This is a genomic window from Streptomyces sp. NPDC027672 (assembly GCF_055566335.1).
Genome location: NZ_JBVHSO010000005.1, coordinates 111,781 through 169,451, shown reverse-complemented (window position 1 = coordinate 169,451; position 57,671 = coordinate 111,781). Strand labels below are relative to the sequence as shown.

32 protein-coding genes (2 of these 32 only partly in view) are annotated in these 57,671 nt (G+C 73.8%); 12 read left to right on the top strand and 20 right to left on the bottom strand.

Going from position 1 to position 57,671, the window contains the following annotated elements:
* The 4 genes from ACZ4SV_RS14530 to ACZ4SV_RS14515 form a co-directional block, all read right to left on the bottom strand.
* Positions 1–1,344, bottom strand: partial view of a type I polyketide synthase gene (locus tag ACZ4SV_RS14530; RefSeq protein ID WP_468004361.1) — the beginning only. Its footprint begins 8,427 nt before the window's first position; 1,344 of the gene's 9,771 nt are visible here — the first part of the coding sequence; its start codon is at positions 1,342–1,344; the stop codon falls past the left edge of the window.
* Positions 1,345–1,393: 49 nt separating this feature from the next.
* A complete protein-coding gene (locus ACZ4SV_RS14525) occupies positions 1,394–18,592 on the bottom strand; it encodes an SDR family NAD(P)-dependent oxidoreductase (RefSeq protein WP_468004359.1) in 17,199 nt (5,732 codons plus the stop codon).
* An 821-nt stretch (positions 18,593–19,413) separates the two neighbouring features.
* On the bottom strand, positions 19,414–20,958 hold the full coding sequence (locus tag ACZ4SV_RS14520) for a prenyltransferase/squalene oxidase repeat-containing protein (RefSeq protein ID WP_468004357.1): 1,545 nt from the start codon (positions 20,956–20,958) through the stop codon (positions 19,414–19,416).
* A gap of 177 nt (positions 20,959–21,135) precedes the next feature.
* A complete protein-coding gene (locus ACZ4SV_RS14515) occupies positions 21,136–23,514 on the bottom strand; it encodes a glycosyl hydrolase family 18 protein (protein WP_468004355.1) in 2,379 nt (792 codons plus the stop codon).
* A gap of 269 nt (positions 23,515–23,783) precedes the next feature.
* On the opposite strand from ACZ4SV_RS14515, the gene ACZ4SV_RS14510 reads away from it, so the two are divergent.
* Together ACZ4SV_RS14510 and ACZ4SV_RS14505 are read left to right on the top strand one after the other, a co-directional pair.
* The gene (locus tag ACZ4SV_RS14510) at positions 23,784–25,208 is read left to right on the top strand and encodes a glutamate decarboxylase (protein WP_468004354.1); all 1,425 of its coding nucleotides are present in this window, start codon (positions 23,784–23,786) and stop codon (positions 25,206–25,208) included.
* Positions 25,209–25,291: 83 nt separating this feature from the next.
* Positions 25,292–26,161 carry a class II glutamine amidotransferase gene (locus ACZ4SV_RS14505; protein ID WP_365883554.1) on the top strand — a complete coding sequence of 290 codons (870 nt, stop codon included), beginning with the start codon at positions 25,292–25,294 and terminating at the stop codon, positions 26,159–26,161.
* A gap of 94 nt (positions 26,162–26,255) precedes the next feature.
* On the opposite strand, the gene ACZ4SV_RS14500 is transcribed toward ACZ4SV_RS14505, so the two are convergent.
* On the bottom strand, positions 26,256–26,600 hold the full coding sequence (locus ACZ4SV_RS14500) for a helix-turn-helix domain-containing protein (protein ID WP_468004351.1): 345 nt from the start codon (positions 26,598–26,600) through the stop codon (positions 26,256–26,258).
* Between the two features lie 547 nt (positions 26,601–27,147).
* Here ACZ4SV_RS14500 and ACZ4SV_RS14495 point away from each other — a divergent pair.
* On the top strand, positions 27,148–27,516 hold the full coding sequence (locus tag ACZ4SV_RS14495; protein ID WP_468004788.1) for a hypothetical protein: 369 nt from the start codon (positions 27,148–27,150) through the stop codon (positions 27,514–27,516).
* A gap of 19 nt (positions 27,517–27,535) precedes the next feature.
* Here the strand turns inward: ACZ4SV_RS14495 and ACZ4SV_RS14490 are convergent, their stop codons facing one another.
* From ACZ4SV_RS14490 to ACZ4SV_RS14475, 4 genes are all read right to left on the bottom strand, one after another.
* Positions 27,536–27,955, bottom strand: coding sequence for an SRPBCC family protein (locus ACZ4SV_RS14490; RefSeq protein WP_468004349.1), 420 nt, complete (start codon positions 27,953–27,955; stop codon positions 27,536–27,538).
* 46 nt (positions 27,956–28,001) lie between these two features.
* Positions 28,002–29,012 (bottom strand): aldo/keto reductase, encoded by a 1,011-nt coding sequence (locus tag ACZ4SV_RS14485; RefSeq protein ID WP_468004347.1) that lies wholly within the window; start codon positions 29,010–29,012, stop codon positions 28,002–28,004.
* A 33-nt stretch (positions 29,013–29,045) separates the two neighbouring features.
* On the bottom strand, positions 29,046–30,422 hold the full coding sequence (locus ACZ4SV_RS14480; RefSeq protein ID WP_468004345.1) for an MFS transporter: 1,377 nt from the start codon (positions 30,420–30,422) through the stop codon (positions 29,046–29,048).
* A gap of 178 nt (positions 30,423–30,600) precedes the next feature.
* On the bottom strand, positions 30,601–31,248 hold the full coding sequence (locus ACZ4SV_RS14475; RefSeq protein ID WP_468004343.1) for a hypothetical protein: 648 nt from the start codon (positions 31,246–31,248) through the stop codon (positions 30,601–30,603).
* A gap of 329 nt (positions 31,249–31,577) precedes the next feature.
* Between ACZ4SV_RS14475 and ACZ4SV_RS14470 the strand changes: the two genes are divergently transcribed.
* From ACZ4SV_RS14470 to ACZ4SV_RS14460, 3 genes are all read left to right on the top strand, one after another.
* Positions 31,578–32,405 carry an alpha/beta fold hydrolase gene (locus tag ACZ4SV_RS14470; RefSeq protein WP_468004341.1) on the top strand — a complete coding sequence of 276 codons (828 nt, stop codon included), beginning with the start codon at positions 31,578–31,580 and terminating at the stop codon, positions 32,403–32,405.
* A 121-nt stretch (positions 32,406–32,526) separates the two neighbouring features.
* Positions 32,527–33,129: a TetR/AcrR family transcriptional regulator gene (locus tag ACZ4SV_RS14465; protein WP_468004339.1), complete on the top strand. Its 603-nt coding sequence runs from the start codon at positions 32,527–32,529 to the stop codon at positions 33,127–33,129.
* Complete coding sequence (locus tag ACZ4SV_RS14460; RefSeq protein ID WP_468004337.1) at positions 33,126–34,253, top strand: DMT family transporter; 1,128 nt, start codon at positions 33,126–33,128, stop codon at positions 34,251–34,253. The genes ACZ4SV_RS14465 and ACZ4SV_RS14460 overlap by 4 nt, the downstream gene beginning before the upstream one ends.
* Positions 34,254–34,294: 41 nt before the next feature.
* Here ACZ4SV_RS14460 and ACZ4SV_RS14455 read toward each other — a convergent pair whose 3' ends face one another.
* From ACZ4SV_RS14455 to ACZ4SV_RS14445, 3 genes are read right to left on the bottom strand one after another with little or no spacing between them, the layout of a single operon-like run.
* Positions 34,295–34,750, bottom strand: coding sequence for a hypothetical protein (locus ACZ4SV_RS14455; RefSeq protein WP_468004335.1), 456 nt, complete (start codon positions 34,748–34,750; stop codon positions 34,295–34,297).
* Between the two features lie 38 nt (positions 34,751–34,788).
* The gene (locus ACZ4SV_RS14450; protein ID WP_468004333.1) at positions 34,789–35,529 is read right to left on the bottom strand and encodes a restriction endonuclease; all 741 of its coding nucleotides are present in this window, start codon (positions 35,527–35,529) and stop codon (positions 34,789–34,791) included.
* Positions 35,526–35,735 carry a hypothetical protein gene (locus tag ACZ4SV_RS14445; protein ID WP_397935798.1) on the bottom strand — a complete coding sequence of 70 codons (210 nt, stop codon included), beginning with the start codon at positions 35,733–35,735 and terminating at the stop codon, positions 35,526–35,528. Before ACZ4SV_RS14445 ends, ACZ4SV_RS14450 begins: the two co-directional genes overlap by 4 nt.
* A gap of 264 nt (positions 35,736–35,999) precedes the next feature.
* On the opposite strand from ACZ4SV_RS14445, the gene ACZ4SV_RS14440 reads away from it, so the two are divergent.
* On the top strand, positions 36,000–36,638 hold the full coding sequence (locus tag ACZ4SV_RS14440; protein WP_468004330.1) for a DUF1963 domain-containing protein: 639 nt from the start codon (positions 36,000–36,002) through the stop codon (positions 36,636–36,638).
* 80 nt (positions 36,639–36,718) lie between these two features.
* Entirely contained in the window at positions 36,719–37,612 is an 894-nt protein-coding gene (locus tag ACZ4SV_RS14435; protein WP_468004328.1) for an NAD-dependent protein deacetylase, read from the top strand.
* A 124-nt stretch (positions 37,613–37,736) separates the two neighbouring features.
* Here ACZ4SV_RS14435 and ACZ4SV_RS14430 read toward each other — a convergent pair whose 3' ends face one another.
* The 5 genes from ACZ4SV_RS14430 to ACZ4SV_RS14410 form a co-directional block, all read right to left on the bottom strand.
* Positions 37,737–39,248, bottom strand: coding sequence for an MFS transporter (locus tag ACZ4SV_RS14430; protein WP_468004326.1), 1,512 nt, complete (start codon positions 39,246–39,248; stop codon positions 37,737–37,739).
* Between the two features lie 81 nt (positions 39,249–39,329).
* Complete coding sequence (locus ACZ4SV_RS14425; RefSeq protein ID WP_468004324.1) at positions 39,330–40,037, bottom strand: tRNA-dependent cyclodipeptide synthase; 708 nt, start codon at positions 40,035–40,037, stop codon at positions 39,330–39,332.
* Between the two features lie 5 nt (positions 40,038–40,042).
* A complete protein-coding gene (locus ACZ4SV_RS14420; RefSeq protein ID WP_468004322.1) occupies positions 40,043–40,888 on the bottom strand; it encodes a 2OG-Fe(II)-dependent halogenase WelO5 family protein in 846 nt (281 codons plus the stop codon).
* A gap of 543 nt (positions 40,889–41,431) precedes the next feature.
* Positions 41,432–42,340 (bottom strand): NmrA family NAD(P)-binding protein, encoded by a 909-nt coding sequence (locus ACZ4SV_RS14415; RefSeq protein ID WP_468004320.1) that lies wholly within the window; start codon positions 42,338–42,340, stop codon positions 41,432–41,434.
* 97 nt (positions 42,341–42,437) lie between these two features.
* A protein-coding gene (locus ACZ4SV_RS14410; protein WP_468004318.1) for an IS5 family transposase occupies positions 42,438–43,246 on the bottom strand; the annotation gives its coding sequence in 2 pieces (ribosomal slippage) (positions 42,438–42,896 and positions 42,899–43,246; 807 coding nt in all).
* A gap of 60 nt (positions 43,247–43,306) precedes the next feature.
* On the opposite strand from ACZ4SV_RS14410, the gene ACZ4SV_RS14405 reads away from it, so the two are divergent.
* Together ACZ4SV_RS14405 and ACZ4SV_RS14400 are read left to right on the top strand one after the other, a co-directional pair.
* A complete protein-coding gene (locus ACZ4SV_RS14405) occupies positions 43,307–43,873 on the top strand; it encodes a TetR/AcrR family transcriptional regulator (RefSeq protein WP_397935811.1) in 567 nt (188 codons plus the stop codon).
* Between the two features lie 512 nt (positions 43,874–44,385).
* Positions 44,386–45,324, top strand: coding sequence for an ArsR/SmtB family transcription factor (locus ACZ4SV_RS14400; RefSeq protein ID WP_468004316.1), 939 nt, complete (start codon positions 44,386–44,388; stop codon positions 45,322–45,324).
* On the opposite strand, the gene ACZ4SV_RS14395 is transcribed toward ACZ4SV_RS14400, so the two are convergent.
* Positions 45,321–45,875 carry an ATP-binding cassette domain-containing protein gene (locus ACZ4SV_RS14395; protein ID WP_468004314.1) on the bottom strand — a complete coding sequence of 185 codons (555 nt, stop codon included), beginning with the start codon at positions 45,873–45,875 and terminating at the stop codon, positions 45,321–45,323. The genes ACZ4SV_RS14400 and ACZ4SV_RS14395 overlap by 4 nt on opposite strands.
* A gap of 410 nt (positions 45,876–46,285) precedes the next feature.
* On the opposite strand from ACZ4SV_RS14395, the gene ACZ4SV_RS14390 reads away from it, so the two are divergent.
* Positions 46,286–47,311 (top strand): sensor histidine kinase, encoded by a 1,026-nt coding sequence (locus tag ACZ4SV_RS14390; protein ID WP_397935815.1) that lies wholly within the window; start codon positions 46,286–46,288, stop codon positions 47,309–47,311.
* Complete coding sequence (locus ACZ4SV_RS14385; RefSeq protein WP_397946415.1) at positions 47,302–47,943, top strand: response regulator; 642 nt, start codon at positions 47,302–47,304, stop codon at positions 47,941–47,943. The genes ACZ4SV_RS14390 and ACZ4SV_RS14385 overlap by 10 nt, the downstream gene beginning before the upstream one ends.
* 68 nt (positions 47,944–48,011) lie before the next feature.
* Here the strand turns inward: ACZ4SV_RS14385 and ACZ4SV_RS14380 are convergent, their stop codons facing one another.
* Together ACZ4SV_RS14380 and ACZ4SV_RS14375 are read right to left on the bottom strand one after the other, a co-directional pair.
* Positions 48,012–49,274: a serine hydrolase domain-containing protein gene (locus ACZ4SV_RS14380; protein WP_468004311.1), complete on the bottom strand. Its 1,263-nt coding sequence runs from the start codon at positions 49,272–49,274 to the stop codon at positions 48,012–48,014.
* Positions 49,271–57,671, bottom strand: partial view of an amino acid adenylation domain-containing protein gene (locus tag ACZ4SV_RS14375; protein WP_468004309.1) — the 3' portion only. 734 nt of this gene lie beyond the right edge of the window; 8,401 of the gene's 9,135 nt are visible here — the last part of the coding sequence; its start codon lies off the right edge, out of view — the gene reads right to left on this strand; the stop codon is at positions 49,271–49,273. Before ACZ4SV_RS14375 ends, ACZ4SV_RS14380 begins: the two co-directional genes overlap by 4 nt.

Genomic DNA, 57,671 nt, shown 5'->3' with positions numbered 1-57,671 from the left:
GATCCCGAACGCGGAGACGCCCGCCCGGCGGGGCTCGCCGCTCTCGGGCCAGGGCCGGGCCTCGGTGAGCAGCGCCAGCGGCCCGGAATCCCAGTCCACGTGCGGGGACGGTTCGTCGGCGTGCAGGGTCCGCGGCAGCACGCCGTGGCGCATCGCCATCACCGTCTTGATCACCCCGGCGACGCCCGCCGCCGCCTGGGCGTGCCCGATGTTGGACTTCAGGGACCCGAGCCACAGCGGGCGGCCGGCCGCCCGCTCCGCGCCGTACACCGACTGCAGCGCCCGGGCCTCGATGGGGTCGCCGAGCACGGTGCCGGTGCCGTGCGCCTCCACGGCGTCGATCTGGTCCGGCCGCAGCCGGGCGTTGGCCAGGGCCTGGGCGATGACGCGTTCCTGCGCGGGTCCGTTCGGTGCGGTCAGCGCGCCGCTGGCGCCGTCCTGGTTGACCGCGCTGCCCCGGATGACGGCCAGCACCGGGTGGTTGTTCGCGCGGGCGGCGGAGAGCCGTTCGAGCAGCAGCAGGCCGGCGCCCTCGGCCCAGCCGGTGCCGTCCGCCCCGGCCCCGAACGCCTTGCACCGGCCGTCGGGCGCCAGGCCGCGCTGCCGGCTGAAACCGACGAAGGTGGCCGGGGTGGCCATGAGCGACACCCCGCCGGCCAGGGCGAGCCGGCAGTCGCCCTGGCGCAGCGCCTGGACGGCGAGATGGAGGGCGACCAGCGACGAGGAGCAGGCGGTGTCGACGGTGACGGCGGGGCCCTCCAGGCCGAACGTGTAGGCCACGCGGCCGGAGGCGACGCTGCCGGCGCTGCCGGTGCCGAGGTAGCCCTCCAGGTCGTCGGCGGGGTGGCGGACGCGGCTGCCGTAGTCGTTGTACATCACCCCGGCGAACACTCCGGTGCCGCTGCCGCGGACCTGTTCGGCGGGCAGCCCGGCCCGCTCGAACGCCTCCCAGGCCAGTTCCAGGAGCAGCCGCTGCTGGGGGTCCGTCGCCAGCGCCTCCTTGGGGCTGATCCCGAAGAAGGCGGGGTCGAAGTCGGCACAGCCGTCGACGAATCCGCCGTGCCGGGTGTACGACGTGCCCGCGTGGTCCGGGTCCGGGTGGTACAGCGCCTCCAGGTCCCAGTCCCGGTCGGCGGGGAAGCCGGTGACGGCGTCGGTGCCGTCGGCGACCAGCCGCCACAGCTCCTCGGGCGAGCGGACGCCGCCGGGCAGCCGGCAGCTCATCGCCACGATCGCGACGGGCTCCTGTACGGCCTCTTCGACCTCGTCGAGCCGCCGGCGGGTCGCCTGCAGATCGGTGGTCATCCACCGGAGGTACTCGACGAGCTTCTCGTCCTTGGCCATGGAACCTCACTCGTTGTCTTGTGTCGCCGGGCTGGCTGTCGGAGGGCGGTCAGGGCCTTCTGAGGTTCTTGTCGATGAAGGCCAGGAGTTCGTCGGCGGTGGTGGCGTCGGCGAGGCCGCCGTCCCGCGCCGCCGGGGCCGGGGAGCCGGCCGGCAGCGTCTCGGCCGGGGCGGGCTGCTGCCGCCACGTGGACAGCAGCTCGGTCAGCCGCCGCTCCACGCCCTGCCGCAGGCGCGGTTCCGGAGGTGTCTCGGCGAGGGACCGCGTCAGCCGGTCCAGCTCGGCCAGGAGGCCGCCGCCTGATCCGGCCGGGGGGCCACCGGCCGCTACTCCCGGCGGGTCACCGCCTGGGTCACCCGGCGGATCACCGTCCGGTACGCCCGGCGGATCACCGTCCGGCACGGCCGACGGCTCACTGCCCGGCACGCCCCGCGAATCACCGTCCGCTACGCCCCGCAGGTCACCGCCCGGTACGCCCAGCGGCTCACCGCCCGGCGCGGCCGGCGGCTCGCCGTCCGGGCCGGCGGACCGGGGTCCGGCCTCGTCCGGCAGGGATGCCGACAGGTGGCCGGCCAGCCGCGCGGGCGTCGGGTGGTCGAAGACCAGCGTGACGGGCAGGTGCAGGCCGGTCAGCTCGTCGAGGCGGTTGCGGAGTTCGACGGCCGTCAGGGAGTCGAAGCCCAGGTCGAGCAGCCGGTCGTGCGCGTCCACGCCGGCCGGCGAGGGCCTGCCGAGGACCGTGGCCACCTCGCGGCGCACCAAGGTGAGCAGGACGTGTTCGCGCTGGTCGGGGCCGGCGTCCCGCAGGCGTTCGCGCCACGGCGCGACGGCCGGCGCCCGGCGCGCGGGGGCCGGCGTCTCGTGGGGCGGGGCCGCCGGGCCGGCCGCCAGCGCGCGCAGGACCGGGGCGAGCGTGCCCCGCCGGGCGTGCGCGCGCAGGACGGCGGCGTCCAGGCGGACCGGCACGAGCGCCGCCGTCCCGCGTCCGAGTGCCGTGTCGAACAGGGCGAGCGCCTCGGCGGACTCGAAGGCGGTGACGCCCGTCCGGGCCAGCCGGGCCCGGTCGGCGGTGCCGAGTCCGCCCGCCATGCCCTCCGTGCCGTCCCACCAGCCCCAGGCCAGCGCCGTGCCGGGCAGGCCCTGCGCGCGGCGGACCTCGGCGAGGGCGTCGAGGAAGGCGTTGGCCGCGGCGTAGTTGCCCTGTCCGGCGGCGCCCAGCACGCCCGCGACGGACGAGAAGAGCACGAAGGCGGTCAGGTACCGGTCCGCGGTCAGCTCATGCAGGTGCCAGGCCGCGTCGGCCTTCGCCCGCAGGACCCGGTCGACACGCTCGGGGGTGAGCGAGGCCAGCACGCCGTCGTCGAGCACCGCGGCGCAGTGCACCACGGCGCGCAGGGGCCGGTCGGCCGGAAGGGAGTCCAGGAGTAGGGCGAGGGCCTGGCGGTCGGAGACGTCGCAGGCGGCGAGGCGCACCTCGGCGCCCAGCCCGGCCAGCTCGGCGGCCAGGTGGGACGCGCCCGGGGCGTCCGGCCCGCGCCGTCCGGCGAGCAGCAGGTGCCGTACGCCGTGCGCGGTGACCAGGTGGCGGGCGATCCGGGCGCCCAGCCCGCCGGTGCCGCCGGTGACCAGGACGGTGCCGGCGGAGTCGAACACCGGGGCGGCGGGGCCGGGTCCGGCCGGGGCGGCGGCGAGCCGGGGCACGGTGACGGCACCGGCGCGCACGGCGAGCTGCTCCTCCCCCGACAGCGCGGCTGCCGGCAGTACGGCGGCCGAGGCGGGGTCCCGGTCGGTGTCCGCGAGGACGAGCCGGCCGGGGTGCTCGCTCTGCGCGGAGCGGCCGAGCCCCCATACCGCGCCGGCCGCCGGATCGGGTGCCGGGTCGCCGGGGGCGGCGGCCACCGCGCCGCGGGTCAGCAGCACCAGGCGGGTGCCGGCCAGGCGCGGCTCGGCCGACCAGCGCCGCAGCAGGCCGGCGGTGCCGTCGAGCGCGGTGCGCGTGCGTGCGGGGAGGGTGTCGTCCGGGTCCCCGGTGGCGGCCGGCGCGAACAGCACCCGGGGTGCCTCCGCGCCCTGGTCGAGCGCCGCCAGCAGGGTGTCGAGGCCGGTGTACCGCACGGCGCCCGGCACGGTGTCGGGGCCGTCCGCCGGGTCCGTGCCCAGCAGGGCCGCGTTCGTGGGTGCCGGGGCGGGGCCTGCGGGCAGGGCCGGCCACCGCAGCTCGTAGAGGGTCGGCAGCGCGGCGGGCTCTCCTCCGGCCGGTGCGGCCGGGCGCAGCAGCAGCGAGCCGACGGTGCCGACGTGCTCCCCGTCGGCGTCGGCGAGATGGAGGGACAGGGTCTCGCCGCGCGCGGTGAGCCGTACCCGCAGCCGGTCCGCGCCGACGGCGCGCAGCGCCACGTCGGTCCAGGCGAAGGGCAGGCGCGGGGCCGCGTCCTCGGTGTCGGCGGTGCCGCGCGGCGTGAGCAGGGCGGCGGCGTGCAGGGCCGCGTCCAGCAGGGCGGGGTGGAGGCCGAACCGTCCGGCGTCGGCGGCGGCGTCCTCGGGCAGCGCCACCTCGGCGAGGACGTCACCGTCGTGGAGCCACGCGGCGCGCAGTCCCCGGAAGGGCGGGCCGTACTCGACGCCGGTCGCGGCCAGTTCGTCGTACAGGCCCTCGACCGGCACCGGTACCGCGCCGGGCGGCGGCCAGGCGCCGGCGGGCGGCCGCTCGCCCGCGGGTGCCGGCCGGGTCAGCAGGCCGGTGGCGTGCAGGGTCCACGGCTCCTCGGGCGCGGCGGCGGCGCGGGCGTGCACGGACAGCCGGCGCCGGCCGTCGCCGTCGTCCCCGCTCACGCGCACCCGCAGGTGTACGGCGCCGGGGCCGGGCAGCGCCAGCGGAGTGTGCAGGGTGAGGTCGGCCAGGTGGCCGCAGCCGAGCCGGGCTCCCGCGTGCCGGGCCAGTTCCACGAAGGCGGCGCCGGGCAGCAGGACCTCGCCGCGCACCCGGTGACCGGCCAGCCAGGGGTGCGTACCGGGTGACAGCGCGCCGGTGAGGACCAGTTCGTCGGTGTCGGGGAGGTCCACGCAGGCGCCCAGCAGCGGGTGGTCCGGGGAGCGCAGCCCGGAGTCCGCCGGGACGGACGGTTCCGTCGCCGCCTCCAGCCAGAACCGTTCCGGCTGGAAGGCGTATGTCGGCAGGTCGACGCGCCGGGCGCCGGTCCCGGTGAAGTACGCCTCCCAGTCGACGGCGGTGCCGCGGACGTGCAGCCGGCCCAGCGCGTCGGCCAGTGCCTCCGCCTCGGGCCGGTCGCGGCGCAGCGCGGCGACGGCCGCCACGGCCGGGTCCCCGGCGCCCGCGGCCAGACCGGCGAGCGAGCCGTCGGGCCCGATGTCCAGCAGGGTCCGGGCGCCGTCCCGCACCAGTCGCCGTACCGCGTCGTGGAAGCGGACGGGCCTGCGCGCCTGTGCGGTCCAGTACGCCGGTGAGCACAGCTCCTCGGCCGTCGCCGGGCGTCCGGTCACCGTGGACACGAGGGGGATGCGCGGCGGGTGGAAGGTCAGGCCCTCGGCGACGGCGCGCAGGCCGGCGAGCATCGGTTCCATCTCGGGCGAGTGGAAGGCGTGGCTGACGCGCAGCCGGGTGATCCGGTGCCCGCGGTCGTCGAGCCGGTCCGCGACCGCGAGGACGTCGGCCGCCCGTCCCGACAGCACCACCGCGGCCGGGCCGTTGACGGCGGCCACCCCGACGTGCTCGGTGAGCAGGGGCAGCACCTCGGACTCGGGGGCGCCCACCGCCACCATGGCCCCGCCGGGCGGGAGCGCCTGCATGAGCCGGCCCCGGGCGGCCACCAGCGCGGCGGCGTCGGGCAGGCTCAGCACGCCGGCGACGTGGGCGGCGGCCAGTTCGCCGACGGAGTGTCCGGCCAGCACGTCCGGGCGGACGCCCCAGTGTTCGAGCAGCCGGAAGAGAGCCACCTCGACGGCGAACAGGGCCGGCTGGGTGTACGCGGTGGTGTCGAGCAGTCCCGGCTCCTCCGTGTCGTCCTCCGCGTCGACGACCTCGCGCAGCGGGCGCGCGAGATGGCCGTCCAGCTCCGCGCAGACCGCGTCGAACGCCTCGGCGAAGACGGGGTACCGGGCGCGCAACTGCCGGCCCATGCCGGGCCGCTGGCTGCCCTGTCCCGCGAACAGGAAGGCCAGGCCGCCGCCGGTGACGCGGCCCCGTTCCTGTCCGGGCACGGCTTCCCCGGAGCACAGGTCGTCCAGCCGCTCCAGGAAGTCCTCGCGGGTGGCGCAGACGAGGGCCGCCCGGTGCTCGAACGCGGTACGGCCGGTGGCCAGCGAGTAGCCGACGTCGAGCGGGCGCAGGTCCGGGCGGTCGGCCAGGCGCTGCCGCAGCCGGGCCGCCTGGGCGCGCAGCCCGTCGGCGCCGCGGGCCGACAGCAGCCAGGGCACGGCCTCACCGGCGGCCGGCACCCGGGGCTGCGCGCGGTGGGCGGCGGCCGGGTCCGGCGGAGCCTGTTCGAGGATGACGTGGGCGTTGGTGCCGCTGATGCCGAAGGAGGACACACCGGCCCGGCGCGGTCTGCCGGTCGTCGGCCACGGCACGCTGTCGTCGAGCAGCCGCACCGTGCCGGCGGACCAGTCGACGTGCGGCGTCGGCTCGTCGAGGTGCAGGGTCCTGGGCAGGGCGCCGTGCCGCATGGCCATCACCGTCTTGATGACGCCGGCGACGCCCGCGGCGGCCTGGGTGTGGCCGATGTTGGACTTGACCGAGCCGAGGAGCAGCGGTCGCTCGGCCGGGCGGTCCTGGCCGTAGACCGCGAGGACCGCCTCCGCCTCGATCGGGTCGCCGAGCGAGGTGCCGGTGCCGTGGGCCTCCACGGCGTCCACGTCGGCGGCCGTCAGCCCGGCGGCGGTGAGCGCCTGCCGGATGACCCGCTCCTGGGACGGTCCGTTGGGCGCGGTCAGCCCGTTGCTCGCGCCGTCCTGGTTGACGGCCGAGCCGCGGACCACGGCGAGCACGGGGTGGCCGTGGGCGCGGGCGTCCGACAGCCGCTCCAGCAGGAGGACGCCCGCGCCCTCGCCCCAGCCGGTGCCGTCGGCCGCCGCGGCGAACGGCTTGCAGCGCCCGTCGGCGGCGAGCCCGCGCTGGCGGGAGAACTCGACGAAGGGCGTGGGGGTCGCCATCACCGTCACGCCGCCGGCCAGCGCCAGGTCGCTCTCGCCCGAGCGCAGGGACTGCACCGCCAGGTGGAGCGCGACCAGCGAGGAGGAGCAGGCCGTGTCGACCGACACCGCGGGCCCTTCGAGGCCCAGCGTGTACGCCACCCGGCCGGACGCCACGCTGCCGGCCGTGCCGGAGGCGAGGTAGCCGGCGACCTCCTCGGGCACACGGCGCGCCCAGGACCCGTAGTCGTGGTACATCACCCCGGCGAAGACCCCGCTCCGGGTGCCGCGCAGGGCGGCCGGATCGATGCCGGCCCGTTCGACGGCCTCCCAGCTCGTCTGCAGCAGCAGGCGCTGCTGCGGGTCCATAGCCAGGGCCTCGCGCGGGTTGATCCCGAAGAAGGCGGCGTCGAAGTCCGCCGCGCCGCGCAGGAACGCGCCCCGGCGGGTGTAGCTGCGGCCCGGACGGCCCGGCTCGGGATCGTAGAGCTCTGCCAGGTTCCAGCCCCGGTCGGGCGGCATGTCGCCGACGGCGTCGGCGCCGGCGGCGACCAGCGCCCAGAAGGCGTCGGGCGTGGTGATGTCACCGGTGCCGGGAGTGCCCGGGTACCGGCAGGCCATGGAGACGATCGCGATCGGTTCGTCGTCGGCGGCCCGGCCGCGCAGCCGTGCCGGGCCGGGCTCGGTGGCCCCGGAGCCGAGGAGCGCGTCCGCCAGCCATCCGGCCAGCTCGCCCGGTGTGGGCTGGTCGAACACCAGCCCGGCCGGGAGGGTGAGCCCGGTCAGCGCGGAGAGCCGGTTGCGCAGTTCCAGTCCGGTGAGGGAGTCCATGCCCAGGTCGGCGAAGGCCCGCGTGTCGTGTGTCTCGTCCATCGGGTCCAGGCCCAGCACGGCGGCCGACTCCTCGCGCACCAGGGCGGCCAGGAAGCGCGGGCGTTCGGGTGCGGTCAGCGCGCGCACCCGCTCGGCGAGCGCGCCGGCCGGGGCGGCGGTGCGCCGGGAGCGCCGCGGGCCGCCGGCCGGGACGGGGCGCGGCAGACCGCGCAGCGGTGCCGGAACGGACCGGCTGCCGGCGTCGGCCGCGCGGCCGGCCCGGAGGGCGCCGGGGTCCAGGTGCACCGGTACCAGGGCGGGCGCGTCGGCGGCCAGGGCCGCGTCCAGGAGGGCGAGTCCGTCCGCGGTGGTCAGCGGCCGGACCCCGGTGCGGGCCAGGCGGTGCAGATCGGTGGCGTCGAGTCCGGCGGTCAGCCCGCTGCGTTCCTCCCACAGTCCCCAGGCCAGCGAGGTGGCGGGCAGGCCCTGGGCCCGGCGGTGGGCGGCGAGGGCGTCGAGGAAGGCGTTGGCCGCCGCGTAGTTGCCCTGTCCGGCCGAGCCGAGCACTCCGGCGGCGGAGGAGAACAGCACGAAGGCGGACAGGTCCAGGCCGCGGGTCAGTTCGTGCAGGTGCCAGGCCACATCGGCCTTGGGGCGCAGCACGCGGTGCAGGCGCTCGGGCGTCAGCGTCCCGACCGGGCCGTCGTCCAGCGTGCCGGCGGCGTGCACCACGGCCGTCAGCGGGTGCTCGGCCGGGAGCGCCGACCAGAGCCCGGCCAGGGCGTCGGTGTCGGTCAGGTCGCACGCGGCCACGGTGACCTGAGCGCCGTGCCCGGCCAGTTCGGCCCGCAGTTCCGCGGCGCCGGGGGCGTTCTCCCCGCTCCGGCTGACCAGCAGCAGGTGGCGTACGCCGTGCCCGGTCACCAGGTGGCGGGCGACGAGCCGGCCCAGCAGACCGGTGCCGCCGGTGACGAGGACGGTGCCGTCCGGGTCGAACACCGGGGAGGTCCGTGGCGCCGGGGTGGTGTGCCGGACCAGGCGGGGCACGTGGACGGTCCCGTCCCGCAGGGCCAGTTGGGGCTCGTCGCCGGCGGCCGCGGACGCCAGCACGCGGGCCGAGGCCTCGGTGCCGTCCACGTCGGCGAGGACGAAGCGGCCCGGGTGCTCGGTCTGGGCGGAGCGGAGCAGTCCCCATACGGCGGCCCCGGCGGGGTCGGCCGCGTCGGCGGCGGACACCGCCACGGCCCCACGGGTCACCAGCACCAGGCGCGCGTGCGCGAGCCGGTCGTCCGCGAGCCAGTCCTGGACGAGCGCGAGGACCCGCGCGACCGCCTCCGCCGCCGCACGGGGCGGCGCCCCGGCACCGGCGGCGCCCGGCACGGCACCGGCGGCGTTCGGTACGGCACCGCCGGCGCCCGGCACGGCACCGGCGCGGACGGATTCCGAACCATCATCGCGGACGGCTCCCGGGGCACCGGCACGGACGGCTTCCACGGCATCGGCGCGGACGGCCTCCAGAACCGACGTGGCACCGGCAAGGACGCCTTCCGCCACCGGCGTGGCATCGGCGAGGACCAGTTCCGGCACCGGCTCACCGGCGTCCAGCGCTTCCTGGAGCGCGGCCAGGCCGGCGTAGCGGAGCGCCGGCGCACCGGCGGCCGGCCCGGCGAGGACCGGACCGGTGTCCGCGCCGAGCACCACCGGGCGCGGTACGGCCTGCCCGTCGGGCGCGGCGAGGGCCGGCCAGTCCAGGCGGTACAGCGCCGCCGGGCCGGCGGGCCGGCCGGCCGTCAGGTCCTCGGGTACGGGCCGCAGGACGACGGAGCCGACGGCCGCGGTCCGCCGCCCCTGCGTGTCGTACGCCGTCAGCGATGCCTGTCCCGGTCCGGTGAGCGTCAGCCGTACCCGCAGGGCGGCGGCGCCGGGGGCCGTGACGGAGACGTGCTGCCAGGCGAACGGCAGCACGGCCGGGGCGCCGTCCGGGTCGTCCGCCGCGAGGCCGATGGTGTGCAGGGCGGCGTCGAGCAGGGCCGGGTGCAGTGCGTAGCGGTCGGCCTCGGCGGTCTCGGGGTCGGCGAGGGCCACCTCGGCGAGGACGGCGTCGCCGTGCCGCCAGGCCCGGGTCAGGCCCTGGAACGCGGGGCCGTAGCCGTAGCCGCGGTGGGCCAGCCGCTCGTAGAGGTCCGTGACGTCGAGGGGGGTCGCGCCGGGCGGCGGCCACGCGGCGAGGCCGGGGGTGTCGTCGTCGGCCTCCGTGCCGGCCGTGGCGAGGAGACCGTCGGCGTGCCGGGTCCACGGCTCCTCCGCGCCGCCGTCCTCGTGCCGGGAGAAGATCCGCACGGGCCGGCGGCCCGCCTCGTCGGGTGTGCCGACCGTCACCTGGAGGGCGGTGTGGCCGGAGGGCGGGGCGAGGAGCGGGGCGGTCAGGCTGAGTTCGTGCAGGACCTCGCAGCCGACGTGGGCGCCGGCGCGCAGCGCCAGTTCGGCGAAGGCGGTGCCCGGCAGCAGGACGGTGCCGGCGACCCGGTGGTCCTCGAGCCAGGGCTGCGCCCGGTCCGTGAGGCGGCCGGTGAGGACGTGTTCGCCGGTGGCCGCCAGGTGCACGGCCGACGACAGCAGCGGGTGGTCGAGCGGCCGGCCCGCGCCGGGCGCGGCCGGGGTGGCGGGAGCGTCCAGCCAGTACCGCTTGCGCTGGAAGGGGTAGGTGGGCAGTTCCGCCGGCGGCCCGTCGGCGTGGCCGAGGACCGCCGTCCAGTCGACCTCGCCGCCCCGGGTGAAGTCCTCGGCGGCGTCCGCCACCGGGCCGGCCGCGGGTACGCCGTTGCCGGGCGCCGGGTGGGCCACCACGCCCTGGGCGCCGGCGGCCACGGCGGCCAGGCCCGCGAGCAGGTCTTCGCGGCCGGTGCCCAGGACCACGGCCCGGTGCTCGAACGCCGAACGGGTGGTGGCCAGGGCGCGGGCGACGGCGTGCGGGTCCGCGGTGTCCGGGTCGCGTGTCACGGCGCCCGCCAGCCGCTCGGCCAGGGCGCGCAGCGCGCCGGGGGTCCGTGCGGAGAGCATCCAGGGCACGGTGTCCGGGCCGCCGGGCGACGCGGACGACGGGCTGTCCGGGCCGCCGGGCGACGCGGACGGCGGGCTGTCCGCGGGCCGGGGACCGGGCTCGCCGTGCGGTTCTTCGAGGATGACGTGGGCGTTGGTGCCGCTCATCCCGAACGAGGACACGCCCGCCCGGCGCGGACCGTCCGCCTTCTCCCACGCCGTGTTCTCGGTCAGCAGCGCCACCGCGCCGGCCGACCAGTCCACCTCGGGCGACGGCTCGTCCACGTGCAGCGTCCTGGGCAGCACCCCGTGCCGCATCGCCAGCACCATCTTGATCACACCCGCCACACCGGCGGCGGCCTGCGGATGCCCGATGTTGGACTTCACCGAGCCGAGCCGGACGGGCTGCGCGGCGCCCCGGTCCCGGCCGTAGGTGGCGAGGATGGCCTGTGCCTCGATGGGGTCGCCGAGCCGGGTGCCGGTGCCGTGGGCCTCGACGGCGTCCACGTCGGCGGCCGTCAGTCCGGCGGCGGTGAGCGCCTGCCGGATGACCCGCTCCTGGGACGGTCCGTTGGGCGCGGTCAGCCCGTTGCTCGCGCCGTCCTGGTTGACGGCGGAGCCGCGGACCACGGCGAGCACCCGGTGCCCGTTGCGCCGCGCGTCCGACAGCCGCTCCAGCACCACCACGCCGACGCCCTCGGCCCAGCCCGTGCCGTCGGCGGCGGCCGCGAAGGCCTTGCAGCGCCCGTCCGGCGACAGCCCGCGCTGGCGGGAGAACTCCAGGAACACACCGGGACCGGACATGACGGTCACCCCGCCCGCCAAGGCGAGCGAGCACTCCCCCTGGCGCAGCGCCTGCGCGGCCAGGTGCAGCGCGACCAGCGAGGACGAGCACGCCGTGTCGACCGACACCGCGGGTCCTTCGAGGCCCAGCGTGTAGGCGACCCGGCCCGAGATCACGCTCGGGGCGCCGCCGGTGAGGGCGTAGCCGTCCGCGCCGCCGGCCGGGTCGGCCAGGCGCGGGCCGTACTCGCCGGCGGACGCGCCGACGTAGACCCCGGTGTCGGTGCCGCGCAGGGCGGCGGGGTCGATGCCGGCCCGCTCGAACGCCTCCCAGCTCGTCTCCAGCAGGAGCCGCTGCTGCGGGTCCGTGGCGAGTGCCTCGCGGGGGCTGATGCCGAAGAACTCGGCGTCGAAGTCGGCGGCGTCGTAAAGGAATCCGCCGCTGCGGGTGTACGTGGTGCCGGGCCGGCCCGGTTCCGGGTGGAACAGCCGGTCCAGGTCCCAGCCGCGGTCGCCGGGCATGCCGCCGATCGCGTCGCCGCCGGACGCGACGAGGGTCCACAGGTCCTCGGGGGAGGTCACCGCGCCGGGGTAGCGGCAGGCCATGCCGACGATCGCGACCGGTTCGGCGGCGGCGGCCGGGCGCGGGGCGTCCGGGTGAGCGGACCGCTCCCGGCCGCCGTCGTCCTCGCCGGTGAGCAGGCCGAGGACGAGCCGGGTCACGGCCTGGGGCGTGGGGTGGTCGAAGACGAGGGTGGCCGGCAGGCGCAGTCCGGTGGCGGCGTTCAGCCGGTTGCGCAGTTCCACCGCGGTGAGCGAGGTGAGGCCCAGTTCGTGGAAGGTGCGTCGGTCCCGGATCCGCCGCGAGGAGTCGAAGCCGAGCACGGCGGCGACGGTCCGGCGGACGACGGCGGCCACTTCCTCCGTGCGCTCCGCGGGCCCGAGCCCGGTGAGCCGCCGGGCCAGGTCCGCGGCGGAGGGCTGGGCGGCGGCCGTCCGGCGGGCCTCGGGCAGCGTGTCGAACAGGGGCCGGGGCCGGGCCGCCGTCGCGGCGGGGAGGAAGGTGTCCCAGTCGACGCGGGCGACGGTGACGCAGACGTCCTCGCCCGCGAGGGCCCGGTCCAGCGCGGCGAGGCCCTCCTCCGGGCGGAGCCGTCCCAGGCCGATCCGGGCGAACGCGTCCGCGACGGCCGTGCCGTCCGCCATGCCGCCGCCGTCCCAGGCGCCCCAGGCGATCGAGGTGGCGGGCAGGCCCTCGGCTCGCCGGCGTTCGGCGAGGGCGTCGAGGAAGGCGTTGCCGGGGGCGTATCCGCCCTGTCCGGCCAGGCCCCAGGTGGCGGCCACGGAGGAGAAGAGGACGAAGGCGGCCAGGTCCCGGTCGCGGGTCAGCTCGTCCAGGGTGCGGGCCGCCGCCGTCTTGGCGTGCAGCGCCCGTTCCAGCTGAGCCGGGGTCAGCGCGTCGAGCAGGGCGTCGTCGAGCTGTCCGGCCGCGTGCACCACGGTGGTCAGCGGCAGCTCCGCCGGTACGGCGGCGAGTACGGCGGCGAGGGCGTCGCGGTCGGCGGCGTCGCACGCGGCGAACGTGACGCGCGCCCCGAGCGCTTCGAGGCCGGCGCGCAGTTCCCCGGCTCCGGGCGCCTCTTCCCCGCGGCGGCTCACCAGCAGCAGGTGCTCGGCGCCGGCTGCGGCCAGCCATCGCGCGACCCGGCCGCCCAGCGCGCCCGTGCCGCCGGTGACCAGGGCGGTGCCGTGGGTCCGCCAGGGCCGGTGGGCGCCGGCCCTGGCCGGCGCGTGTTCCAGGCGGCGGGCCAGCACGCCGTGCGGTCGCAGCGCCAGTTGGTCCTCGTCGCCCGCCGCGCCGGCGAGCACGCGGCCCAGCCGCTCGGCCGAGGCGTCGTCGGGGTGTTCGGGCAGGTCGAGGAGGCCGCCCCACCGTTCGGGGTGCTCCAGCGCGGCGATCCGCCCCAGTCCCCACCACTGCGCCTGGCCGGCGTCGCGGACCGGATCGTCGGGTCCGGTGCCCACGGCCCCGGTGGTGGCGCACCACAAGGGGGCGGGCACCTCCAGGTCGCCGAGCGCCTGGGTGAGGGCGAGGAGGCTGGACGGTCCGGCCGTACGACTGTGGGCGGGTCCCGGCAGGAAGAGGACGCCGGCCGGCGGGGCCGCCTCCAGGTGGGGGCGCAGGAGCGCGCCGACGGCCGCGCGGTCGGCGTCCGGGGGCAGGCACACCTGGCGTACGGCGGCGCCGTGGGCGGTGAGCGCGCGCACCGCCGCCTCGGCCCACGGGGCGGGCGGTGTGCCGTCGGGGAGGACGACGAGCCAGGTCCCGTGCGCCGTGGCGGCCGGGGCGGGGGCCAGGCGGCGCCAGGTGATCCGGTAGCGCAGGCCGTCCAGGCCGGCGTCGGACCGCCGCCGGCTGTGCCAGCGGGACAGCGCGGGCAGCGCGGCGGTCAGTGCCGCGACGGCGGGGTCGTCGGGTGTGCCGGGGCCGTCGAGGCCCACTTCCTCGGCGAAGGCCTCCGGGTCGCCCTGCTCCACGGCCGTCCAGAACCGCCGCTCCCGCTCGTCGGACGTGCCCGTGCGGGGCCGGGGCGTCTCCAGCCAGTGCCGTTCCTTGCGGAAGGGGTAGACGGGCAGCTCGGAGTGGCGCGCGTCGCCGCCGGCGAAGAGCACGTCCCAGTCCACGCCGACGCCCTGGGCGAAGTCCTCGGCGGCGGACGCCACCAGGGCGGGGACGGCACCGGCGTCACCGGCCGTCCCCCGCACCACCACGCCCCGGGCGCCGGCGGCCACGGCGGCCAGGCCCGCGAGCAGGTCCTCGCGGCCGGTGCCCAGGACCACGGCCCGGTGCTCGAACGCCGAACGGGTGGTGGCCAGCGTGTACGCCACGTCCACCGGCCGCGGCGGGTGCTCGGCGGTCAAGTGCCGCGCGAGCCGCAGGGCCAGCTCGCGCAGGGCCTCGGGGTGCTTCGCGGACAGCACCAGCGGCAGCGGGGCCGGGAAGGCACCGGCGTCCGGTGCGGGAGCGGACGCGGAGGGCTCGGGTTCGGGTTCGGGTTCGGGTTCTTCGAGGATGACGTGGGCGTTGGTGCCGCTGATCCCGAACGAGGACACCCCGGCCCGGCGCGGTCCGTCCGCCTTCTCCCACGGGGTGTTCTCGGTCAGCAGCGCCACCGCGCCGGCCGACCAGTCCACCTCGGGCGACGGCTCGTCCACGTGCAGCGTCCTGGGCAGCACCCCGTGCCGCATCGCCAGCACCATCTTGATCACACCCGCCACACCGGCGGCGGCCTGCGGATGCCCGATGTTGGACTTCACTGAGCCGAGCAGCACCGGGCGGCCGGCCGGACGCTCCTGTCCGTACGTCGCGAGGATCGCCTCGGCCTCGATGGGGTCGCCGAGCCGGGTGCCGGTGCCGTGGGCCTCCACGGCGTCCACGTCGGCCGCCGTCAGCCCGGCCCCGGCGAGGGCCTGCCGGATCACCCGTTCCTGGGCGGGGCCGCTCGGTGCGGTCAGCCCGTTGCTGGCGCCGTCCTGGTTGACGGCGGAGCCGCGGACCACGGCGAGCACCCGGTGCCCGTTGCGCCGCGCGTCCGAGAGCCGTTCCACGAGCAGGACACCGACGCCCTCGCCCCAGCCGGTGCCGTCGGCGGCGGCCGCGAACGCCTTGCAGCGCCCGTCCGGCGACAGCCCGCGCTGGCGGGAGAACTCCACGAACGTGCCGGGCGTCGGCATCACCGTCACGCCGCCCGCCAGCGCGAGGGAGCACTCCCCCCGGCGCAGCGACTGCGCGGCCAGGTGGAGCGCGACCAGCGAGGACGAGCAGGCCGTGTCGACCGACACCGCGGGCCCTTCGAGACCGAAGACGTAGGCCAGCCGGCCGGAGGCCACGCTCCCGGCGGTGCCGGTGAGCAGGTGTCCGTCCGTGCCGTCCCCGGCTTCGTGGAGGCGCGGTCCGTAGTCGGAGGCCATGAGGCCCGTGAAGACGCCGGTGCTGCTGCCGCGCAGGGCGGCGGGGTCGAGCCCGGCCCGCTCGAACGCCTCCCACGCCGTCTCCAGCAGGAGCCGCTGCTGCGGGTCGGTCGCCCGGGCCTCACGCGGCGACATCCCGAAGAACTCGGCGTCGAACCGGTCGGCGTCGTGCAGGAAGCCGCCGTGCCGGGTGGTGGAGGTGCCCGGGTGCGCGGGATCGGGGTGGTAGAGGGCGTCGAGGTCCCAGCCCCGGTTGTCCGGGAACGGGGTGATCGCGTCCCGGCCGTCGGCGACCAGCCGCCACAGGTCGTCGGGGCCTTCCACGCCGCCCGGGAAGCGGCAGGCCATCCCCACGATGGCCACGGGTTCGTCGTCGGGTACGGCGGCCGGCCGGGCGGCGGGCACCGCGGCGGGGGCGGCGCCGGACAGGGCGGTCCGCAGGTGGGCGGCCAGGGCGCGCGGGGTGGGGTGGGCGAAGACGGTGGTGGCGGACAGGCGCAGGCCGGTGGCGGCGTTGAGGCGGTTGCGCAGTTCCACGGCGGCGAGCGAGTCGAAGCCCAGCGCCTTGAAGTCCAGGTGCGGGTCGACCGCGGCGGCGGAGTCGTGGCCCAGTACGGCGGCGGTCTCGTCCTCGACCAGCCCGAGCAGCAGGGCCTCCCGGTCCTGCTCCGCCGCCGCGGCCAGCCGCTGCGCCCAGGACCGCCCGGTCCCGGCGTCGGGCCCGGCGACCGCCTCGGTGCCGGCGGCCGTGGTGCCGGTCTCCGCGGTGGCGGGCCGGTCCGTGGGCAGCCAGTACGTCCGGCGCTGGAAGCCGTACGTGGGCAGGTCGGCCGGGCGGGCGCCGGGGAACACCGGTGCCCAGTCCACGCCGGCCCCGGCCACGTGGGCCTGGGCGAGCGAGGTCAGCAGCCGGGCCCGGTCGCCCTGGTCGCGGCGGAGGGTGCCGAAGACGGCCGCCGGGTCGTCCGCCGCGGTGGCCAGATCGATGGTCTCCTGGACGCCCACGGCGAGGACGGGGTGCGGGCTGGACTCGACGAACAGCCGGTGACCGTCGGCGAGGAGCGCGCGGACGGTCTCCTCGAACCGGACGGTCCCGCGCAGGTTGCGATACCAGTACTTGGTGCCCAGCTCCGTGGTGTCCGCCACGCGGGCCGCGGTCACGGTCGAGTAGAAGGCGATGCCGGCGGCGGGCCGGGGGGTGATGTCGGCGAGGGCGTCGAGGAGTTCCTCCCGTACGGCCTCGACGCCCGGGGAGTGCGAGGCGTAGTCGACGTCGATACGGCGGGCGCGGACGTCCTCCGCCTGGTAGGCGGCCAGCAGCCGGTCGAGTACGGCGGTCTCGCCCGCCAGCACGGTGGAGGACGGCCCGTTGACGGCGGCGACGGCGAGCCGGTCGCCCCAGGGCGCGATGCGGTCCGCGACCTCGGCGGCCGGCAGCGGTACGGAGATCATCCCGCCGGTGCCCGCGAGCCGGGCGAGGGCCCGCGAGCGCAGCGCGACGATCTTCGCGGCGTCGCGCAGCGTCAGCACGCCGGCCACCTGCGCGGCGGCGATCTCGCCCTGGGAGTGGCCGACGACGGCGTCGGGTGTCACGCCGTGGGCCCGCCAGACCTCCGCGAGCGCGACCATGACGGCCCACAGCACGGGCTGCACCACGTCGACCCGGTCCAGCGACGGCGCGCCGGGTTCCTCCCGCAGCACCGCGGTCAGGGACCAGTCGACGAACGGGGAGAGGGCACGTTCGCACTCCGCGATCCGCCGGGTGAAGGGCTCGCTGCTTGCGAGCAGCCCGCGTCCCATCGCCGCCCACTGCGAGCCCTGGCCGGGGAAGACCAGGACGGTCCGGCCGCGCGCGGCCGGCCCGGCGGAGACGACGGCGTTCCTGGCCGGCCGGCCCTCGCCGACGGCGGCGAGTCCGGCGAGGAGCTCCTCCCGGCCGGCGCCCACGACCACCGCGCGGTGCGCGAACGCCGTCCGGGTGGTGACCAGGGAGTGCCCGATGTCGGCCGCGTCCAGTGCGGGCCGCTCCGACACGAACTCGGCGAGCCGCGCGGCCTGCGCCCGCAGTGCCTCGGCGGTGCGCGCCGACAGGACCCACGGCACGGGGGCCGTCTCCTGCGGATCGGGCGTCCGGTCCGGTCCGGGAGCGGGGGCCGTCTCCTGCGGGCCGGGCGTCCGTTCCGGTCCGGCGGTGGGGACGCGTGGCGCCTCGGCGAGCACCACGTGGCAGTTGCTGCCGCCCAGGCCGAAGGAGCTGACGCCGGCCACGAGGTCGCGTCGCTCGTCCGGCCACGGGGTCAGCTCCGTCTGGACGCGCAGGTTCAGCTCGTCCAGCGGGATACGGGGGTGGGGGCTCTCGTGGTGCAGGGTCGGCGGGAGCCGCCGGTGCTTCAGGCTCAGGGCCACCTTGACCAGCCCGGCGATGCCCGCGGCGCCTTCCAGGTGACCGATGTTGGTCTTGACGGACCCGACGCGCAGCGCGGGCGTGTCCGCGCTGCGGTCGCGGCCCAGGGCCGCTCCCAGCGCGGCGGCCTCGACCGGGTCGCCGGCCGGTGTTCCCGTGCCGTGCAGTTCGACGTACTGGATGTCGTCGGGGGTGGTGCCGGCGCGTGCGTGGGCCCGCCGGATCACCTCTTCCTGGGCGCGGGGGTCGGGCGCCGTCAGGCTGTCGCCGCCGCCGTCGTTGTTGGTGGCGCTGCCGCGGATCACGCAGACGACCGGATCGCCGTCGGCGAGGGCCCGGTCGAGGGGCTTGAGGACGACGAGCGCGCCGCCCTCGCCCCGGACGTAGCCGTTGGCGCGGGCGTCGAAGGTGCGGACCCGTCCGTCCGGGGACAGACCGCCCATGGCGTCCGACAGGGCGGTGCTCTCCGCGGCCAGGGCCAGGTTGACGCCGCCGGCCAGCGCCAGTTCGCTCTCGCCGCGGCGCAGGCTCTCGCACGCCAGGTGCACGGCCACCAGCGAGGACGACTGCGCCGAGTCGACCGTCAGACTCGGCCCGCGCAGGCCCAGCCGGTAGGAGACGCGGTTGGCGATGATGCCGCGTTGCAGTCCCGTGAGCCAGTGCCGGCCGACGGCGCCGGTGCCCTGCCGGTGCAGCAGGGTGGCGTAGTCGTCCCAGATGGCGCCGACGAACACACCGGTGCGGCTGCCCGCCAGGCGCTCGGGGAGGAGGCGGGCGTCTTCCAGGGCCTCCCAGCCCAGTTCCAGGGTCAGCCGCTGCTGGGGGTCCATCGCCAGGGCCTCGCGCGGACCGATCCCGAAGAACGCCGCGTCGAACCCGGTGACGGCGGACCAGTCCAGGAAGCCCCCGTGCCCGCTGCCCCACCGCTCGGGGGGCGTGGGGACGACGGCGTCCGTTCCTTCGCTGAGCAGACGCCAGTACGCGTGCGGGGAGGGCGCTCCGGGCAGCCGGCAGGAGACGCCGATGACCGCGATCGGGGTGTCCGCCGCGGGGAGCCGGCCGGCGCCTGCCGTGTGTCCGCTGTCCATGGGAACGCGACCTTTCGGGGTTCTCGGCGGTCAGCCGGTGACTGACGGGGCGGCCGGCCGCGTGGCCGGTGAGCGGTGCGGTTCTCGTGGCCGTCCGCGACGGCGGACGATCGGTGAGCGTGCGGCGGCGCGGCCCCGTGCGCGTTGCGCGAGCGGCCTCCGCCGGCACGGCGGGACGCGCGGCCGCGACGCGGTGCGCGGTGCCGTACCCGGGCCGGTTGGGGACGGCGGTGGCGACGGAAAGGTCACAGGTCGCGGCGGCACCGCGGACGCGTGGCCGGGGTCACCACGACGACCGTGCGCTCACCGCGTGTCAACACCAGCGGATAGCGGCCGGGCGATGGGATTGCGTCAGCGGAACAGGCGGCGAAACAGGCGGGAACGCAGGCGTGAACGAGCCAGTCGTCCTCTTCGAACCCGTATCGCCTTCACTGCGGACAACGGCGGAAGAACTCATAGAGCGTCATCTTTCGGTGTCGGACTCGCTGGAACAGGAGCGACATCGAAGTCAACCGGACCACACTGTCCGCTGTGACGGTATTGCTGCGCGATGCGCTGCCGGAAGAAAGCAAATGGATCATCACTTGCTCTCCGAGTACATGTCAACCGACATCTGGCCGGATCCCTTTCTCCACGCCAGGGTGGCGGAAAAGACCCGTCGATTTCCGGCCGTCGCGCAATCGGTTCTGATCTCCGCGACTCGTTCAGATAAGCCCGGACAAAGGTCGATGTGTGCGCCGGATGAACGCCGAGCACGCGTTCCCGGGCGCACGAGGGCACTGGCTGATAAAGGAGCGGGCGGCCGGCGCAGCGAGCCGGGGTCACCGCTCGCCGCGCTCCGTTCCGCCCAGGTTCTGGAGGCAGGTGAGGGCGCGCAGGACGTAGACGTCCGCGAGGGCGGGCACGTCGAAGACCAGTCCGCGCGGCCCGGTGGAGTCGGGCCGGCTGGGGAAGGATCCGTCGCCGGCCTGCCGGGAGAGCAGATAGCCGAGGCCGCGCCGCAGCGAGGGTTCCGAGGCCGCGCCGGCGACCGCCTCGGTGCCGAGGGAGAAGGCCGTGCTCACGGGATCGCTGGGCTCGCCCGGCCGCTGGCCCCACCCGCCGTCCGCGTTGCGGCTGACGGCCAGGTAGCCCAGGGCGCGGCCGGTCGCCTCCCGCGCGGCCCGGCGTACCGCCGGGTCGGGGACCAGGTTGGCGCGGCGCAGCGCCCACTGCGTCCGGAACAGGGCGTTGGCGTCGCTGCGGCTCCATCCTTCCTCGTAGGTTCCGGCAGGGTTCTGGCGTCCGGTGATGAACGTGAGGGCGCCGGCGAGCACTTCCGGTGCGCCGGGTGCGGCGGGGTCGAGCGTGCCGGCCGCGGCGGCGGTCATCACCACTTCGGACGGCGCGCCCGCCCGGTAGGTGGGGAAGCCGCCGTCGGCGCCGCGCAGCGCCAGGAGGTAGTGCTCGCCCGCCCGGACGGCGCCGTGGTGGCGGGCAGGGTCGGTCGCGCGCAGTGCCTCCAGCACCACGCAGGTGGTGTCCACGTCGGTCTGCTCGACCCGGGGCGCGTACGCCCAGCCGCCGTCGGCGCCCTGGAGACGGGCGAGACGGCCGCAGACGCGGTGCGCGGCGCTGCGGGCCGCTTCGTCGGCGCTGCCGGCCAGGGCCGACGCGGCGAGCGCGGAGACGAACACTTCCTCACCGCAGATGAACGGGAACCCGCCGTCGGCTCTCTGATGGGCCAGCAGCCGTGCCACGCCGGCCGTGACCACGTCCTCGTGTCCGCCCAGGCGGGCGAGTGCGTGCAGGGTCAGCAGGTGGCACAGCACGTGCCCCTCCCAGATGCCCGGGCCGCGCTGCGCGGCGAGCAGCAGCCGGCGCCGGGCGGTGTCCGCGCGGCCGGTCTCGATGACCAGGCACGCCGTCACCACGGCCGCGCTCCACGGATGCAGGTCCGCCGTCGTCCCGCCGAGGTCCGCGGGTGACGCGGAACCGGGGGCGGCCCCGGGGCCTGCCAGCGCGGTGTCCACGGCGCGCAGCAACAGGCGCTTGCGCGCACCGGTGAAGTGGACGAAGTTGTCCAGGACCGCACCCAGCGCCCGCCCGGATCCTCCCGGCCGCAGCGCGGCGGCGGCGACCAGCGCGTCGAGGCGGGGCTCCGGCCGGGCTGCGGCGCGGTGCCGCAGATGGCCGGTCAGCCTGGCCGCGGCGGCCGGATGCGGGGCGTACCGGCGCAGCAGGGGCAGCGCCAGCGCGGACTCCAGTGCGCGGCTGCGGCAGGGGGCCTGGACCAGCCCGTCCCGGCCGATCCGCGCCAGAACGCGCCCGGCCAGCCGCTGCCGGGCCGCCGTCAGACCGTCTCGCGGGGAGGGGACCACGCCCATGGCTGTCACCATGCACCCGTACCGGTGCCGCGTCCAAACCGTCCCGACTGCCGTACGGACACCGGCTCCATGGTTGCGCCCCGGCCGGGTCCGGTCCGCCGGTGAGGTGCCCCGGGCGGGCGGTGCGCCGTCCGCCCGCCCGGGGGCCGTACGCGGCGCGGGGCGCCGGTGGTCCGGTTACTTCAGTCCGTCGTTCAGCGCGGTCATCAGCTGACCGTTCGGCGTGTCGCCGGACATCTCCCAGACGAAGCCGCCCAGCAGTCCCTTGGACTTGATCCAGGCCGTCTTCTTCCCGATCGACCAGGCGTCGTCGAACGTCCACCACTGGCCGCCCGGACCGGTGTAGCCGTACGTCGACACGGACTGCTCGTCGTGCCGGACGGTCAGGGACGGGAAGCTGGTGATCAGGTTCTGGTAGCCGCGCACCCCGGCCTCGGTGTCGAACTGGCCGGGCGCCGCGCCGTTGGCGTCCTGCCACTCACCGGCGACCCCGCCGTCGGTCACGCCCTGCCAGCCGCGCCCGTAGAACGGGAAACCCACCGTCAGCTTGCGGGGGTTGACCCCGGCGTCGAGATAGACCTTGATCGCGTTCTCGATGCTGAAGTGGAAGGGGTACGGGTCCTGCGCGTCGGCGTACAGGTTGGAGCCGTGGCCGGCGCGCTTGGGCTCCCAGGAGTTGTCGCTGCCGGCGCCGTGGAAGTCGTACCCCTGCACGTTGGCGTAGTCGAGCGAGTCGAAGATGCGGCCCAGGTCCCAGCCGGCGGAGATCTTCGCCGGGTCGGCCGGGGTGAACGCGGTCAGCAGCCGGTGTTCGCCGCCGAGCGCGTCGAGCTGCTTGCGGAACTCGGCGAGCAGCGCGGTCAGGTTGGCCTTGTCCTGGGTGCCGTAGTGGTTGCCCGGGTGTCCTTCGGAGCCGGGCCACTCCCAGTCGATGTCGATGCCGTCGAAGATCCCGGCGGCCGTGCCCGGGCCGCCCGCGCCGTTGTAGACGGGCAGATCGCCCTTGATCCACACGTCGACGCAGGACTTGACGAACTTCTCCCGGGAGGCCTGTGTGGCGGCGGCGTCCGAGAAGAACTTCGAGTACGTCCAGCCGCCGAGCGACACCACGGCCTTCAGCTTCGGGTACTTGGCCTTGAGCTTCTTCAACTGGTTGAGGTTGCCCCGGAGTTTGCCCCAGCCGTCGTCGGCGACGCCGTCCACCGACTGCGCGGCCGACATGGGACGCGCGTAGTCGGCGTCCGCGTCGCCCGCGCCGGTGCCCTCGTCGGGGTCCTGCGGGTTGGCGGAGACGCCCTTGGTGACCCCCGCCTGGCAGGTGAGGTTGGCCGGATCGAGGTTCTCGAAGGCGTAGTTGACCACGTCCAGCTTGGCCGCGGCGCCCGAGGTGTCGAGGTTCTTCACGAAGTACTGGCGGCCGTAGATGCCCCACTGCGCGAAGTAGCCCACCTTGAGCTGCCTGCCCGCCCCGGCCACGTCGTCGGTGGTGGCGGTGACCGCGTTGGAGGCCGGTGAGCTGTTGTCGGCGGTGTCGCGGGCCTTGACGGTGAAGGTGTAGGCGGTGGCGGGTGAGAGCCCGTCGACGGTGGCCGTCGTGGTGTCCGCGCCGACGGACTTCACCAGGGTGCCGCCGCGGTACACGTCGTAGGCGGCGACGCCCACGTTGTCCGTGGACTTGTCCCAGGCCAGGGCGATGCTGGAGGCCGTCTTGCCGGTGGTGCGCAGGGTGCCGGGCGCGGTCGGCGGGGTCGGGTCGGTCGCCGGGTCGACGGTCTTGACGGTGAGCGGGGCGCTCGCCGGTCCCACGTTCCCGCGGGTGTCCTTGGCGCGCACGGTGAACGTGTAACCCGTCGCCGGGCTCAGGCCGGTGACGGTGGCCGAGGTGCCGGTCGCGGTGGCCACGGTGTCCGAGCCGCTGAGCACCTCGTACGAGGCCACGGCGTGGTCGCCGCCCTGTGCGGCGGTCCAGCCCAGCGCGACCGAGTGCGCCGTGACCGCGGTCGCCTTCGGCGTGCCGGGCGCGGTCGGCGGCACGTCGGGGGTGCCGTCGCACTTGTCGCCGTTGACGGTGCAGCCGGTCGGGGCGGCGATCGGCCCGTTGGCGATGAACCAGTAGCTGTACGGTTCGGTGCTGCCGCCGGCCGGGACACCGGCGTTGTAGAAGGCGTTCTTCACGGTCACGTGCCGTCCGGAGACGGTCGCGTCGCCGTTGTAGTGGCCGGTCACGGAGACCCCGGCCGGCAGGTCGAACTCCAGGCTCCAGCCGCTGACGGCGGCCGGGCCGCTGTTGCGGACGACGTACGTGCCCTTCCACCACGAGCCGTTGTCCTGGGTGGTGAACGCCGCCGTCAGCGTCCCGGCCGCGTGGGCGGGCGCGGCGAGCGCGGTGAGCAGTCCGAGCGGCAGGAGCAGCGCGGCGCCCAGGGCGGCGATCCACCGCCGCGACCGGGCATCACGACGCCGGACGCCTGGTACGGCGCCGGTGCCGGGGCTGGGGAGTGTCCCGCGCGGGTGTCTGCGGGACGGGGTGAGCGGTGGTCTGCGCCGGTGGAACATGGTTCTCCCTGTTGTCGTGGGGTGGTACAGGGGTGAGGTGAACCGTGCGTGCGCGTTGCCTGACCGAGCGCTCACAACGTAGAAGGTCTGGACCAATGCGTCAACGGGCTGGGAAGCAGGGGACGAGTCCGGCGGGGAGACGTGGGTCCGCGCGGGTCGCCGGCGGCTCACCCGGGAGCGTGCGGTTCCGTCCGGCCGGGTTGGCGGGCGTGGCGGCGGGGAACCCCGGACAACGCCACTCCGGCCTGGGCAGAGAGGACCGAGCACGTATGACGGCGAAGCGTGACGACCGCGGCAAGAGCAGGGACCTCCAGGTCAACCCCATCTTCAGCCGGGAGCCCGTCACGGTGCCCCGGTACGCGATGCCGGACGGAGAGATGGAACCGGACACCGCCTACCAGGTGGTCCACGACGAGCTGATGCTCGACGGCAACGCCCGGCAGAACCTGGCGACGTTCGTCTCCACCTGGGCCGAGCCCCAGGCGCAGCGGCTGATGGCCGAGTGCGCCGACAAGAACATGATCGACAAGGACGAGTATCCGCAGACCGCGGAGCTCGAGAACCGGTGCGTCCACATGCTCGCCCGGCTCTGGCACGCCGCCGACCCGCGCCACACGATGGGCTGCTCGACCACCGGATCGAGCGAGGCGGCGATGCTCGGCGGGCTGGCGCTCAAGCGGCGCTGGCAGCACCGGCGGCGGGCCGAGGGCAAGCCCGCCGACCGGCCCAACCTCGTGATGGGCATCAATGTGCAGATCTGCTGGGAGAAGTTCACCGACTACTTCGAGGTGGAACCGCGCTACGTCCCGATGGAGGGCGACCGCTACCACCTCACGCCGGACGAGGCGGTCGAGCTGTGCGACGAGAACACCATCGGGGTCGTCGCCGTGCTCGGCTCCACGTTCGACGGCAGCTACGAGCCCGTCGCCGGCATCGCCGCCGCCCTGGACGACCTCCAGGCCCGTACCGGCCTCGACGTCCCGATCCACGTGGACGGCGCCTCCGGGGCCATGATCGCGCCCTTCCTCGACCCGGACCTCGTCTGGGACTTCCGGCTGCCCCGGGTCGCCTCCATCAACACCTCCGGCCACAAGTACGGCCTGGTCATGCCCGGCATCGGCTGGGCGCTGTGGCGCGACAAGGACGCCCTCCCCGACGACCTCGTCTTCCACGTGAACTACCTCGGCGGCGACATGCCGACCTTCGCGCTGAACTTCTCCCGGCCCGGCGCCCAGGTCGTCGCCCAGTACTACAACTTCCTGCGCCTCGGCTTCGACGGCTACCGGCGGGTCCAGCAGACCTGCCGTGACGTCGCCACCCGCCTGGCCGCCGAGATCGCCGGGCTGGGCCCGTTCGAGCTGGTCACGGACGGCAGCGAGATCCCCGTCTTCGCCTTCCGGATGCGCGACGGAATCGACGCCTTCAGCGTCTTCGACGTCTCCGCCGCCCTGCGCGAGCGCGGCTGGCTGGTGCCCGCGTACACCTTCCCCAAGAACCGCACCGACCTGGCCGTCCTGCGCGTCGTGGTCCGCAACGGCTTCAGTCACGACCTCGCCGACCTGCTCCTGGAGGACCTGCGCCGCGTCCTGCCCCGGCTGGGGAAGCAGCGCGAGCCGCACCGCGACGCCGACGACGCGGGCGGTTTCGCCCATGGCGCGGAGACCAAGAACCCCCGGCGCCCGGGCCGCCACTGACCCCGCCCCCACCGGACACCCGCCCGGCGCGCACCGCACGGGTACACGACCGGCCGGCTGTCCGGCGACCAAGGAGAAGAAGCATGTGCCGCCTGTTCGGTCTCAGCAGTGCGCCGCGGCGCACCCGCGCGACGTTCTGGCTGCTGGACGCCCCCGACAGCCTCAGCCGGCAGAGCCGTCACGATCCCGACGGCACGGGTCTGGGCTATTTCACGGCGGACGGCGCCCCACGGGTGGACAAGGCGCCGATCGCCGCGTACCAGGACCGCGCCTTCGCCGAGGAGGCCCGCCTGGTGGAGTCGGCCACTTTCGTCGCCCATGTGCGCTACGCCTCCACCGGCGGCCTGGACGCCCGCAACACCCACCCCTTCGAACAGGACGGACGGCTGTTCGCGCACAACGGCGTCATCGAGGGGCTCGACCTGCTCGACGACCACTTGGGCGAGGACCGGTCACTGGTCGGGGGCGACACCGACTCCGAGCGTCTCTTCGCCCTGATCACCCGGGAGACGCGCGAGAACGGCGGCGACGTCGGCGCCGGCATCCGGGACGCCGCCCGGTGGGTCGCCCGGCATCTGCCCGTCTACGCCCTCAACCTCGTCCTCGTCACCCCCGACCGGCTGTGGGCCCTGCGCTATCCCGACACGCACGAGCTGTACGTCCTCAAGCGCCCGGCGGGCGGACAGCACGGGGTGCGCCACCTGGACCACAGCGGCGGTCACGGGCGCATGCGCGTCCACTCCACGGAACTGGCCGGACTCCCGGCCGTGGTGGTCGCCAGCGAGCGCATGGACGACCACCCCGACTGGCGCCTGATGGAGCCGGGCGAACTGCTCCACGTCGGGCCGGACCTCGGCACGGCCCGCCGGGTGGTCCTGACCGAGCCCCCGGCGCACCAGCTCACCTTGGCGGATCTGCGCCCCGACGCCGCCGCCTCGCAGAAGACGGCGTGACCCGGCCCCGCCCGGCCGGCTCCCCGGCCCCACCGCGCTGTCGCCGGCCTCGCGCGGGCCGCGGCGGATGTCCGTCCGTCATCCGGCGTGGTGCTCAGACGCTGCTCGTCGTCGGGTACTCGCCGCGCCGGGCACGCAGTTCCTCGTTGATGCGCCGGGCTTCTTCCAACTGGTCTTCCAGGATGACGATGCGGCAGGCGGCCTCGATGGGAGTGCCCTCGTCGACGAGTTCGCGGGCGCGGGCGGCGACGCGCAGCTGATAGCGGGAGAAGCGGCGGTGACCGCCTTCGGAGCGCAAGGGGGTGATCAGACGGTGGTCGCCGAGGGCGCGGAGGAAGGCCGGGGTGGTGCCGAGCATCTCGGCGGCGCGGCCCATGGTGTAGGCGGGGTAGTCGTCGTCGTCGAGATTGTCGACGGGACGGGAAGCGGCAGGGGGCATAGACCTCTTCTTCCTGGGGACGCGTCGGGGGGCCCGGGTGCCGTGCGGCACCCGGGCCCCGAGCTTTCACCATCATCTACCGGCACACAGTGCCGGCCCTCTTCGTTCCGCTGCGCCGCCGCGAAGGGCGGGGCTGCGGGGATCGCGGATGCTCGACCGTGGACCACCTTCCCATCCGGGGCCTGCGGTACCCGGGCGGACGTCTTCCTCGCCCGGGCGATCCTGATGGCGTTCGGCTCCTTACCTTCGGTTACAGGGTGGTACTGCTGGACAACGCGGGTACTGCTCAGTACTGCTCGCGGCCCGGTCGTGCCGGACCGCTTCCTCCTGGTCCTGCTGGCACGGCGTCCGTGCCGTGTTCTCATCGACTTCCTGAGTACACGAGAAACAGTAGCCCTCTCATGAAGCAATGTCTACTGTGACGGCGATAGTTTTCCTCCGGAGTCCAGGCCATGGCCACGGAAACGCGTTGTGGCTCTCGAGGCGCCGCCATAAGGTCGTCCGCATGTCCCTACGCCTCCGCATGCGCCGAGCACTGCCGGAAGCGCTGCGCGCCCGCGACCAGGCCGCGGTGAGCGCCCTGCGCACCACGCTCGCCGCGCTGGACAACGCCGAGGCGGTGCCCGTGGACGAAGCCGCGCCGCGCGGCCCGGCCCTGGAGCAGTCACCGGCCGGTGTCGGCGTCACCGAGGCGGCGCGGCGCGAGCTGAGCGAACGCGCCGTGGTCGATCTCGTACGGACCGAGGCCACCGAACGGCTGCGCGCCGCGGCACAGTTGACCGCTCCCGCGCACGCCGCCCGGGCCGCCCGGCTCCGCGCGGAAGCCACGGTATTGCTCCGCTTCCTCGACGGGCCGGGCACCGAAGAGACCACGGCATCGGGTGTCGGCACGGAGCCGGGGCCGGTCACCGCCTGATCCCCGGGCGCGGGTGGTGTCAGGCGGACAGCTTCGCGTGCAGGGCGTCGAGGCCCTCGCGGTAGATCCCGGTGAACAGCTCGACGAGTTCCTCCTCGCCGACGCCGTCGGAGGTGAAGCGGCCGGACCACTGCACCTCGGCGGCGTCCTCCCGGCCGGGGATCGCGTGGACCCGGAGGGTGGCGAGGTAGCCCGTGACGGGGAACGGGGCTTCGAGGATGGTGTAACTGTAGTGACGCTCGGCCTCGTTGAAGTCCACGAGACGTTCGACGACGACCCCGCCGTCCGCATTCGTCAGCCGGCGGACCCGGCCGCCTTCGAGCGCGGTGCTCCCGGGGATGGAGGGGAGCCAGTCGGGCAGGGAGCCGAACCCGCCGATGAGGTTCCAGACCCGCTCCGGCGAGGCGGGCAGGACGCGGCTGACCGAGGTCGATGCCATGGTCGTTCTCCTGTTCTGGTTCGAGTGGTCTGGGAGGTGGCCGGGGTCAGGCGCCGTCGGGGAGCGGGGCCGCCGGGCTGACGAGGCCGCTCTCGCGGAGTTCCGTCCAGAAGGCGGCGGGGATGTCCTCGTTCAGGGCGGCGGTGTCCTCGGCGATACGGCTGGGACGCGTGGCGCCGGGAACGACGGCGGCGGCGGCCGGGTGGGCGAGGGAGAACTGAAGGGCGGCGGCCTTGATGCCGACGCCGTGCTTGCCGGCGAGCGCCTTCAGCGCGCCGACGCGCTCGATGATCTCCGGCGGGGCCTGCTGGTACTCGAAGTGGGTGCCGCCGGCGAGGATGCCGGAGCTGTAGGGCCCGCCGACGATCATCTCGGCGTTCCGCTCCTGGGCCATGGGCAGCAGGCGCCCCAGGGCGTGCTCGTGGTCGAGCAGGGTGTAGCGGCCGGCGAGGAGGAAACCGTCGGGCCGGGGCTCGTCCAGGGCGAGCGTCAGCTCGATGGGCTCGGTGCGGTTGACACCGAGGCCCCAGGCCTTGATGACACCCTCCTCGCGCAGACGCGACAGGACGCGGAAGGCGCCGGTGCGGGCCTCCTCGAACTTGGCCAGCCACAGGTCGCCGTGGAAGTCCTGGGCGATGTCGTGGACCCAGACGATGTCGAGGCGGTCGACGCCCAGGCGCTTGAGGCTGCCCTCGATCGAGCGCTCGGTGGCCTCGGCGGTCCACTGGTGGAGCACCTTGTGGGGGTTGCCGTGTTCGAACAGCCCGCCCTTCTCGCCGAAGTCGGGGACATCGGTCTCCGGCTCGTCGAGGATGACGCGGCCGACCTTGCTGGACAGCACGTAGGAGTCGCGGGGCTTGGCCGACAGCACCTTCCCCAGGCGCTCCTCGGCGAGGCCGGCTCCGTAGAAAGGGGCCGTGTCGTAGTAGCGGATGCCCTGGTCCCAGGCCGCTTCCACGGTGGCGAGGGCGTCCTCCTCGGGTATCGCGCGGAACATGTTGCCGAGCGGGGCGGTGCCGAATCCGAGCCGGCCGGGAAGGATTTCCTTGAGGGACATGCGGGTGCCTCTCCATCTAATTGCAGGCGCTGTTTATAAGCTCAGACAATAGTTGCAGACGCGGGGTAATGCAAACGAGCCCGGCACCGGCCGCCTGCCCGCGCCTACCGCTCCGGACACCGAGCGTCCCGTCCTGCCGGTCACCGGCACGCCGTGGGCCCGCCGTCTGCCCGGTCCCCGGACGGGTCTCCCGGGGATGTGGCGCGCGTGTCCTCCCGCCGCGCGGTGTCGTCCTCGGGTCGCCGCGCGGTCTCGTCCTCCGGCCGTCGCGCGGGGGGGCCGGAGAGCCAGGGTCACCAGGGCCACGGCCGCCGTCACGAGGAACGCGGTGCGCACGCCGTAGCGGCCCGCCACCGCTCCCAGGGAGACCGGGCCCGTCAGCGTCCCGAGGCCGAGAGCCAGGACGGTGGCGCTGAAACCGGTCGACGGCTGCCCGGGGAAGACGCGGTAGCTCCACAGCGCGAGCAGCGACGACGCGGCCATGAAGGCCGGGCCGTACAGGACGGCCGACGCGACGACCGCGGCGAGGGCGCCGGGGGCCAGTCCCAGCAGCGCGATCGCGGCGGACAGCGCCAGGAACAGCACCGCCTGGCCGAGCCGCAGTCCGAGGCGCAGGAAGAAGGCGCCGGCGAGCACACTGCCGATCCCGGCCAGCCCCATGAGCGTCCAGAAGAGCGGCGCCACCGGGGAGTTCTTCCCTGCCGCGTCCGAGACGGCCTCCAGGGCGAAGGTCCAGTAGAAGGCGCCGATGACGCCGTAGACGAACGCGGTGAGGTACAGCGGGGCGGCCGCCGGGCGCAGGAACCAGCGCGCCGTGACGGTTTGCCCGCCCTGGTCCGCCTTCCCCTCGTGGCGCCCGGCGGGCAGCACCCGCGCCGCGTACCAGGCCATCGCGAAGGCGACGAGGGCGAACCCGAGCCAGGCGTACCGCCAGTTCGCCCCCCGGGTGACCATGGCCAGCGGTCCGGCCACGGTGACGCCGAAGGCGGTGCCGCTCGGGATCAGGGCCATGACCCGTTCGCGGGTGCGGTCCGGCAGGAGGCGGTCGGCGGTGTCGGAGAACGGCGCCCAGGAGAAGCCGGAGGCCATCCCCGCCACCACGAACCCCACGACGAGGACCCAGGTGCTCCCGGCCAGCGCCACCGTCACCATGCCGATCCCCGCCGTCACCCCGGCCGCGACCACCATGGGACGCGGACCGAGCCGTGAGACGAGCGTCCCCACCAGCAGCAGCGCCACCAGATACCCGGCGTTGGACACGCTGTTGACCAGACCCAGGACCGAGGTCGAGAGTCCGAAACGGTCGCGCAGGTCCGGGAGGAACAGCCCGTATCCGTACCGGGCGAAGCCGTAGGCCACCGCCTGGGCCGCCACCCCGACACCACCGACCTGCCAGGCCGTACGCGACACGGCTGACGTACCCCGTCCGCTCACGCGGTCACTCCCTCGCCTCGTGCCAGTGGGAAACGCCCGGTTATCCAGTCGGCGTCCTCGTACACCGCGGTACGGCCAGGAGGTGTGCCGCGGTGCCGCGTCGACGCGCGGCTGACCGACGGCGCGACGAGGTGACGAGGTGACGGCGTGGCGTTCAGCCCAGGGGGATCACCGTGCGGGGGTCGCTCTTCCGCATCGACTGGCCGTTCGGTGTGGACAGCAGCCGGACCTGGCCGGCGCCGAGCGTCTCGTCGACCGGCGAGGGTTCCCCGAAGTAGCCGCGCAGGACCCAGGTCGCGCCGCGCGGAACGGTGACGGTGTCGGGGTCCCAGCCGTAGATGTCCTCCGTCTCCCCCGAGGCGTCGACGTGCTTCCACATGGCGTAGCGGCTGCACAGGCCGTCGTCCGCCATGTCGCACAGATAGGCGGGCTTGCCGTCCTGGCCGGCGGGAACCGCGGCGTCGGGCACCCCGACCACCAGCCGGGACAGCAGCTCGGCCAGCGAACCGCCGCGGTCCTTCTGCAAGTTGGTGACGTCGATCTCGGCGTACAGGAAGGTCTGTCCGGGCGGCGCCGTCTTCCCGTCCGGCTCCGTGGGGGTGGCGTGCGCACCCGCGCCGGCCACCCGGAAGCGGAACCCGTCCGGGCTCGTCAGCGTGGTGACCGGACGGTGCGCGTCCGGCCGCCGCGGACCGGAGCCTCCGGCCGGGTCACCGGACGTCCCCGACGAGCCCGCACCGCACCCGGCGGCGAGTGCGGACGCGGCCGTCAAGGCCAGCGCGCTCTTCCAGCGGACTCTCACTGATGTCCCTCCCGGACGGACGTGGACGACATGGGACCGCGTGCTCCCGTCATGCTGTCAGCCACGGGACGCGCGCACGGTGGTAATGGGCATGTTGACGTTGGCACGGCGGGTTGACGCTCGTACCGCGTCCGGCGGGCAGCGGGCAGCCGGCGGCGCATCGGGCGAGCCGCCACGGACAGGGGCTCCGCCAAGACCGCCGTCCACTCCCCCGGTGGCAGCGGCCACCGGCACGGGACATATTGGCGGAGGAGTGCGATCCGCCGCGCTCACGCGGTCCGGGATCGAGCCCGGTCCGCCACGCGTTCCCCACCGAAGGGACTGACGATATGCCGGTCTGCACGACGCGAGACGGTGTGGAGATCTTCTACCAGGACTGGGGCCGGGGCAGGCCCGTGGTGTTCATCCACGGGTGGCCGCTCAACGGCGACGCCTGGCAGGACCAGCTCAAGGCGGTCGCGGACGCCGGGTTCCGCGGCATCGCGCACGACCGCCGCGGCCACGGACGCTCCACGCCCGTCTGGGACGGCTACGACTTCGACACCTTCGCCGACGACCTGAACGACCTGCTGACCCACCTGGACCTGCGGGACGTCACGCTGGTCGCGCACTCCATGGGCGGCGGCGAACTCGCCCGTTACGTCGGCCGGCACGGCACCGGGCGGCTGCGCTCGGCGGTGCTGCTGTCCGCGGTCCCGCCGATCATGGCGAAGTCGGAGAGCAATCCCGAGGGTGTGCCGGACGAGGTGTTCGCCTCGATCAAGGACGGCATCCTCACCGAGCGCTCGCAGTTCTGGAAGGACGCCGCGGAGGGCTTCTTCTCCGCGAACCGGCCCGGGAACAAGGTGACGCAGGGCAACAAGGACGCCTTCTGGTACATGGGCATGGCGCAGACCATCGAGGGCGGCGTGCGCTGCGTGGACGCCTTCGGCTACACGGACTTCACCGACGACCTGAAGAAGTTCGACATCCCCACCCTGGTGGTGCACGGCGACGACGACCAGGTCGTGCCCATCGACGCCACCGGCCGCAAGTCCGCCCGGATCATTCCCGACGCCGAACTCAAGGTGTACGAGGGCGGCTCCCACGGCATCGCGTTGGTGCCCGGCGACAAGGAGCGGTTCAACCGGGATCTCCTCGACTTCCTCGCACGCTGACCTGCCTCCGCCGGGCCGGCCCCGAGGTCGCTCCGCTGGGCGTCGAGGTCACACGACCCCCTTCCGCGGGAGCCGTGACGCGCCTATTCTAGGTAGACCTACCTACCTAGTTTGGATGGCGATGAGCGAGACCAGGGTGAGGTCCGGCGGTCCGAGGCGGCGTCCGGCCAGGGCTCGGCTGCTGGAGGCGGCGGCCCGCCGCTTCTACGCCGACGGCGTGGCCGCCACGGGCATCGACACGATCACCGCCGAGGCCGGCGTGGCGAAGATGAGCCTCTACAACAACTTCGCCTCCAAGGCGGAGCTGGTCCGGGCCTACCTCGACGCCCGCCACGAGGAGTGGCTCGGCCTCTACCGGAAGCGGCTGGAGCACGCCGAGGGCCCGCGCGACGGTGTGCTGGCGGTGTTCGACGCCTACGCCGACCACGCGGCGTTCGCCTACGAGCACGGTTTCCGCGGCTGCGGCCTGCTCAACGCCGCCGCGGAACTCCCCGTCGGCGACGAGGGCCGCGCCGTGGTGCGCGCCCACAAGGAGGAGGTCGAGCGGCTGATCGCGGGCCACCTGGAGGAACTGCTGCCCGGCCGTGCCGGCGAGGCGCGCGCTCTGGCCGAGCACCTCGCCTTCCTCCTGGAGGGCGCGATGGCCCGGGCCGGCCTGGAAGGCGACGGCGACCGCCTCCGGCACGCCCGCCGCCTGGCGGCCGGCCTGCTGGACCGGCTGTGAGGCGGCGCGGCGGACACGACCGGTCCGCGCCGACCGGCGCGCTGTGCGTACTGGCCGCCTCGGTGCTGTGGGGCACGACCGGCACCGCCGCCACGTTCGCCCCCGGGGTGGGCCCGTTGGCGATCGGCGCCGCCGCCATGGGCCTGGGCGGTCTCCTCCAGGCCCTCCTCGCCGCCCCGCGGATCGCGCGCGACACCGCCCGCCTGCGCGACCGGCGCGGCACGGTCCTGCTCGGCGCGGTCTCCGTGGCGGTCTATCCCCTGGCCTTCTACAGCTCCATGCGCCTGGCCGGGGTCGCCGTGGGCACCGTGGTCTCGATCGGCACCGCCCCGCTCGCCTCGGCCCTGATCGAACGCGTCGTGGACGGCCGCCGGCTCACCCGCCGCTGGACACTCGCGGCCTCGCTCGGCCTGCTGGGCACCGTCCTGCTGTGCGCCGCCGAAGCCGCCCGCTCCGCCCGCACCCCCCATGGCACCGGGCAGTCCTCGGTGGCCGCCACGCTGGCCGGCGTCGGCCTCGGCCTGGTCGCCGCCGTCACGTACGCCCTCTACTCCTGGGCGGCTCACCGGCTCATCACCCGGCAGCTCCCCTCCCGTACGGCGATGGGCGCCGTCTTCGGGCTCGGCGGACTGCTCCTGCTGCCCGTCCTGCTGGCCACCGGCGCCCCGTTCCTCGACTCCTGGTCGAACGCGGCCGTCGGCGCCTACATGGCGCTGGTCCCCATGTTCGGCGGCTACGTCCTGTTCGGCTGGGGACTCGCCCACGTCCACGCCAGCACGGCCACCACCCTGTCCCTGCTCGAACCCGCCGTCGCGGCCGTCCTCGCCGTCCTGATCGTCGGCGAACGCCTGCCCGTCACGGGCTGGACCGGCATCGTGCTCGTCATCGCCTGTCTGGCGGTCCTGACCGCCCCGGCGCCCCGGCGCCGCCGCCGGCCCGAGGCGGGCACGCCGGGCCCGCGCGAAGCGTCCGGCGCGGCGGCTCCGGGCTCCGCCGACGGCCGGACAGCCGGTGACAGTCGTAGACCGTCTTCCGCGCCCCCCGGACCGTCCGTCCCGGTGCCTCACGACACAGCACCCGCCGTCGACCGCGCGCCGGGGCCGCCACCGGCCGCGGCGTCGTAGCCGCGAATGTCCGAGCCGCGGACGTCCTAGTCGCGGACGTCCTAGTCGCGGACGCGCCCGGCCAGCCAGGGCGTCAGAGCCAAGCCCGGGATCAGTTCCCTGTACGTCTCGTCCGCGGGCAGCGGTACGACGAGCCACTGGCCGAACGGGAACAGCCGGCCCTTGGTGAAGGCGAGTCCGCGGTAGACGGACCGGAGGAACGCGGGGACGGAGTCGCGGGGCACGTCGTGGAACTCCACACCGTCGACGGTGATCTTCGCGTCGTCCTCGGGGAAGAGCCGGACGCTCACCGACGGCGGTCCCGCCAGCTCCACGAACGCCTCGTGCGGCAGCGAGCCGTCGGGATCGAACACCGCGAAGGGCGCGGCCGACGTACGACGCGACGTCCGGTCCGCCCCGATGTCGTCGGTGACCGACATCGACAGCCGGAAGTCCGCCGCGACACCGCGTATCGCGGCGACCGCGGCCTCGGTGGTCGGCAGGTGTGCGTGTCTCATGCTCTCGATCATGCCCGAGCCGATCCGGCTGCGGTGTCTCAGGAGAGCGCGGTCGGTCTGCGCGGCGGCGGTACGGCGCGCAGCAGCTCCCACAAGGGCCGTGCGCCGGACGCCCATACGCCGAGGGTGTGGCGGTCCACCACGTGGAGGCGCTGCTGCCTGGCGAAGGCCACGGCGGGTGCGGTCACCCGTCCGCTGGTCACGATGACCGCGACGTCGGCGCCGTGGACCTGGCGGGCGGTGCCGTTGAGTATCTGGAGGTCCGGCGTGCCCACCGCGGAGCCGGCGAGGCCGTTGCGCCGGTGTTTGCACTGGATCACCCAGCGCCGCCCGTAGGGGTCGGTGGCCTTCACGTCGGCGCCCAGGTCTCCGCCGCCCCCGACGCGGACCGCGTCCGGGCAGCCGTCACGGCGCATCAGGTCCCGCACCGCCTCCTCGAACCGGGAGTGGTGCAGGGCGTCCAGGTGGGACAGACCGTAGCGCAGGCCCTGTGCGCGGACCGCCTCCCACCGGGTTTGTTGCCGTCTCCGGTACAGCAGGCCGCCGCCGGCGAGCCCTCCGATCACGCCGATGACGACCAGGACCCACCAGTGGTCCAGGAGCCAGTCGACGACGGCCACCAGCAGGGCGACGGCCAGGACCCCGGCCACGAGACGGCCGATCAGCCGGTCGTCCGCGCGCTGCCGTCGCCGGCCCGGCCCGCGGGTGCCGCGCCGCACCGGCGCGCGCCGGGTCGCCGGCCGGCGCCTGCGGGTGTGGGGGCGGGTGCGGGGGCTCATCGGCCGGCCTGGGTGACGCCGGCCGCGAGCTGGCGCAGGATGTTCTGGATGCCCTGCCCGAGCGGAGTGGGTGCGATCAGGATGCCCAGTGCCAGGACGATGAGGACGGTCGTCTTCTCGTCGCTGCGACTACGGGACTGCGTTCGCCGCCGCAGCCGGAAGAACACGATGACCGCGAGCAGCACCGCCACATTGATGGTCAGCAACCGTCCGGACCTCCCCCACGACCCGTCATCCACCCCCGGTACGGCGGTGCGCCGCCCCGGATCTTCTTGTGTAGCCGGGCGCCGGTGACGCGGGAGGAGGATTGCCGACGAATGGCATGAAACCGTCGGGTCTGGCCGGATACCGTGCGGTGGGCCACCGAGGACCGGGTTCGGGCTTTCCGGGCTTCCGGGCTTCCGGGCTTCCGGGCTTCCGGGCTTCCGGGCTTCCGGGTGATGTCAGCGGGCCGTCCTAGAGTCCACGCCATGACGACTCTCATGATCGAGGCGGGTCCGGTCGCGCCGGCCGCCCGGGTGACCCGGACCGGCGGAGTGCCCCTGGCACCGGCCGGCACTCCGTGGCCCCGCTGCACCTCGTGCGACGGTCCGATGCAGTTCCTCGCCCAGGTGGTCCTGGCCGACCTCGGGTACGGGACGACAGACCACGCGGTGCTCGCCTTGTTCGCGTGCCAGAACGATCCGGGCATGTGCGACGACTGGGAGCCGGACTCCGGCGGGAACCAGGCCCTGCTCTTCCCGGCGGACGCCCTCCAGCCGCTGCCCCGGCCCGCGGACGGTGCCGACGAGGCACTGCTGCTCGGTTCCGTCCGCGCGGTCGGCCTGGTGCGGGTGGACGCGCCGGACTACGGCCGGGCCCGCGAGGAGTGGGCGGCGGCACACGGCCGGCCCACGACATCCGTGCTCGGCCAGTTGGGCGGCCGCCCCGCCTGGCTACAGGGCGACGAGACCCCGTCCTGCGCCTCGTGCGCCGCTCCCATGCCCCTGATCGTCCAGCTCGAAGAAGGGCCGGACCACGGCACCGCCATGAACTTCGGCGGCAGCGGCAGCGCCTACGCGTTCGCCTGCGCACCGTGCGGCCACGCGAAGTTCCTGTGGCAGTGCTGAGCAACCCGCCGATGTGCCGCGCCCAGGGAGCACGTCCTGCCCGGCGAGGAGGGATGGCGGCTGTTCCGTACCCTGGCTGCATGCGGATACGCCCCACTCTGAGCTGGACCCCCGCCGAGGACCTGCCGCCGGGCACCACGGACCTGGGGCCGGTCGTCGAGGCGCTGGGCACCGGCGGTGTGCTGGTGCTCAGCGGCGCGGGCATCTCCACCGAGTCGGGCATCCCCGACTACCGGGGCGAGGGCGGGAGCCTGAGCCGGCACACCCCGATGACCTACCAGGAGTTCGCCGCCGATGCCCGGGCCCGGCGCCGGTACTGGGCGCGCAGCCATCTCGGCTGGCGCACGTTCGGTCGTGCCAGGCCCAACGCAGGGCACCGGGCCGTGGCCGCGTTCGGGCGGCACGGCCTGCTCTCCGGTGTGATCACCCAGAACGTCGACGGGCTGCACCAGGCCGCCGGCAGCCAGGACGTCGTGGAACTCCACGGGGGCCTGGACCGGGTGGTCTGCCTGTCCTGCGGCGACCGCAGCCCGCGCGCGGAACTGGCCCGGCGGCTGGAGGAAGCCAACCCGGGCTTCGAGCCGGTGGCCGCCGGCATCAACCCGGACGGCGACGCCGATCTCACCGACGCACAGGTCGGGGACTTCCGCGTGGTGCCCTGCGCGCGCTGCGGCGGCATCCTCAAGCCGGACGTGGTGTTCTTCGGCGAGAACGTACCGTTGCTACGAGTCGAGCACTGCCGCGCACTGGTCCGGGAGGCTGCCTCGCTCCTGGTCCTGGGCTCCTCGCTGACCGTGATGTCCGGGCTCCGCTTCGTCCGCGAGGCGGCCCGGGCCGGCAAACCGGTCCTGATCGTCAACCGGGACCCGACGCGCGGTGACCGGCACGCCGTCACCCGCGTCGCGCTCCCCCTGGGGCCGTCCCTGACCACCGTGGCCGCCCGGCTAAGTCTCCACGTCGCCGAGGACGCCTGAGAGTTACGGCAGCGACCGGGGCCCGGCCGAGACGTTCGCTGCCGGGGCACTCGGGTGACATGCCGCGACGCTCCCCGGGAGCACCGCGTGCCCGGGGAGCGTCTCCGTTCCGCCTACGTGCCGCCTACGCGGACTGTCCCGCCGGCACGCTCTCCGGCTCGTCCGCCGGCCGGCCGGCCGCGGTGCGGGACAGCAGCGCGATGACGGCGAGGGCGGCGAAGGAAACGCCGGTCAGCAGCCACATGGCGGCTTGCATGCCATGGCTGAAGACCGCGCCGAAGACCCGGTCGACGTCAGCGGGGGCGAGGGAGGTCTCCCGGGCCAGCACCCGGGTGGCGTGCTCCGGGTTGGTGACCACGGATTCGGTCCAGGAGCCGCCCTCTTGATGGTGCCGCGCCAGCTCCGTCGTCAGCCGGTCGGAGGCGAAGGAGCGGAAGAGGACCACGGAGACGGCCAGGCCCACCGCGCCACCGAGGTTGTGGAAGGTCCACGAGGAGCCGACGGCCAGCCCCGCTTGCCTTTCCGGTACGGCCGACAGCGCGGAGACCGTCGCCGGGCTGAGGACGCAGCCCCAGCCGATGCCCATCGCCACGAGTGCGACCGCCAGCCGCGTCAGGGAGGTGCCGGCGGTCAACTGGGTCTGGAGCAGGGCGGAGACGGCGAAGGCGACGAAGCCGACCGCCAGCAGTGGCCGTGGTCCGAACCGGTCGATCAGACGGCCGATGAACGGGGACAGGACAGCCATCACCGCCGTACAGGGCAGCAGCAGGGCGCCGGTGGCGTAGCCGTCCAGGCCGCGCACCGTGCTCAGGTACAGCGGGACGAGGAAGAGCACGGTGGTGTAGAAACAGGCCAGCGCGAAGTCGGAGGAGAGTGCCGCGACGAAGGCCGGCTTGCGGAACAGGCCGAGGTGGAGCAGCGGGGCGCTGCTGCGGCGCTCGACGAGGGCGAAGGCGACGAGAGCGACGACGGCGAAGACGGCGAGGCCGAGCGTCGCCGGGCTGGTCCAGCCCCAGGTGCCGCCGAGGGTGAGGGCGAGGACAGCGGCCGGGATACCCAGGCCGGACAGGGCAAGACCGGGCCAGTCCAGTCGGCCGGTCGCCGTCTCGTCGCGTGACTCGCGGACGCTGAAGGAGCACACGGCGAGGGCGATCGCCACGAGCGGCACGTTGAGCCAGAAGATCCAGCGCCAGCCCTCCGCCGACACCAGGACACCGCCGAGCAGCGGGCCGATGGCGAGGCCGAAGCCGTTGACGCCGTACAGGGCGCCCATGGCCCGGCCGCGCTGCCCGGCCGGGAAGGCGTTCTGCACGATGGCACCGGTGGACGTGTACAGGATCGCGCACGCCGCTCCCTGGAGGAACCGGAAGACGATCAGCCAGCCGATGTCGGGAGCGAGTCCGGCACCGAGCGAGGCCAGGCCGAAGACGACGGTACCGGCGTAGAGGACGCGACGGCGGCCGTGCGCGTCGGCCAACCGCCCCATGGCCACCATGAACATCGACAGGGCGACGATGAACATGTTCACGATGAGCTGCAGTTCCGCCACCGAGGCCCCCAGGTCGGCCTGGATGCGCGGTGCCGCGGTGTTCACGATGGTCAGGTCGATACAGCCGAGGAAACTGATCAGACCCACACCGGCGAAAGCCCACCATTTACGGTCAGTTGTTGCTGGAGTCACAGAGTGCGTCCTCTACGCCGGATTGATTGTGTACAGTCAGGCAGCCGCCGGAGAGGCCGCCGCCCGTTTCTTGAACTTCAGGGAGAGCCACCCTCCCTTACCCGGGTAGTCCCGGGCGACGAACAGCCGATGGGTTTCGGCCATGGCCTCCGTCATCGGCTGCGGGTATACGACATGGTCGTATCCCTGGTAGGCCCACATCGGCTGGATGATGGGGCATTCCTCGACGAGATAGGCCAGGCAGGCTTTGAACGCCTCGTCGGTGTCGACGTCCGGATCCCTGGCCACCATGCGCTCGATGAATCTCCGGATCGTTGCGTCCACCGCGGCGCGGTAGTGAGAATCATCCCGGTAGGCGTTTTTCACCTGCTGGAGGAAACGGGGATAATCGGGATCCTGCAATGCCTCGTCCCAGCGGAGCACGTCATTCGGCACACTCAGCCGGCCGAGAACCTTCCCGTTCCGCTCCAGCCATTCGTCGCCTTCACGCAGGGCACGACGACGCGCCGCCCCGGGATCCAGTTCCAGATAGTTGGTGCGCTGCAGCGTGTCCGCCACCGCGATGGTGACGTGACGGAATCCGCTGCGGTTGAGCAGTTCCACGGTGGCGCGGAGTTTGTCGCCCTCGTGGTAGCGCTGGCCCACGCTGATCAGCAGGATGGTCCGGCGGCCGGCCAGGTCGATCTCTTTGCCGGCCTGCCCGAAACTGGCCTTCGTACGTCCGTCCACGGTGTACTCGGTCATCGGTGTCAGCTCCATAGCTGGAGCGGACGGTCTTCGCCGTGGAAGCCGATGAAGTGGCCCAGGGTGATCCGCGGGCGGTCGCCGGACGGGCGCACCGCGTGGATCTGCCGCGGGTTGAGCAGCAGGAGGTCGCCGGGAGCCGGTTTGATCACGGTGCGGGGTGGCCCGACCTTGTCCCGGTCGATGCCCCAGGTACGCTCGCCGCGCAGGCGGGCGTACTCGTCCTCGGTGGGCTCGACGCCCCACAGCTCCAGTTCGCCACCGCTCTCGGGGATGTCGATGTAGATGTTCGCCGACAACTGCGCCTTGAGCGAGTGACCGGACTCGGCGGGCAGGTTCCGCTCCAGGGCGTCGGTGTGCGGGTTGAGGTCGACGTCCTTGTCCTGGTAGCGGCAGATGCCGATGAACGCCTTGCGTCCGTCGAGCTGGAGCAGATGGGCGCCGGCGCCCCACGCCTCCTCCAGCAGCAGCCGCAGGACGTCGCTGGGGCAGGCGTACGGGGCGAACAGATCGCGCATGCGCTGGATGTTGTCCCGAGCTTCCGCGTAGTACCGGTCACGGGACGCTTCGTCGCTTATCTCGGAGAACGCGAAACCTATGCGCTGGAACTCCGACGCCTGACTGAGCCCACCCCGGTCGGGATGTTCCACCAACTTCTCCCGGACGGTCTCCAAGACAAGACCGGGAATGAATTGCGGGATGTGGACGGCTAGGCATGTCCCGTCGATGACGGATTGGATGTCGGCATGCGAGAAGACGCGGGCAGTGATTTCCCTGATGTCTGACACGGGAGCACCCTTTGCAGTTTCCAGATGATTTCGCCGCAGCGGAACGGCCTGACGGATACCCATTGCAATCACTTGGCAACGAGACAGTCAAGCGATGTTAGATGCGATCGGAAACTATCAGCGGCTGGCTCGGAAACGATCCTTACTCATGACCTTTTAATGCCGTTGGCATATACCAGAGGAAAGAGATGTGCAGAGCAATCATTTTACACACAGGAAACAATGACGCCTCGGCGGCACGTTCATGCGGCAAAGGCCGGCAGGGATCCGCCAGTATGCGCGCCAACCGTTCCGGGCGCCCGGTTTACCGACTAGGGTTTCTCGTAAAGATGCGCCATCACCGGATGAAAAGGCTTCACCGATTCACTCCGGCTTGCGCAGAATGTGAGCAGACAACCCGGAACGGATCGTGGCCGAATTACGCCCCGCTGGACGATAATTAACAGGTTGCCTGCCCCGTCCACAGCGGCTCGCTTTACTGCCCCTGGCCACAGGTTCAGCACACCTACCGGCCGCCAGAGCCCCGCGCCCGGAATGCGGGCGGCCTCGACGTGCCGGCGCCTCCTCACCTCCTCGGCCGCAACACCCCCTCGGCCGCAACAGCGCCTACGCCGCCGTGAGATGCGTGTCCGCCCAGTCGGCGAACGTGGTCAGCGGGATGCCCAGTGTCCGGGCGTATTCGGGGTGGGCCGACGGGGCGACGAGGTTGTTCCAGTCGTGTCCGGCACCCCAGCCCGGCATGCCCGCCGCGAGGGCTTCCTCGAGGTTCATCGACGGGGCGGTCACCCGCACCCTCCACACCTCGGAGAGGACCTGCGCGATCTGCTGCATGGTGAGGCGGTCGCCGGCCAGTTCCAGCTCGACCTCATGGAAGCGGTCGGGGTCGGCGACGGCGCGGGCGGCTGCCGCGCCGATGTCCTCGCACGCGACCAGAGCGAGCTGCGTGCCGGGCTGCACGATGGTGGCCAGGCCGCCTTCGGGTCCGTGGGGCACGAGTGCGGGGACGTTCTCCATGAAGAACGCGGGCTTGATCACCGTCCAGCGAGGAAAGTCAGCGCGGCGTACGGCGTCCAGGATCGCCTGCTTGGTCTCGAAGTAGGGCTGCATGAAGGCCCAGCGGCCTTCTGCCCAGCCGGGTGCCTGCGTGTGTGTGCCGACCCCGCTGGTGGAGGACTGCACGAACTGGTGCACGCCCGCCCGCCGGGCCGCGTCGATCAGGTTGGCGGCCTGGGCGAGTTCCCCGGCGAAGTCGAAGCCGTCGCCCGTGAACGGCGGCATCTGCACCGAGAAGACGGCGCGGACTCCCTGGACGGCGCGGTCCAAGGAGGCGGGGTCGGTCAGGTCGCCGGTGACCAGTTCGGCGCCCAGGGCCTGGATGGCCCTGGCTTCCTCCGAGTGCGGGTTACGTACCAGGGCCCGGACGGGGGCCTGCGCGGCGAGCAGCGCACGGGCGGTCGCGCCGCCCTGGCGGCCCGTGCCACCGGTCACCAGAACAGGAGCAGGGGTTTCAGGCATGGCCGGGTCTCCTCGGACGTCTCGACGGAATAAACGGCGGGGGTCGCCGTTTATCCTGCCGCTACGATATGGCGGGGCCCACCACTTAGACATCGTTTCAGTTGGCGAGTCGGCGGTAGCTGATGCGGGCTGCGGCGATGCCGACGAAGGCCAGGAAGTGCTCGGCCTTTCGCTCGTACCGGCGGTGCAGCCTTCGGCATCCGGCCAGCCAGGAGACCGTTCTCTCGACGACCCAGCGGTGCCGGCCGAGCCGCGCGGAGGACTCGATGCCCTTGCGGGCGATGCGGTGGCGGATGCGACGCTCGCGAAGCCATTTCCGCAGGTGGTCGTAGTCGTAGCCCTTGTCGGCATGGAGCTTGGCCGGACGCCGGCGGCGGGGTCCGCGGCGGGAGCGGATGGGCGGGATCCCGCGCACGAGTGGTTCCAGGCCGAGGCTGTCGTGCATGTTGGCGCCGGAGACACCCAGCGACAGCGGCACGCCGTTGCGGTCGGTGATGAGGTGGATTTTCGATCCCGGCTTGCCGCGATCGGTCGGATTCGGTCCCGTCAGTGGCCCCCTTTTGCCGCCCGGACGCTGACGGAGTCGATCGCGCACCGCGACCAGTCCAGCTCACCCCGGGCGCCGAGTTCGTCGAGGATGACGCGGTGCAGCCGGGCCCACACCCGGTCCCGGCTCCACTGGGCAAAGCGCCGGTAGACCGTGGGCCAGGCCGGCCCGAACACCGGCGGCAGCTGCCGCCAGGTGCAGCCCGAGGTGGCGACGAAGATGATCGCCGCCAGGCATTCACGGTCCCCTGCCCGTCGGCGACCGCCACCCTGTGGGCGTCTGACATCCGTCGGCGGGACCACCCGCCGAAACAGCGTCCACAACTCGCCCGGCACCAACCGTTCCACCAGATCCGTCATGCACGGCTCAACGAGTGATCACACCATCAGAAACGGCGTCTTAGCAAGCAAAGGGGAGTCATGCCCGGTCAGCGCGCTGACGCACGCCGCAACTACGCCCGTATCCTCGAAGCCGCCGAAGCGGAAGTGGCCGCCTGCGGAGCCGACGCCTCCGTCGAACAGATCGCCCGGGTCGCGGGTGTCGGCTCGGCCACCGTGCGGCGGCACTTCCCCACCCGCCAGGCCCTGCTCGAAGCCGTCTTCCACGAGCGCGTCCAGACACTCGCCGAACAGGCGCGCGCCGGCAGCGCCGCCGAGGACAGCCACGCGGCACTGCTGGCCTGGATGCACGACCTCCTCGCCTACGCCGTGTCCGCGCGCGGACTCGCCGACGCCCTCACCTATGAGCCACCGGTCCAGGACGCCGCCCCCGACACCTGCCAGGGCATCCTGGAAGCCGCAGGCACCCCGCTGCTGCGGCGCGCCATCGACGACGGGACCGTCCGGAGCGATTTCACTTTCCGCGACCTGGTCACCCTGACCGCCGGCATCGCCCTGGCCACGGAACACCAGGACACTCCCCTGGCCTACGCCAGCCACCTGCTCGAACTCACCATCCAGGGACTGGACCCGGCACCCACCGGCTGACCGGGCCCACACGGTATAAGTCCCGGCGATGGTGAGATTCTGCGCCGCTGGAGCGGAAGATGACGCTATTCAAGCGCGCACCTCGCACGATCAGGCAACGGCACTTCTGAGGGAGTTCCCTGCGCATATGCCGCTGGCTATCGCGCGGGCTTACACCGGCGAAGGCATTCCTCGGGAAACCGGCGGAAGGTGAATACGAGTGTTCACTGGCACCGCGGTCGCCCGCTTACTCCACCAGCCCCCAGCCCACCTAGCACCCCCCTCGGGACCAGGCAATGGGCCATATCCAGCCGGTTATGCCTGGCTACTGGCGGTAGGCCCGCTCTTGATGCAGCGTTAAATTATGATACGTCCGGATAGTTTCCAGGTTAATTGGCGAACGAATGTCCTTGTCGTTGGTGACGATACGAGCTTAGGCTCCTGCGCCTAGAGCGCCCCGGGGGGCCTTACTTGGGGGATGGGTGGCCGTGTTGCGCATACACCTCACCAGCAAAGACATTCAGATTCTCAGAATGGTTCACACGTTGGGCCCGGTATCCGAGGCGGTCTTCGCGCTTCACCGCTTCGGACGCGACCGGGCACGCAGCGGTGTGGGTTGGCACAAGGTCGTACGCGAACGGCTCGGCGACGATCTTCCCGCCGTAGACGAGGTCGTGTCCGAGCACCGGGTCATCCCCGATCTCCTGTGGCTGCTCGAACGGGACGGAGCCGATGCGGACGCGGTGCCCTCGGCTGTGCGCGCCCGGGCTCGCCGCCTCGCCCAAGTGGTCTTCCTGTTCTGCTCTGCGGGCGTCCTGCCCTACTGGTCGCGGATACAGTCCCGGTTGGAGACGGAGCGTGACATGCGCGGGCGGATGGCCATCACGCACGGCATCGAGTTCCTGCTCGCGGGTCTGCACCCCAAGGTGACCTGGGAGTCCTCGGAGTTACGGGTCGCGTCCAGCTTCGACCTCGACATCAAACTCGACGGGCGCGGCCTGATCCTGAGCCCTTCGGTCTTCCTTCCCGACAAGACCTGCGTGCTCGTGCGCTCCGAGCGGCAGTCCGGTGTGCCCGCACTCGTCTTCTCCACGCCTCTGGACCTCAACGACCTGGAGTCGCCCCCCGAGGAAGCGGAGGAGGAGGGCGACCGGGCGCTGGCCGCCCTCGTCGGAGCCACCCGTGCGGCCGCCCTGCGCGCGCTGGCCGAGAGCGGCACCACCGGCGATCTGTCCGAGCGGCTCGGCATCTCCCTCTCCGGCGCCAGCAAGCAGGCCACTGTACTGCGGGAGGCGGGTCTGATCACGACGTTACGCAACCGCACCACCGCCACGCACACCCTCACCCCGCTCGGCTTGGCCCTTCTGCAAGGGGAGTTGCCCGCCGAACTCAGCCGTGCGCTGGGCACACCACCCGGCCCGGTCACCCCACGGGTGGGAGAGCCGCGGGGTGTTCCGAAGCCGCGGTACTAGGGCATCGTCCGTGTCTCGACCACGCGTCCCCCGGCGAGCAGCACCACCACATCGGCCCGTTCCAGAGAGGCCAAGTCGGCGGCCGAGGCCACGACGCAGAGCCGGTGCCGGTCCACCTGGTCGCGCAGCAGGTCGAGGACCGCCGCCGCGGTGGCGGGCGGAAGTCCACTGATGAGATCGTCGGCGAGCAGCACGTCGGGGGTGTCGGCGACCGCGATCGCGACCGCGGCCGCGCGTTGCCGACTCTCCGTCAGGGCACCTACGGGCGTGTCCCGCTCCTCCCACAGGTCCAGCCGGTGCAGTGCCTCCCGCAGCAGTTCGGCCGCCGGTGCCGGCAGTCGGGCGAGCGCCGAGGCGAGCGTGTCGATCGTCGCCAGCTCTTCCGTCAACGGCCGGAGTCCGACGTGCGCGAGCCGCAGCCCTTCGGCCAGCCGGACCTCACCCGCGGTCACCGGGTCCAGTCCAGCCGCGCACCGCAGGACGCCGGTCCTGTCCGCGGCGGCCGGCCCGGCCAGCGCGGTCCAGGTGCCGGCCTCGCACGCGAAGGTCACATCCTCTATCTCAGCTCCAGACTCGCTGCCCCCGCCTCCGACCGTGCCGACATGGCACAGCCGCAGAGCCGGACGCTGGTCAGTCATGGTGGTCCCTTTCAACGCATCGGAGGCAGGTTGTGCAACCCGTCCGCCATCCCCGTTCAACTCCGGTGAAGATAGGCCGAGTCTATCCGCCCCCGGTTTTGGAAACCCGGCCTGAACAGCAGGTTATGGTCTCCGGTGCCCACAAGGCCATACCCTCTGCCGCAGGGGCGGAACTACAGCCTCCTGTAATACGCGGGGCGTCCTGGCCTGTTCTTGTGACCCGTTTCCGGACACCTCCGGTGCGGGCCACCGTCTATCTGCTCGCGGGATTCAGCACCGCGGCCATGAGCCTTCTGTCGTTCGTACTGCTCTGTCATCCGAGCATGCGTCAGTCGTGGGCGGAATGGCACCGGCAGCGAGCCGGTCGATTACTGGGGCGCCCGGTCCGCGCGCAGCGCATCGGCCTGCCCCGTCATCTGTACTGGCTCGTCCTGCACCTCACGCTGGGCCTCGCCTGTGGGCTGGCCACGGTCATCTGCGTCAGCAACGCGCTGCTGGTCGTGGTGACACCGCTGCTGTGGTGGGCGTTCCCGGTCAAGGACGACCCGCAGACGGTACTGGACATGCCGGTGGTCGGCTCGTACGGGGAGGTCGTCATCGGTCCGTCGGTGGGGAACCTCATGTTCGCCTTGGGCTGCCTGGCCCTGCCGTGGTGTGCCACGGGGTACGCCCGCCTGACGCTCGCCGTGCTCGCGCCGTCGCGGACCCAGAGACTCGCCGACCGGGTGACCACGCTGACCCGCACCCGCAGTGACGCGCTGGAGGCGCACGCGGCCGAACTGCGGCGGATCGAGCGGGACCTGCACGACGGCACCCAGGCACGGCTGGTGGCCGTGGCCATGCGGCTCGCGGTGGCCCGGCGGTGCCTCGACGGCGACCTGACCACCCTCGCGCGGATGCTGCGCGAGGCCACCGACATCACGGAGGAGGCGATGGTCGAGCTGCGCGAGGTGCTCCGCGGGATCTACCCGCCCATCCTCGCCGACCGCGGGTTGGGGGGCGCCTTGCGTACCGTCGCCGCTCGGGGCGGGGTGCCGGTCTCGATCGATATCGGCGAAGTGCACCGCATCCCGGCAGCCATCGAGACCATCGCCTATTTCGTGGTCACCGAGGCGCTGACGAACGTGGCCAAGCACAGCCGGGCCACCAAGGCGGGGCTGCGAGTGTGGCGTACCGGGGACGTGCTGACGATCGTCGTCACCGACAACGGCGTGGGGGGCGCCCGGGAGAAGGACGGCAGCGGACTGGCCGGTCTCCGGGGCCGCGCGCAGGCGCTCGACGGCTGCCTCACGATCCTGAGCCCGGCGGGCGGCCCCACCACGATCACCGTGGAGCTGCCGTGCGGATAGTGATCGCGGAGGACAACGTCTTGCTCGCCACCGGTCTGGAGCTCCTGCTGACCAGTTGCGGCCATGAGGTGGCCGAGGTCGCCGGCGACGCCGAGGGGTTCCTGGCCGCGGTGGACCGGCATCGCCCGGCGGTCACCATCGTCGACGTGCGGTTGCCGCCCGAGTTCCGCGACGAGGGCATCCGGTCCGCGATCGAGGCCCGGCGCGTCCATCCCGGCCTGCCGGTCCTGGTCCTGTCCCAGTACGTGGAGCAGACGTACGCGGCCGAGCTGCTCTCCAGCAGCGGGGGTGGCGTCGGCTATCTGCTCAAGGACCGCATCAGCCGCGTCGACGAGTTCCTGGAGGCGCTCGACCGGGTGTCCACCGGCGGCACGGCGCTCGATCCCGACGTGGTGGCCCAGTTGCTCGCCCGGCAGACGCAGCCGCTGTCCACGCTCACCCGCCGGGAGCGGGAGGTCCTGGCGCTGATGGCGGAGGGGCACGACAACGCCACCTTGGCCAAGAAGCTGTGCATCACCGACAACGCCGTGCACAAGCACATCGGCAAGATCTTTTCGAAGTTCGAGCTCACCGAGCCCGACGCCGGTCACCGCAGGGTCCGGGCCGTGCTGACCTATCTGGAAGCGCGCTGACGGCGGAGGACCCGCACGGCGAAGCGGCGGGCCCGTCCGAGACGGGGCCCGCCGCTTTCGGAACGGTCCTATTCCTGCCGGACGCAGAGCCTCCCGGTGATCTGCATACGGTCGACGTCGCCGGTCTCAGCTTCGCGCAGGAACCGCCCACGGTACGGAATCGCCGTACGGGCGCCGCCGTCCGAGGGGGTGCGGAAGGAGAGGTCCTTGCCCACGAGGAGGCGGACCGGCGCCGCTCCGGCGACCGAGAGCAGGAGTGCACCGTCGTCGGCCTCGACCCGGCAGGACCAGGCACCGTTCACATAGTGCCCGGCGCACTCCGGCGGCGCCGGCGCGGGCTCGGCGTCGATCGCGTCCCGAGGATGGTCACCGGCCTCCAGGCCGGCCTCGCCGAGCCGTTCGAGCAGCGACTCCCACAGGCGCGCGCCGGTACTGCCGTTGGCGGTCAGCGCCACCACGGTCCGCGTCGACGGGTGCACGCGCAGGTGGCTCCACGCTCCGTCACCGGTGCCGTCATGGCCGGACCAGGTCCCGTACCGCGACCATCCGGCGCCCCATCCGTCCGCCAGTCCGTAGGCGCCCACGGCGAGCCCCTCCGTGACGTCCTCGCGCATCGACCGCGCCGTCGCGGAGTCGAGCAGGGCCGCACCCGGGCCGAGGCCCAGGTGCGCGGCGCCGAACAGCGCGAGGTCGCGGGCGGCCAGGCGCAGGCCGGCGGCCGGGTCCTCCAGCGGCGGCACGGACTGCGCCTGGATGGGCCGGGGCGGGAGGTCCGGGCGTACGAGATGCCCCAGCGCGACCGGTGCCGCGGCATCGTGCCCCAGCGGGCGCAGCAGCATCGCGTGCACGGCTTCCGCCCAGTCGAGCCCGGTGATCTCCTCGATCAGGCGGCCGGCGATGACGTAACCCGGGTTGGAGTAGGAGAACACCGAGCCCGGTTCGTACACGGCCAGCTCGGAGGCGTGGCGCGCGAGCCACCCGGCGCGGGTGGTTCCGAAGGCCAGCTCGGCGGTGTTCGCCGCCAGGCCCGCGGTGTGGCTGAGCACCTGCCGCAGTGTGCAGTCCGGGCCCGCGCGCAGTTCGCCCAGCTGCTCCGCCAAGGGCTCGTCCAGGTCCGCGTCGCCGTCGGCGACCAACAGGGCCGCGAGCGTGGCGGTGAACGGCTTGGTGAGCGAGCCGAGCGGGAACGCCGTCGCGACCGTCACCGGCCTGCCCGATCCCGCCTCCTCCTCACCGGTCTCCGCGGTGAGCAAGCGGCCGTCGCGCCAGATCGCCGCCTGGGCACCGGGCACGCCGTGCCGGCGGGCAAGTTCCGTCAGCAGATCGTTCACCGTGGGTCCTCCGCCCCGAGGGTCGGCTCGCAGAGACGGGCGATCGACCGCAGCGCCGCCGCGAAGGCGGTACCGACCCGCGCGATCGTTTCGGGCTCGTGCAGGTTGACCGAGTAGTAGAGGTCGAAGCCGAGCCGGCCGCTCTCGACCGCGCCCACCACCTCCAGCGCCTGCACGACCCGCTCCCGGTCGTCCTGTTCCCGGCCGATCGGCTCGTGGAAGGCGTGGAACAGCGAGTGGCCGGCCGTCCGGGTGATCTCCTCGGTCTGGCTGTGGTAGTTGAACAGCACCGCGGGAGGCGTGCGGTCCGCCGGCACGGTGCCGGCCCCGGCCAGGTGGTGCAGAGCGCCGTAGCCGAGTCCGTTGGCGGGGACGGCGCGCAGGCAGCGGCGCACCGACCGCACGACGGCGGGCCAGTCGGCCTCGCCGTCCGTCCGGCCGGGGACCTTCAGGGCGACGGGGTACGAGCTGGTGAACCAGCCGACGGTGCGGGACAGGTCGACGTCGTCGAAGATCTCCTCACGGCCGTGGCCCTCCATCTCGATCACCAGCCGGTCGTCTTTGGACCAGCGGCACAGCGTCCAGGCCAGCGCGGAGAGCAGCACGTCGCTGGCCCGGGCGCGGAACCTGCCCGGCGCCACGTGCAGCAGCGCCGCGGTCTCGTCCCGTTCCAGCCGTACGGGCACGATCCGCCGCGACGACACCACGTTCGGTCCGGGGCCGTCGGCCGGCAGCGGTGCCGCCTCGGGCACCGCGTCCCAGTGCGCGGCCTGATCGGCGAAGCCGCCGCCGGCCGCATGCGCCGCGAGCCGCGTGGCCCACTGCCGGAACGAGGAGGTCTTCGCTCCCAGGTCGATCGCCTTGCCGTCGAGCGCCTGGCGGTACGCGAGGTCCAGGTCGTGGTTGAGGATCCGCCACGACACCGCGTCGATCACCAGGTGGTGCACGGTCAGGTGCAGGTGCGCCCGCCGGTCCGGCCCGAGGTCGAAGAGGACCGCTCTCAGCAGCGGCCCGGCCGCCAGGTCGAGACCCGTGTCGGCCGCCGCGGCGAGCCGGTCCATGGCCGGGTGCAGTTCCTTGTCGGACAGCCGTGAGAGGTCGTGGCGCTCGAACAGTTCGCCGGTCTCGGCTGCGGCGTTGCGCTGGGACCAGCGGCCCCGCTCGTCGCGCGTGTACCGCATCCGCAAGGCGTCGTGGTGGGCGACGACCGCCGTGAGCGCGGCCCGCAGCGCCGTCTCGTCGGTGTCCGCCGCGAGCTCGACGTGGACCGACTGGGCGAGGTGGTGCGGGGCGACCGTGGTGCGCGCGAAGAACTCGTGCTGGATCGGGGTGAGCGGCACCTCGCCGGTCTCGGCCTCCTGGGTCGCGGCGACCCGGCGGTCCCGGCCTGCGGCGGCGACGAGCTGTTCGACGGTCGGGTGACGGAACAGGTCGCTGGAGGAGACCTGCAGTCCCGCCCGGCGGCTCCTGAACACGACCTGGATGCTGAGGATCGAGTCGCCGCCGAGGTCGAAGAAGTCGTCGGTGACCCCGACGCGCTCCACCCCGAGCACTTCCGCCCAGATCGCGGCCATCGTCCGTTCGTCGGGCGTACGGGGCTCCACCGCGGCCCGGCCGGCCGCCGCGGTCGCGGGCTCCGGCAGGGCGCGGCGGTCGACCTTGCCGTGCGCGGTGAGCGGCATCCGCTCCAGCCGGACGAGCGCGGCGGGGACCATGTACTCGGGGAGGCGGGCGGCGAGGTACGAGGTGAGTGCGGCCAGTGCGGCCGGGTCCTGCTCCGAGACCACGTACCCGACGAGACGGCGGCGGCCCGGCTGGTCCTCACGGAGGATGACGGCCGCGCCGGCCACGTCCGGGTGCCCGGCGAGCGCCTGCTCGATCTCGCCGAGTTCGATGCGGTAGCCGCGCAGCTTCACCTGGTCGTCGGTCCGGCCGACGAACTCCAGCGTGCCGTCGGGACGCCAGCGCATCAGGTCGCCGGTGCGGTACATCCGGGCACCGGGTGGTCCGAACAGGTCCGGTACGAAGCGTTCGGCGGTCATCGCGGGCCGGTTCCGGTACCCGCGGCACACGCCGTCCCCGGCGAGGTACGCCTCCCCGGTCACGCCCACCGGCACCACGTTCAGGTCCCGGTCGAGCAGGTAGACCCGGGCGTCCGCGCTGGGCCGGCCGACCGGAACGGTGCCTTCGGGCGGCCCGTCGCGCTCGACCGGGAAGCAGGTCGCGGTCACCGAGCACTCGGTGGGCCCGTACGCGTTGACGATCCGCAGGCCGGGCAGCCGGTCGAGGACGCGTGCGCAGTGCGCTGCGGACAGCGCCTCGCCGCCGACGACGACCTTGTGCAGCCCCGCGAGGATGCCCGGGTCGGTGTCGGCGACGGCGTGGAAGAACCCCGCCGAGAAGGACATGGCCTGCACCTCGTGGTCGCGCAGGAACGCGTCGAGTTCGTCCACCGAGCGGAAGTCGCCTGGTCGCACGGCCAGGCACGCGCCGCTCAGGAGTGCCTGCCACAGCTCGTTCTGCGCGGCGTCGAACGAGATCGAGTGGTGCTGGGCGATCGTGGCGGCGTCCCCGAAGGTGTGCTCGCCGGCGGCGTGCACGAGCCGGACGAGGCCGCGGTGGGTGACCATGCTGGCCTTGGGCGTGCCGGTCGAGCCCGAGGTGTAGACGAGCACGGCGAGGTTGTCCGGGACGGTCGCCGAGGGCGGCGGCCCGACGGCGGGGCCCGGCCGCAGATCGTCGGTCAGCAGCACCTCGGCGCCGGTCGGCGGCAGGCCGGGCGCCAGCGCGGCGCTGGTGAGCAGCAGCCGCACGCCCGAGTCGCGGAACAGATAGGCGAGGCGCTCGGGCGGGTACCCGGGATCGAGCGGCACGTACGCGCCGCCCGCCTTCAGGACGCCGAGCATGGCGGTGATCATCTCGGCGCCGCCCGGCAGGCAGATGCCCACCGGCACCTCCGGACCGACACCGCGGTCGGCGAGGTGGTGGGCGAGCCGGTCGGAGCGGGCGTCCAGCTCGGCATAGGTGAGCCGGGTGTCGCCGGCGACGACCGCGGGCCGGTCGGGGTGCCGGCGCGCGACCACCCGGAAGAGTTCGTGCAGGCACTGGCCGGGATAGCCGGACGGTGTGCCGTTGAACTCCTTGACCAGCCGGTCGTGTTCGGCGCCGCGGACCATCGGCAGGTCCCGCAGTCTGGTGCCGGGTGCCGCCCCCGCCATCGCGTCGAGCATGCCCAGCAGATGATCGGCGAACCGGCGCGCGGTGGCGTCGTCGAACAGTCGCGGGTCGTAGCCGAGCCGCAGGTGCAGTCCGTCCATCAGGTGCGCCACGCAGGTGAGCGGGAAGTTCGACGTCTCCAGGCCGGCCAGCGACCGTACCGCCAGTCCGTGACGCTCGGCCGCGTGCTCGTCGTACGGGAAGTTCTCGAAGACCACACAGCTGTCGAAGAGGCTGGTGCCCGCCGGGATCGCGGCCCAGTCCCGCACCTGGGCGAGTGACGCGTACTCGTACTGGCGGCTGTCGGCCTGCTGCTCCTGGATCTCGCGCAGCCAGGTGCGCAGCTCGCTGCCGGGCGAGACGGCCGGCCGGGCGGGCAGTGTGTTGATGAACAGGCCGGCCATCTCGTCCGAGCCCGGGAGTTCGGCGGGCCGGCCGCCCACCGTGGTGCCGAAGCAGACGTCCCGGTCGCCGCTGTAGCGGGACAGGAGAAGGGCCCAGGCGCCCTGGATCAGCGTGTTGACGGTGACCCGGGTGTTCCGGGCGAAGCTCTCCAGCCGCCCGGTCTCCGCCGCCGTGAAGGCGAGGTCGATGTGGCCGGTGTCGCGGGACTGGTGGGAGCGCAGCGGCACCCGGTCGTACGGCAGCGCGGTGGGCGCGGAGAACCCGGCGAGCAAGCCCGCCCAGTACGCCCGCGCCGCGCCGGTGTCCTGCTCGCCGAGCCAGCGCACGTACTCGCGGAACGGACGGCGCGGGCGCGGCGGCGCGACCTCGCGTCCGCTGAGCGCGGCGTGCTCCGCGAAGACCTCGCCGAGCAGGTCGGCGAAGCTCCAGCCGTCGAGGAGCAGGTGGTGCGACGAGCAGCGCAGGTGGACCCTGGAGGCGGAGAGCCGGGCCACGTGCAGCCGCAGCAGCGGCGGACGTGCCAGATCCAGTGGTTCCCCCGGGGACACGGTCAGCCGGCGGATGCGTTCCCGCTGCTGTTCCTCGGTCAGCTCCGACCAGTCCTCGATGCTGACGGGCACGCGGACGTCCCGGTGGACCACCTGGAGGGGGCGTCCGCCCTCCGCGTCGACGATCGCCGTGCGCAGCACGGGTGTGCGGTCGACGACCCGTTGCCAGGCCTCGGCCAGCAGAGCGGGTTCGGTGACGCCGTCGAGGACGAGATGGAGGTGGGTGAGGTAGATGTCGTCCTCGTGCGCGTCGAGCGAGTGGAACAGCAGGCCGCTCTGCATCGGCGTGAGCGGGTAGATGTCCTCGACCGTGCGGCCGTCCCCGGCGATCCGGTCCACCTCGCCCTGGTCGAGCCCGGCGAGCGGGAAATCGGACGGGGTGCGGCCGCCCGCCCGGGAGCAGTGCGCCACGATGTCGGCGAGCGCGGCGGTGAACCGCGCCGCGAGGCCCGCGATGGTCTCCTCGTCGTGCAGCGCCGCCGAGTACTCCCAGGAGAACGCGAGCCGGCCGTCCCGGACCATCCCGGTGATCTCCAGCAGGTTCGGGCGGGCCAGGTCTGCGCTGCGGTCCGGTGCCGGACTGGGCCGCCAGCGGCGCAGCAGGCCGTCGCCGGTGGTCACGTCGAAGTGGCCGTGGTAGTTGAAGCCCACCTGGCAGCGTCCGCCGCCCAGCCCGGCTTCCTTGGTCAGATAGCGCAGGGCGCCGTACCCGATGCCGGCCTCGGGGACCGCTCGCAGGGTCTCCTTGACGGTCTTGAGCCGGGTCCCCCAGTCCTCGGCCGGGACGGGCAGCACCACGGGGAAGAGCGTGGTGAACCAGCCCGCCGTGCGGGACAGGTCGACGTCGTCGAAGAGGTTCTCGCGGCCGTGGCCCTCCAGCTCGACCGCGACGGCGTCGCCGCCCGTCCAGTCGGCCAGCACCGCCGCGAGCGCGGTCAGCAGCACGTCGTTGATCCGGGTCCGGTACGCCGCCGGTACGTCCCGCAGCAACGCGCGGGTCAGCTCGGCATCGAGACCGGCCTCGACCGTACGGGCGTGCGCGAGCGTGTCCGGTGCCGTGCGGCTGACCGGCAGCGGCGGGCAGGCGGCGGACGCGGCCTCCACGGCCTGCCAGTACGGCCGCTCGCTGTCGAAGCGGCCGGACGCAACCGCCTCGGTCAGCCGCCTGGCCCAGTCCCGGAAGCCGGTCGACTTCTCCGGGAGGCTGACCGGCAGGTCCCGCGCCGCCTGCTCGTAGGCGAGTTCCAGATCGGAGAGCAGCACGCGCCAGGTGACCCCGTCGACGACGAGGTGGTGCGCCGCGAGGAACAGCCGGTCGGGTTCGGGTGCGCCGGAGAAGAGCACCGCGCTCAGCAGGGGCCCGGCGTCGAGCCGGAAGCCGGTCTGCGCCGCCGTGACCGCCTCGCGGACCGCCCGCTCGCGGGCGGGACGGTCGAGGCCGGACAGATCGACCGTGCGGAACGGCTCGCCCGTTTCGGTGCTCGCGCAGTGCTGCTGCCAGGCGCCGTCGGCGAGGACGGCGCGCAGCCGCAGCGCGTCGTGGTGGCCGAGCAGCGCCGTCACCGCCGTGCGCAGGGCGGCCGGACCGGTGCCGGGCGCGAGCTCCACGAACATCGACTGGTTGAAGTGGACGGCACCTTCGGGGTACTGCTCGAAGTACCAGCGCTGCACGGGGGTGAGCGGCACGTCCCCGACCGCGGCGGCGGCCTGCGGCGCCGGCTGATCCATGGTCTGGACGACGGCGGCGAGATCGGCGACGGTCTGGTGCCGGAAGATCTGCTTTGCGGTCAGGTACAGGCCGGCCCGCCGCGCCCTCGACACGACCTGCAGCCCCACGATCGAGTCGCCACCGAGTGCGAAGAAGTTGTCGCCGACGCCGACCGTGCCGGGTGGCAGGCCCAGCACTTCCGCCCAGATGGCCGCCAGTCGGGACTCGGTCTGGTCGCGCGGCGCCACGTGGTGTACGGCGGCGTGGTCGGTGATCGCCGGGGCCGGCAGCGCCTTGCGGTCGAGGGTGCCGCTCGGTGTCATCGGAAGCTGGTCGAGGACGACGAGCGCGGAGGGTATCGCCGGGTCGGGCACGATCCCCGCGAGGAACGCGCGCAGCTCGGTGAGTGTGGGCGCGGCACCGTCCGCGACCAGGTACCCGACGAGCCGGGCGCGGCCGGCCGTGTCGGCTCGTACCGCGGCGGCCGCGGCGGCGATGCCGGGGTGGCGCAGCATGGCGGCCTCGACCTCGCCGAGTTCCACCCGGAAGCCGCGCACCTTGACCTGGTCGTCCGCGCGGCCGAGGTACTCCAGGTCGCCGTCGGGCCGCCAGCGCCCGATGTCGCCCGTGCGGTAGAGCCGCCCACCGGTGAACGGGTCGTCCAGGAAGCGCTGCGCGGTCAGCTCGGGCCGGTTCCAATACCCTTGTGCCACCCCGTCACCGCCGATGTGGATCTCGCCGGGCACACCGACGGGAACGGGACGCAGGCGGTCGTCGAGCACGTACGTCCGGGTGTTGCCCAGCGGCCGGCCGACCGGCACGACCGCCGGGCCGCCCGGACCGCCGGGGCGCACCCGGTATGTCGTGGAGTCCACGGTGGTCTCGGTGGCACCGTAGTTGTTCGTGACGACGGCGTCGGGGGAAAGGACTTCGAGGACCGCGGCCGCGTCGTCGGCCAGCCACGCTTCCGAACCGACCGCGAGGACGCGCAGCGAGTCCGCCCGGCCGCCGGCCCAGGACAGCTCCTGGGCGACCGCCTTGGCCAGCGACGGGGTGGTCACCAGCAGTTGCGGGCGGACCGTGGTGATCAGCTCGGCCAGTGCGGGCGGATCGGTGATCACCTCCGCCGGGCAGATCACCATCTCGCCGCCGTACATCGCGGTCATCAGGAAGTCGCCGAGGAACAGGTCCACGGCGAGGCTGGACACCGACAGGCAGCGGCCTCGCAGCCCGGTCAGGCCGTAGCGGGCGTCCCAGGCGCGCATCATGTGGACGGCGTTGCGGTGGCTGACCATCACGCCCTTCGGGCGGCCCGTCGAGCCGGAGGTGTAGACGACGTACGCGAGGTCGTCCGGCCCGGCGGCCGTGGGGGGCGGCGTGGCCGGGTGGCGGGCGATCGTGTCCTGGTCGGTGTCGAGGCGGACGGTGGTCCAGGCGCCTTCGCCCACCGCGGCCGAGTCCGTGATCAGCACCGGCGCCGCGGCATCGCCGAGCACCAGGGCCAGCCGTTGTGCGGGGTGGCCGGGGTCGAGCGGCACGAAGGCGCCACCGGCCTTGAGCACCGCCAGCAGCGCGACCATCGCGTCCACGCCGCGGTCGAGGCAGACACCGGTCAGCACTCCGGGGCGGACGCCGACCGCGACGAGGTGGTGCGCGAGCCGGTTGGCCCGCGCGGCCAGCTCGGCGAAGGTGAGCCGCCGGCTGCCGTCGCTCACCGCGACGGCGGCGGGTGTCCGCGCCGCCTGCTCGTCGAAGATCCGGTGCAGGGTCGGTGCGTCCGCTGCCGGGAGGGCCGGGCCCTGCCAGTCGACGGTGAGCGTCCGCAGCTCGTCGGCCGGCAGCATGGACAGACCGGCGAGCGGGGCCGTGGGCTGCTCGGACACCGCGCGCAGCAGGGTGACGAGGTGGCCGCCGAGCCGCTCGACGGTCGCCCGGTCGAACAGGTCGGTGCTGTATTCCAGGTAGCAGGTGAGCGAGGAGGCGTCCTCGTAGAAGTCGAACGTGAGGTCCAGCTTCGCCACGTCGATCGGCGGCTGGATCTCGGTGACGTCCAGCCCCCGGAAGGCCGGCACCGTGTCGGCCAGGTTCTGGAGGTTGACCATCACCTGCACCAGCGGCGGCCGGGACGCGTCCCGGTCGGGCCGCAGCGTGTCGACGAGGCGCTGGAACGGGACCTCGTCATGGGCGAACGCCTCGAGCAGGCCCGCGCGCACCCGGCCGAGCAGTTCGGTGAACGACAGCGACTCCTCCACCTGGGAGCGCAGCACCACGGTGTTGATGAAGAAGCCGATCAGGCTCTCCAGCTCGGGCCGCTGCCGGCCCAGGGTGACGGTGCCGACCGCCACGTCGGGTTCGCCGCAGTACCGGGCCAGCACCACCTTCGTGACCGTGACCAGGGCCATGAACAGCGTCGCGTCGTGCTCACGGCTCAGCTTCCGCAGCCGGCCCAGCACGTCGGCGGGTATCTCCACCGGCAGGATGGCGCCCGCGGACGTACGGACGGCCGGCCGCGGCCGGTCG

What these genes read in the sequence shown, in the direction of transcription:
- ACZ4SV_RS14525 (WP_468004359.1), bottom strand. Translation starts at nt 18,592, where the DNA reads ATGGACAGCGGACACACGGCAGGCGCCGGCCGGCTCCCCGCGGCGGAC.
- ACZ4SV_RS14520 (WP_468004357.1), bottom strand. Translation starts at nt 20,958, where the DNA reads ATGGGCGTGGTCCCCTCCCCGCGAGACGGTCTGACGGCGGCCCGGCAG.
- ACZ4SV_RS14515 (WP_468004355.1), bottom strand. Translation starts at nt 23,514, where the DNA reads ATGTTCCACCGGCGCAGACCACCGCTCACCCCGTCCCGCAGACACCCG.
- ACZ4SV_RS14510 (WP_468004354.1), top strand. Translation starts at nt 23,784, where the DNA reads ATGACGGCGAAGCGTGACGACCGCGGCAAGAGCAGGGACCTCCAGGTC.
- ACZ4SV_RS14505 (WP_365883554.1), top strand. Translation starts at nt 25,292, where the DNA reads ATGTGCCGCCTGTTCGGTCTCAGCAGTGCGCCGCGGCGCACCCGCGCG.
- ACZ4SV_RS14500 (WP_468004351.1), bottom strand. Translation starts at nt 26,600, where the DNA reads ATGCCCCCTGCCGCTTCCCGTCCCGTCGACAATCTCGACGACGACGAC.
- ACZ4SV_RS14490 (WP_468004349.1), bottom strand. Translation starts at nt 27,955, where the DNA reads ATGGCATCGACCTCGGTCAGCCGCGTCCTGCCCGCCTCGCCGGAGCGG.
- ACZ4SV_RS14485 (WP_468004347.1), bottom strand. Translation starts at nt 29,012, where the DNA reads ATGTCCCTCAAGGAAATCCTTCCCGGCCGGCTCGGATTCGGCACCGCC.
- ACZ4SV_RS14470 (WP_468004341.1), top strand. Translation starts at nt 31,578, where the DNA reads ATGCCGGTCTGCACGACGCGAGACGGTGTGGAGATCTTCTACCAGGAC.
- ACZ4SV_RS14465 (WP_468004339.1), top strand. Translation starts at nt 32,527, where the DNA reads ATGAGCGAGACCAGGGTGAGGTCCGGCGGTCCGAGGCGGCGTCCGGCC.
- ACZ4SV_RS14455 (WP_468004335.1), bottom strand. Translation starts at nt 34,750, where the DNA reads ATGAGACACGCACACCTGCCGACCACCGAGGCCGCGGTCGCCGCGATA.
- ACZ4SV_RS14450 (WP_468004333.1), bottom strand. Translation starts at nt 35,529, where the DNA reads ATGAGCCCCCGCACCCGCCCCCACACCCGCAGGCGCCGGCCGGCGACC.
- ACZ4SV_RS14440 (WP_468004330.1), top strand. Translation starts at nt 36,000, where the DNA reads ATGACGACTCTCATGATCGAGGCGGGTCCGGTCGCGCCGGCCGCCCGG.
- ACZ4SV_RS14435 (WP_468004328.1), top strand. Translation starts at nt 36,719, where the DNA reads ATGCGGATACGCCCCACTCTGAGCTGGACCCCCGCCGAGGACCTGCCG.
- ACZ4SV_RS14425 (WP_468004324.1), bottom strand. Translation starts at nt 40,037, where the DNA reads ATGACCGAGTACACCGTGGACGGACGTACGAAGGCCAGTTTCGGGCAG.
- ACZ4SV_RS14420 (WP_468004322.1), bottom strand. Translation starts at nt 40,888, where the DNA reads ATGGGTATCCGTCAGGCCGTTCCGCTGCGGCGAAATCATCTGGAAACT.
- ACZ4SV_RS14415 (WP_468004320.1), bottom strand. Translation starts at nt 42,340, where the DNA reads ATGCCTGAAACCCCTGCTCCTGTTCTGGTGACCGGTGGCACGGGCCGC.
- ACZ4SV_RS14405 (WP_397935811.1), top strand. Translation starts at nt 43,307, where the DNA reads ATGCCCGGTCAGCGCGCTGACGCACGCCGCAACTACGCCCGTATCCTC.
- ACZ4SV_RS14400 (WP_468004316.1), top strand. Translation starts at nt 44,386, where the DNA reads ATGGTTCACACGTTGGGCCCGGTATCCGAGGCGGTCTTCGCGCTTCAC.
- ACZ4SV_RS14390 (WP_397935815.1), top strand. Translation starts at nt 46,286, where the DNA reads ATGCGTCAGTCGTGGGCGGAATGGCACCGGCAGCGAGCCGGTCGATTA.